Here is a 48832-nt window from a genome sequence, read left to right on the forward strand (position 1 = left end):
CTCGTCCAGCACCGGGGTGTATGACGCCTGGATCCACACGTCGCGGCCCGTCTTGCTGACGCGGCGGTATTCGCCCTGCTGGAATTCGCCAGCGGCCAATCGCTCCCAGAATTCGCGGTAGTCCAGACTGCGCACATGGGCGGCGTCACAGAACAAGCGGTGATGCACCCCTGCGATCTCCTCGGCGGAGTAGCCGAAGGTTTTCAGGAAATTCTCGTTGGCCTTGAGCACATGGCCCTTGAGATCGAACTCAACGACGGCCATCGAGCGGTCGATGGCATCCATGTGGCCTTCATATTCCCGCATCGTGGCGCGAAGCGCCGAAACATCTTCAAGCAGCAGTACGACCTGGGCCAGCGCCCCCTCCGCATCACGCAGCAGATAGGCCTGGGTGCGCGTGACGCAATCACGCTTCCAGCTGCCGAAATGCCGCCCCGTTACGGCTTGAGGGGCCGCTTCGCCGGCGGCCACACATGCGTCGATCCATTCGGCAGCAAGCGGAAAGCATTGACGGTAGTGATGCCCTAGCAATTCGTCCGCCGGGTGCTGGGTCATGGAGAGGAAGGCTGCATTGGCAGAAACGATCTGACCCCGCCCATCCAGTCCCAGACAAGGCTGCGCCTCCAGGATGCCCCGGGCCAGGACAACGAGCATCTCGTCAGAAGGAGAAACGACTGAGTCCGTCATTTTGTTTCCAATTGATGTTTTTGATTCAATGGGTTACATGCTAGCGAAGTCGAAAGATATCTGCAACGCGCAGCGGCGTATCCCCATGCTAGGCCGGCCATCCGGTACACCTGCAAAGCAAATAAGGAGTCATAGGCAGCCTGAGGGCTTTAAGCCCCCGTATGCGCCCCCTGCGTGGACTCCGGTCGCACAGGGGCCGCAGCAGCCCCGCACGCATGGCAAAAGCGTGCGAAACCGCTCTTGCGGGTGGCGCAGATCCCGCAGCGGTCAAACAGGCCGATGCCGCAGTGCGGGCAGTAGTCGATCGCCGGGTCTTTCAGGTCCACCTGGCGCTCGCAGCCCGGGCACACGCCCTTGGCGAGCCGTGCCAGCGCGACGTCGTAGCTCAATTCTTCGCGACGCTGGGCATCGGGCAGCGATTCGGCCAGACGCTGGCGCTCCCGATAGCGGTTGAGCGCGGCGACGGCCCAGCGCCCGACCAGCACCGTGACCACGATGCCCACCGCGTAGCGCACGTAGCCGCCGTAGCTGGGAAGGTAGGGCACCAGTTCGACGAAGAAGGCGAACAGCGCAAAGAAGATGAAGCCCCACACGAAGGGCCAGTAGGTGCTGCGGCGCTGCTTGGCGAACAGCCAGCCGGCTGCGACGAGCAGGGGAAGCGTCAGCAGCAGCCGATAGAGGAAGACACGCAGCTCGACCTGGCGCGCAACTGCCGACATGCGCTCGAAGCCGCCCGCCTCCAGCTCGCTCAAGCGCTGCCGGGCCTGAGCTGCGGCCTGCCGCGCATCGAGCGCAGTCTGCTGCTGTGCCTGCACCGCCTGCTGGGCCTGCTGCTCGCGGCGCTTGAGCCCGTCGAGCGCCTCCGTGCGGCGCACCACCTCGGGGTTGTGCTCCGCCTGCTGCGTGGCGCTGCGCGTCGCCAGCCAGTTGTCGAAGGTCTCGCGCTCGGCCGCGGTGCTGCTGCGTGCCTTGTCGAGCTGCAGCCGCGCCTGCTCCAGCGCGGTCTGTGCCGTGGCCTCGGCCCGCTCGGAGCTACGGACCTGGGCGCGCAGCGCCTCGGCCGCATCGCGGTCCAGGTAGTCGTCGAGCTGCAGCGGCGCCTCCACGCGGGGCAGATCGCCAACCACCGCGCCGCCCAGGCCGATCAGGAATCCGGCGAACACCAGCGCGACCAGCCAGAGTCCACGGCGGAACCATTTCTCCGAAAGGCGCAGTCCTTTGCTCATGGATTTTTTCTCCGGGCAATCATGGGGAGGAGGATCATGCAGCGCCTGCCGGAATGCCCGGCGCTCAGCAGCCACCCAACCACATCATCGCAGCCTCGTCAGACGGCAGGCAACAGCGCCAAAGCCATGTCACATGGCAAGCGAGGGATCAGAACGTTTCCCAGTCGTCCTCGCTCTTTGCCGCGGGGGCGGCGGCACGCGGGGGCGCAGCCGAAGCCAGCGCAGCCGGCTTGGCCGCCGGTGTCACTGCAGCGGGTGCCGCAGCCCGGAGCTTTGGGGCAGCAGCCTGTGCCACGGGCTTGCGTGCCGGCGGCGGTGCGACGGCCGGCGCCGCAGGTGCCGGCGAAGGTGCCGCCGCGCGGGGCGGCGCTGCGGCACGCAGCCCCTGGCCGGCCGCTGCATCCACCTGGAACACGCTCACCAGTTGCACCAGGCGGTTGGCCTGCGCGCTCAGGCTGCCGGCCGCAGCGGCCGACTCTTCCACCAGCGCCGCGTTCTGCTGCGTCACCTGGTCGAGCTGATGGACCGCGTCGCCCACCTGGGAAATGCCTTGCTCCTGCTCCTGCGTGGCCGCACCGATCTCGGCGATAAGGTCCGCCACGCGCCGCGCCTGGTCCACGATCTCACCCATGGTGGTGCCCGCCGTGCCCACGAGCTGGGAGCCTGCTTCGACCTTGGAGACGCTCTCGCCGATCAGGTCCTTGATCTCCTTGGCCGCCTGCGCCGAGCGCTGCGCCAGGCTGCGCACTTCGGAGGCCACCACGGCGAAGCCCCGGCCCTGCTCGCCCGCGCGAGCCGCTTCCACGGCGGCGTTGAGCGCCAGGATGTTGGTCTGGAAGGCGATGCCGTCGATCACGCCGATGATGTCGGCGATCTTGCGCGAGCTGGCGGTGATCTCGTCCATGGTGCGCACCACGCTGCCCACCACCTCGCCGCCGCGCGTGGCGGTGGCGGAGGCCGAGGAGGCCAGCTGGGCGGCGGTGCGCACCGTGTCGGCGTTCTGCTTGACGGTGGAGTTCATCTCCTCCATCGAGGCGGCGGTCTGCTGCAGGTTGGAGGCCTGCTCTTCGGTGCGCTGGCTCAGGTCGGCGTTGCCGGTGGAGATCTGCGTGGCGCCGGTGGCGATGGATTCGCTGGACAGGCGCACCTCGGCGACCATGCGCGAGAGGCTGGCGCGCATGGCGGCCATGGCGGCCAGGACGCTGGAGGTGTCGCCGGGGCGGACCTCGACGGCCACGGCCAGGTTGCCGCGGGCGACTTCCTGGGCGATGCGGGCGGCTTCGGCCGGCTCCCCGCCCAGCTGCCCCTTGATGCGCCGCGTGATCGCCCAGGACAGCAGGCCGCCGATCAGGCCAGCCACGACGGCCAGCAGCACCATCAACGTGGCCGCACTCTTCGCCTGCCCCTGCGCCTCCCGGCTGGTTTCCAGCATCTCGCGCTTGTGATAGCCCACGAACTTGTCCATCGCGTCGAAATAGACGTTCTGCAGGCTGCGGAGGTCCTTGAAGACCATCTCCCGCGCGGCGTTGGAGTCACCGCTCTGAGCCGATGCTGCGATCCGCAGCACCATGGCGTTGTAACTACTGCGCGACTGCAACAAGTCCTGCAGCAATCGGCGCCCCTCTTCCGACTCCGTGCTGGCCTCCAGCAATTTGAAGAGCTCCCCGTTCTTGTCGGTGGTCTCCTGGATACGCTTTCTCTCGCCCGCCATCGCCTCGGTGTCCTGCAGCATCACGATGTTGCGCACGATGCGAGCGACCAGATTCACGTTGTCCTTGATTTCCTGAGCCCGCATCACATCGGTCATGCGCAACGTGGCCAGAGAGTCGATGCTGTTGCTGAGCTTGTTCAGCCGCAGGTTCCCCACCACGGCAATGAACGTGCCGAGCAGAATCACGATGGTGAAGCCCATGCCCAGCATGGCACCAACTTTCATGTGACGGAATGCATTCATGGGGCACCCTTTTCAAAATGACATTTTTTACATTGGACAACTCAATCGAAATTTATTCTCACATTAAATAACTTGCAGCAATATATCCATTGCCCGCCCTGGGCTATGGCGCGACAGCCGGGCTCTGGCGTCAGCCGCTGCGGCAGAGGGGAAGGTCAGCGTGTGTCCGCCGTGGCGGATGCCGCTCCTGTGCGGCGGGAGCTGCGGGGTATATGACCGCGGTGGCCGGCTCAATCCGCTTTGATGCCTGCACTCTGGGCAATGGCGCGCATGCGCGGCAATTCATCGGCAATGCGCGCAGCTACGGCCTGTGCGGGCGCGGGGGCAGGCTCAAGCCCGCTGGAGAGCAGTTGGGCGCGCACATCCGCGTCCGACATCGAGTCGGCCAGCGCCTTCTCCAGCCTGGCCTTCGCTTCCGCCGGCAAGCCGCGGGGCGCCACCAACGCCAGCCAGGAATCCGCTGCGAAGCCAGGAAAGCCGCTTTCCGCCACGGTAGGCACGCCCGGCAGCTGCGGCGCCCGCGTGGCGCCCGTCACCGCGATGGCCTTGATCTTGCCGCTCTTGAGCTGAGGCAGCGCGGCAGCCACGGTATCCACCGTGAAGGGAATCTGTCCGCCGATCAGGTCGCTCATCGCCGGAGCGCTTCCTCGGTAAGGCACATGCGGCAACTGGATGCCCATGGCCGACCACATCAGCTCGCCCGCAAAATGCCCGGTGGTGCCGCTGCCGAAGGAGCCATAGACGAACTTGCCGGGCGCCGCCTTCACGGCCGTGACCAACTGGGCCACGCTGTTCACCGGCACATCACGATGGGCCAGCAGCACCAGCGGCACCCGCGCGACCATGCCGATGGGCTCGAAGCTCCGGATCGGGTCGTAGGGCAGCTTGGACTGCAGCGCCGGATTGATGGTGAACGTGGAGCCCGAACTGATGAGCAGCGTGTAGCCGTCGGCCGGCGCATTGGAGACGTACGACGCTCCGACGATGGTGCCGGCGCCGCCCTTGTTGTCGATCACCACCGCCTGCCCTAGCCGCTCGCCCAGCGGCTTGGCGATCAGCCGGGCGGTGATGTCCACGGCGCCGCCTGGCGGGAAGGGCACAACGAGCTGCACCGGCTTGGCGGGATAGCTTTGCGCGTGCGCGGCCGTGCCCGGCAGGCCTGCGGCGAGGGCCACGGCGGCCATCGACAGGAACGCACAGGCTTGCCGGCGCGATGGGAGGGACGGACAGGTCGTTGTCTTCATCGCGAAGCTCCTTGGAGGAACAAAAAAAGCAGCCGGCCCCTTTCCGCCCTTCAGCGCGCAGCCGGGCGAAGCGCGAGGCCCCAGCCCCGCGCGCTGGGTTAGCCGTTGCGGAAAAGGAAGCTGTAGGCGTTCAGCGCTGGCACTCCGCCCAGGTGGGCATAGAGCACCTTGGAGCCGGCCGGGAATTCGCCCAGGCGCACTTTCTCGATCATGCCGTGCATGGACTTGCCCTCATAGACCGGGTCGGTCAGCATGCCTTCCATGCGGGCGCACAGGCGGATGGCCTCCAGCGTGCCCTCGTTGGGCAGGCCGTATTCGGGGCCTCCGAAGCGTTCGTCCAGCACGACGTCGGCGTCGGTGATGTCGCGGCCCAGCTCCACCAGCTTGGCCGTGTTCTGCGCGATGCGCAGGATCTGGGCGCGGGTCTGGGCGGGTTTGGCCGAGGCGTCGATGCCGATCACGCGGTCCGCACGGCCATTGGCCGCGAAGCCGACGGTCATGCCGGCGTGCGTGCTGCCGGTGACCGAGCAGACCACGATGTAATCGAAGCGGAAGCCGAGTTCCTCTTCCTGCTGGCGCACTTCCTCGGCGAAGCCGACGAAGCCGAGGCCGCCGTAGGGATGCTCGGAGCAGCCCGCCGGGATGGGGAAGGGCTTGCCGCCGGCCTTCTTCACGTCTTCCATGGCTTGCTCCCAGCTGGGGCGGATGCCGATGTCGAAGCCCGCGGAGTCCAGCCGCACGTCGGCGCCCATGATGCGGCTCATCTCGATGTTGCCCACGCGGTCATACACCGCGTCGGAATAGTTCACCCAGTTCTCCTGCACCAGCACGCACTTCATGCCCAGGTGCGCCGCCACGGCCGCCACCTGGCGGGTCTGGTTGGACTGGATGCCGCCGATGGACACCAGCGTGTCGTAGCCGCCCGCGATCGCCTCGGGGATCAGGTACTCCATCTTGCGGGTCTTGTTGCCGCCGAAGGCCAGGCCCGAATTGCAGTCCTCGCGCTTGGCATAGAGCTCCACCTTGCCGCCCAGATGGGCCGACAGGCGCTTGAGCGGCTGGATGGGCGTAGGGCCGAAGGTCAGGGGATAGCGTTCGAATTTCTGCAGGTTCATGGAAGGTCTTCCGGCGTTGCGAAGCGGTGGATGAGAAGGTGGACGGAGTGCGCACGAAGCGTCCATCCGGTGAGCAAATGGTATGAAAATGCTTGCGCAACAGGGCTGCGAATCGAAGCTCATCTACCTCATCGAAATCCGCCAATTTCTAATATCACGCACTGCAATTTCTTAAATATCACCATGCGCGCAACAAAAGTAAATCGTACGACTGACGCCAGGGCGGTAGATCGCACGAACGATCTGGACCGCACGGACAAGGCCATCCTGCGTGCGCTGCAGCGCGATGCCTCCATTTCCAACGTCGCGCTCGCGGCCAAGGTGCATCTGAGCGCGCCGGCCTGCCTGCGGCGGGTGGAGCGGCTCAAGCGCCTGGGCTTGATCGACGGAATCGTGGCGCTGCTCAACCCGCGCGCGGTGGGCGCGGGCATGCTGGTGCTGATCGGCGTGGTGCTGGACCGCTCCACGCCCGACTCCTTCGCAGCCTTCGAGAAAGCCGCCGCGAAGATCTCGGGCTGCATGGAATGCCACGTCGTCACGGGCGAGTTCGACTACTTCATGCTGGTGCGCACGCAGGACAGCGAGAGCTTCAACCGCCTGCATGCGGAGCAGCTGCTCTATCTGCCGGGCGTGCGGCAGATACGGTCGTTCATGACGATCCGCAACGTGCTGTCCACCACGGAGCTGCCGCTGGCCCTGTGACGTTCGAATGAGCGGGCAAACAGGGGGGGCGCAGGCGCGCGAGGCGCCCGCGCGTCAGCCCCGCTGCAGCAGCAGCTCCACGCGGCTGCGCAGGGTCTCCGGAGTGAGCGTGGCGGCGTCCAGCGGCGCGCCCACGTTCAACCCCACGCGGTTGAACATGCCGCGGCGGAAGGGCCGCACCATGGCATTGCCCTGCTCCACCCGGCTGAAGAACGAGCCCCACAGATGGGTGAGCGCCATGGGGATGACGGGCGGCTCCAGCCCATCGGCACGGGCCCGCTCGACGATCTTCATGATGCCGCCCTTGAAGGGCTGCAGCGTGCCGTCGCGCGTGATGCCGCCTTCGGGGAAGATGCCCAGCAGGTCGCCCGCGCGCAGCACCTGGGCCGCGCGCTCGAAGGCGGCCTCATAGACGGCAGGGTCGTCCTTCTGCGGTGCGACCGGAATGGCGCGGGCCAGCCGGAAGACGGCGCCCAGCACGGGCACGCGGAAGATGCGGTGGTCCATCATGAACACGATGGGCCGGGGGCTGGCGGCCATCAGCAGCACCGCGTCGATGAAGCTCACGTGGTTGCAGGCCAGCACGGCCGCGCCCTGCACGGGGATGTGCTCGTCGCCCGCCACGCGGAAGCGGTAGATGCAGCGCGAGAGCACCCATGCCAGGCAGCGCAGCAGGTATTCCGGCACGATCAGGAAGATGTAGAGCGCCACCACCGCATTGGCGATGCCGGTGAAGAGAAAGACCTGCGGCACCGTGAAGCCCGCGCCCAGCAGCGCGCCGGCGATGAGCGAGCTGGCGATCATGAACAGCGCGTTGAGGATGTTGTTGGCCGCGATGATGCGCGCGCGGTGCGTGGGCTGGCTGCGCAGCTGGATCAGCGCGTACATGGGCACGCTGTAGAGCCCCGCGAACAGCGACAGCAACGCCAGGTCGGCCATCACGCGCCAGTGCGCAGGCTGCGCCAGGAAGGCCGCCAGCCCCATCACCGGCGAGGGCGGCAGGCCGCGCGAGGCGAAATACAGGTCGATGGCGAACACGCTCATGCCGATGGCGCCCAGCGGCACCAGGCCGATCTCCACCTGCCGGCGCGAGAGCACCTCGCACAGCAGCGCCCCCGCACCGATGCCGATCGAGAACACCACCAGCAGCAGCGAGGCCACGCGCTCGTCGCCGTGCAGCACCTCCTTGGCGAAGCTGGGGAACTGCGACAGGAACACCGCGCCGAAGAACCACATCCAGCTGATGCCCAGCAGCGAGCGGAACACCACCGGGTTGCCGTGCGCCAGCCGCAGGTTGCGCCAGGTTTCGCTGAACGGATTCCAGTTGACGGACAGCCCCGGATCGGTGGCCGGTGCGGGCGGAATGCGCTGCGCCGCCAGCCTGCCGGCCAGGGCCAGTGCCAGGCAGGCCAGCGCCACGGCGCCGTGGCCGATCTCCGGGATCGCCACCAGCAGCCCGCCGGCCACGTTGCCCAGCAGGATGGCGACGAAGGTACCCATCTCCACCATGCCGTTGCCGCCCGTGAGCTCCCGCTCGTGCAGCACCTGCGGCAGATAGGCGAACTTGACCGGTCCGAACAGCGTGGAATGCACGCCCATGAGGAACACGCAGGCCAGCAGCAGCGCAGGCAGCGCCAGCACGAAGCCGGCCGCGGCCGCCAGCATGATGGCGATCTCCAGGTTCTTCACGAAGCGGATGAGACGCGTCTTCTCCAGCTTGTCGGTCAGTTGCCCCGCCGTGGCCGAGAACAGCAGGAACGGCAGGATGAACAGCGCACCGATGACCAGCCCCGCCAGGCTGGGCGGCATCCACGCCACGGCGAGCTGGTAGGTCACCATCACCGTGAAGGCGAACTTGAACAGGTTGTCGTTTGCCGCCCCCGCGAACTGCGTCCAGAAAAAGGGCGCGAAGCGGCGCTGGCGCAGCAGGGCGAACTGGTTGGGGTGCGCGCCGCCACCGTTCCCCGCGGGGATGGCGTCGGAGGCGGTATCGGCGGTAGCCCTCATGGGGGCCTGCTCCTGGCTCATGCCATGCTCCTATGGAATTGGGGGGCGGGTGGACGTGCTGCGGCGCCGAGGCTACCTGCTGCCCGGGCCATGCCGCCCGTGCCGACGACGATGGTGCCCGCGCGGCCGATGGTATCGGGCTCTGATCGCCACGGGAAACGCACACGCAGCTTGCGAATTGCCGGTCCGCAACGGGCGGCGCGGAGCGCAGTGGGCGAGTGCACAGCGATCACCAGCGCGCAGCAGGAAACCATCGCGACCTCGCTCCCGCGGTGCGAGGCGCCTGCTGCGCAGCCTGCCTGCAAGGCGAAGTCCAGCATGACCGCCGCCCGAAAGCCCCGCGCCGCAGGTGAGAGGGGCCGAATCAATGGGTACCGTAAAGCCATGGCCCCGCACTGCGGGGCGGCCGCAGCGGCAATCAGTCGATGAGCAGCTCAGCGCGGCCGATACCGGGGAAGTCCGCCAGCACCCTATCGCCCCGCATCACCGTCGGCGTGCCGGTCCACGATCCGGTGGTGACCCACTGCCCGGCGCGCAAGCCGCCCAGGCTCTGCGCGCCGAAGTTGGCCAGCCACACCAGCAGGCGCAGCGGCTCGCCGGCCGGGTTGCCGCCGGCGTCTTGCACCACCACGGTGCCGCCGTTGACCTCCAGCCGCACGGACTGCCGCAGCACATCCACCGCCGCGCCATCCGGACGCCCCGTGCCCACGATCAACGCACCATGGCAGGCCTGGTCGGCCAGTCGGCTCAGCGGGTCCTGCCCGCCCCAGGAGGCAAAGCGGGTGTCGCAGACCTCGATGGCCGCATGCACGGCGCCCAAGGCGCCCAGCACCTCGCCGGGCGCATACGGCTCGCCGCGCGGTGGCAGGTCGGCGATGCACTGGAACACCAGTTCCGCCTCCACGCCAATCACCAGAAAATCCTGCGCCCGCAGGCGCACCACACCGTCGGCGCCGGCCACATGCACGCTGTCGCAGGCCAGCGCAGCGCGCGCGGGTTCGGCCTCGGGCGAGGCCGCGCCCACTTTCCAGCCCACGATGGTGCCGCGCGCCTGCGCCACCCTGTCCTGCACGGCGTAGGCCTGAGCCGCATCGGCAGGCCGCAGCGCGGCGGGCAGATCACTGGGGCGCGGACCCTCGCCAGTGCGGACGCGAATGAGGCAGTCGGCGGCGGGGCGAGGATCGAAGTCGGCGGGCATGGGCTGCGAGGATGATGCGTACGCGGCCGCGCGCCAGTGCAACGGCCGGGATGGTGGGATCAGGCACACGGCAGGCCCGAAAGGCAGGATTATCGAAGCCCTTCCGTGCTGCGCGGTGGAACGGCACTCGCCCCGGGCACACCATATGCATATAGCGTGCGGCGATGTGCCCTTGCCCACAATCGCGCCCTCGCCTTCCCAACACCACCGCCCCCGCCACAGGAACCCGCCATGCAACATCCCGCAGCCGCCACCACCCTCCGCCGCCGCCCGATTCCTTCCATTGCAACCGTCCTGGCCTGCGCCGCGGCGGTCCTCGCGGTACCTGCAGCTGCAGCCGCCGAAGCCTCCGCTGCAGCCGACTGGCCGCGCCAGCCGATCACGCTGATCATGGGCTTTCCCGCGGGCTCGGGCGTGGACGTAGTGGCCCGGGTGGTGCAGGAGCCGCTGTCGAACAAGCTCGGGCAGCCGGTGGTCATCGACTACAAATCCGGAGCGGCCGGCAACATTGCCAGCGAGTACGTGGCCCGCGCCAAGCCGGACGGCTACACGCTGGCCTTCGGCACGGCAGCCACGCACGGCAGCAATGCGGCGCTCTACAAGAAGCTGCCCTTCGACGTGGAGGCGGATTTCGTGCCGGTGGGCACGCTGATCGACGTCTCCAACGTGCTCACCATCAACCCCGCCGTGATCGACGTCAAGACGCTCAAGGAGTTCGTCGATGAGGTGAAGGCCCACCCGGGCAAGTACAACTACGCCTCGACCGGCAACGGCGCGGGCACGCACATGGCGTTCGCCGAATTCAACGCGCGCCTCGGCCTGAACATGGTGCACGTGCCCTACAAGGGCGGGCCCGAGGCCATCACGTCGGTGGTGCGTGGCGAGACCTGCTGCATCATGAACCAGGTGCAGACCGTGCTGCCGCACTACAAGGCCGGAAAAGTGCGCCTGCTGGGGGTGACCACCTCCAGGCCCGTGGCCGCGGTGAAGGAGGTGCCCACCATCGCCTCCAGTGGCCTGCCCGGCACCCAGGGTTTCGATAGCGCGATCTGGTTTGGCATCTTCGCGCCCAAGGGCACGGATGTTGCCCTCGTCAAGAAGCTCAACGCAGCGCTCAAGGAGGTGCTGGAGCAGCCCGCGGTGCGCGAGCGCTTCGAATCGCAAGGCAACGCCGTGCGCATCGAAACGCCGGAGCAGTTCCGCCAGACCGTGCATGCCGACCGCGCCAAGTGGGCGCAGGTGGTGAAAGACGCAAAGATATCCATCGACTGAGATCGCAGCGCCGACCGAAGCCAGCCCCATCGCATCCCGCCCGCACGCCATGAACAGCCCCTCCCCCGCCGCCGGCCTGGCCGCGCTCGAAAAACGTCTGCAGCACGACCTGCTGACCCTCAACTGGCGCGCCAAGCCCTGGCTGCCCCAGCGCACGCACGCGGGCCAGCCGGTCATCGACGTGCTCATCATCGGTGCCGGACAAGCGGGCCTGGCGGCCAGCATGGCGCTCGTGCAGCAGGGCGTGCGCTCGGTGCTGCTGGACCGCGCCGAACACGACTACGAAGGCCCCTGGGCCACCACGGCGCGCATGGAAACGCTGCGCTCGCCCAAGGAGCTGACGGGCCCGGCGCTGGGGGTTCCCTCGCTCACCTTCCGCGCGTGGTTCGAGGCCCAGTGGGGCGACGCCGCATGGGCCGCGCTCGACAAGATCCCGCGCCTGCAGTGGATGGATTACCTGCGCTGGTACCGCCGCGTCACCCGTGCCGACGTGCGCAACGGCCATGCGGTCACCGCCGTTCGGCCGCGTGGCGACGGCCTGGTGGAGCTGGACGTGCAGGCGCAGGGCCTCGCCACGACCTGGTTCGCGCGCCGCGTGGTGCTGGCCACGGGCCGCGACGGCCTGGGCGGGCCGCAGATCCCGGCCTTCATGCAGGGCGTGGACCGCAGCCGCTGGGCGCATTCGTCCGATGTGCTGGACTACGCCACGCTGCGCGACCTGCGCGTGGGCGTGGTGGGCGCCGGCTCCTCGGCCATGGACAGCGCCGCCACGGCGCTGGAATGCGGCGCCGCCAGCGTGGACCTGCTGGTGCGCCGCCCCGACCTGCCCCGCATCAACAAGTCCAAGGGCTCGGGCGTGCCCGGCCTCACGCACGGCCACCACGACCTGCCCGATGCCTGGAAATGGCGCATCCGCCACTACATCAACACCACGCAGGTGCCCCCGCCGCACGGCAGCACGCTGCGCGTCTCGCGCCACGCCAACGCCTTCTTCCACCTGGGCTGCCCGGTGCAAAGCGTGCATGAGAACCCGGCCGACGGCGCGCTGCACGTCGCCACGCCGCACGGCAGCTTCGCCTTCGACTTCCTGATCGTCTCGACCGGCTTCGCCATCGACTGGGCGCGCAAGCCCGAGTTCGCGGCCATCGCGCCCTACGTGCGCACCTGGAGTGAGCGCTACACGCCGCCGCCGGGCGACGAAGACCAGGAACTGGCCGATTCGCCCGACCTGGGCCCGGTGTTCGAGTTCCGCGAAAAAGCCCCCGGCGCCTGCCCCGGCCTGGAGCGCGTGCACTGCTTCTGCTACCCGGCCGCGCTCTCGCACGGCACCGTCTCGGGCGACATCCCGGCCATCAGCGACGGCGCTCGCCGCCTGGCCACCGGCCTCGCCAGCCTGTTCTACCGCGAAGATGTGGACTACCACTTCGGCGTGCTGCAGGCCTATGCCGAGCCCGAACTGCTGGGCGACGAATGGACGCCTGCGGACACTGCCCGGCGCGTCCTGCCCCGCTGAGAACGTGTTCACGATCTCCTTCCGGCCCCACCGCACCGCAACGCATCGCCCATGACCACCACCGACACCTCCATCGCTGCCCACGACACCATCGACCACATCGCCGGCCTCGCACCCGGCAGCGCGGCCCACGCCGTGCGCCACCAGCGCGACAAGGTCGCCACCGCCACGCAGGGCTGCGAAGACGCGCTCTTCGGCGCCGGCCTGCCCGGCGGCCTCTCGCAAGCCGAGCGCCTGGCCGTGGCGCACGACATTGCCCGCGTGAGCGGCCTGCCCGCGCTGGCGGCGCACTACCGCGCGGCGCTGCAGCCGCTGCATGCCGAGCCGGCCGTGCAGGCGCTCGTCGAGACGCCCGGCGCCGCGATCGCGGATGCACGCCTGCAGGCCATCGTGCATTTCGCCCGCACCCTCGCCACGCAGCCGGCCGAAAGCGACCAGGCCGCCCTGCAAGCGCTGCCCGCTGCGGGCCTCTCGGTGCCCGACACGGTGCTGCTGGCGCAGCTGATCGGCTTCGTCACCTACCAGCTGCGCGTGGTGGCCGGCGTGGCCGCGCTGGCGCAGCTGGGCGATGCAGGCAGCGCGCCCGCTGCTGCGGCAACGGCGCAGGCGGCGGACGCCGCCCCTTTCGTCCACCCCGCCAACCTGCCCGCGCCCGGCGAGCCGCTGCGCGTGAACGGCTACACCAGCGAGACGCTGGACTGGAAAGCCTGGCTGCCCGTGCTTGACCCGGCAGTGGCCACGCCCGAGCAGAACGCGGTGCTCGACCTCAGCCACCCCAAGGCCCGCACGTCGGATTTCTACCTGCTGCTGGCGCACCAGCCGCGCGTGCTGTCCGAGCGCTCGCAAGCCTTCAACGCCATCATGTACGCGCCCGGCGGCCTCTCGCGCGCAGAGCGCGAAGTCGCGAGCACCGTGGTGTCGCGCGTGAACGGCTGCGTGTACTGCGCCTCGGTGCATGCCCAGCGCTTCGAGCAGCTCGCCAAGCGCAACGACGTGATGGCGCAGATCTTCACGGACCCCGATATCGCCGGCACCAATGCGCGCGAGCGGGCCATCGTGCACGCCAGCGCGGCGCTCACGCGCACGCCCGGCACGTTCGGCGCGCAGCACCTGCAGCCGCTGCGCGATGCCGGCCTGTCCGATGTCGAAATCCTGGACGCGCTGCATGCCGCCGCCCTCTTCGCCTGGGCCAACCGGCTGATGCTGAACCTGGGCGAAGCGGTTTTCCCGCAGGCCCGCTGAACCAGCGGCCGCGCCGGGCGCTTCGCGCGGTGCGGTTTCGCTGCTACGATCCGCCCCGCAGGAGAGCGGACGGCCGGCACAGCGGGCGTTCCACCGAAGGCGCAAACTCCCATACACGCTCAGGTACCGTACTGCACACCATCGAATGCCGTCTGGAGAGCCGCCACCACACCCAGTGGCGCACCGAAGGAGCAAGCCCTGCGCCGTGTTGGCGTGCGGTGAATCTCTCAGGTACCAAGGACAGGGGGAGCGGCAGCTGGGCCACGCGCCTGCTGCACGCTATTGAATTCATAGCTGCCTGCGCACGTGTGTCCAGCACTTGAACCCTCAAAGGCTTCAACATGCGCGTGATCGTCCTCGGCGCCGGCTTGCTCGGCACCACCTCCGCTTACTTCCTCCAGCAGCTCGGCCACGAAGTGACCGTCATCGACCGCCAGGCCACGCCCGGCGCAGAGACCAGCTTCGCCAACGGCGGGCAGATCTCGGTGAGCCATGCCGAGCCCTGGGCCAATCCGGGCGCACCGCTGAAGCTGCTCAAGTGGCTGGGCCGCGAAGATGCGCCGCTGCTGTTCCGGCTGCGCGCCGATATGCGGCAGTGGCTCTGGGGCCTGCAGTTCCTGCGCGAATGCACGCCGGCGCGCACGCGCCACAACATCGAGCAGATCGTCGCGCTAGGCACCTATAGCCGCGACACGCTGCAGCAGCTGCGGCGCGACACCGGCATCCGCTATGACGAACGCACGCAGGGCATCCTGCACTTCTACACCAGCGCCAAGGAGTTCGACGCGGCCCTGGCCCCGGCCGAACAGATGCGCCAGCTCGGCTGCGATCGCCGCGTGGTGAACGCCGACGAGGCCGTATCGCTGGAACCTGCGCTGGCCACCATCCGCCCCCAGCTGGCCGGCGCCACTTACACGGCCGCGGACGAGTCAGGTGACGCCAACCTCTTCACCCGCGAGCTGGCGCGGCTGGCCGAGGCGGCCGGCGTCCGGTTCCGCATGGCCTGCCACATCACCGCGCTGCGCACGGTGGGCGGCGCCATCGACCACGTGGAGATCACCAATGCCGAAGGCCGCTACGAGCGCGTGAGCGCCGACGCCTACGTGCTGGCCATGGGTTCGTTCAGCCCGCTGCTGGCCGAGCCGCTGGGCCTGCGCCTGCCGATCTATCCGGCCAAGGGCTATTCAGTGACGCTGCCCGTGCGCGATGCCTCCGCCGCCTACACGGCCAGCCTGACCGACGACGAATACAAGCTGGTCTTCTCGCGTTACACCCGAGCCGCGCAGGACGGACAGCCCGCGCGCGACGTGATGCGCATCGCCGGAACGGCCGAGCTCAACGGCTACGGGCGCGCGCTGAACCACGTGCGCTGCGAGGCCATCGTGCGGCGCGTGGAAGCGCTTTTTCCTGGTGCGGGCGACACGGCGGGTGCGCAGTTCTGGTCGGGCCTGCGCCCGGCCACGCCCAGCAACGTGCCGCTGATCGGCAAGACCAGGCTGCCCAACCTGTACCTCAACACCGGCCACGGCACGCTGGGCTGGACGCATGCCTGCGGCTCGGGCAAGTCGATCGCGCGCATCGTGAGCGGGCTGGCGCCGGAGCTGGACTTCGCGTTCGCCGGGCTCCCCGCGGCATCCGCCCCCGCCTGCTGCCGGCCTGATGCCTGAGGCCCGCTTGCCCTGCGGCGAACGGGGCAGCGGGGCAGCGCAGCTCGGCGGTGAAGATGCGCGGCGAGAGGCGCCTGAGGCGCTCAGTTCGCCGCGTTGCCCACGAACACGGTCAGCACGCCGGTGTAGCCGTAGAGCCGGTCGTGCGCGATCTCGCCGGCGGCGAAGAAGCCCACCAGGGGCACGTCGCCCAGCGCATGGCGCACGATCTGCAGCTCCGCGCTGGGCCCGCCGAAATGCGGCCCGCCGCGGCCCGAGCAGCTGACGTAGATGGCACCCAGGATCTGCCGCTGCTGCGCCTCGCCCGGCGCGTCGGCGCCCGCCAGCGCGCGGGTGAGCGCGTTCTCGTCGTAGGTTTCGGGCGCCAGCTCCTCGCGGATCTCGGCGCAGATGCGCATCAGGTCGGCGCGCGCCGCAGCCACATGGCGCTGGCAGAAGGCCAGCCGCATGCCAGACTCCACGCGGTCGGCCAGGGCCACACCGCGCCGCGCGGCATCCAGGCCCACGATGTGGCGCACTCGCACGTCGGTGCCGAAGTGGCCGGTGCGGCCCTGCGGCTGCGCGCCCGCATCCACCAGGCCGGCGAGCGTGGCGCGCACCTTCTGCAGCGCGGGCTGCGGATCGCCGTCGAGCGAGACTTTCAGGGTCTCCAGCAGGACGTCGAGCGCGGGCCTGTGGTCGAGCTCCAGCGCGACGTTGTCCTGCGCGGCGGTCACCGTCATCAGCGGGCCGACGGGCTGGCAGCCCTGGGTGACGCGCGAGAGCAGCTGCACGCCGGCGCCGAAGGCCACGCCCGAGAGGCCGCCGTCGAACACGCCACCCGCCGCGCCCTGCCCCGCGATGTTGCCGTTGCCGGCCACGGCGAACTGCACGCTCTGCGCACGGCTGGCCGCCAGGCCGCCGAACAGATAGCCGGTGGCGGTGCGGTCAGCCACCTCGGCGATCAGCTCGGCGAGTTCGGGTGTGCCGCCATCGGCATGCACGAGGGCGGTGTGCGCCGTGAAGCCCCCCGCCGCCGCGCCGCTGCGCGAGAGCGGCGCCACGCCGGAGAAGACGCGGTACTGATCGGCCGGCACGTCCAGCAACATGACGGAGAGCGCCGGCTCGTCGAAGTATTCGGCGTTGTTGGCCGCAACGCCCACGCCGACGGAGCCACTCCAGTCGGTCACCTCGGGCAGCTCGGAGGCGAGCCAGTCGAGCAGCTCCGCCGCCGCATGCGCGTAGTGGTCGGTGATGTAGATCAGGCCCAGCGTGGGCGCGGATGCGTACTGCGGCTGGGCCATCTGCGCGCGCAGCTGCGCCAGCACCAGCGCAGCGGCCATGTTCCATTGCGGATGGGTGGCGTGTCCGTGGGGAAAGAGGGGCATGGAGGGATTGTCAGGGAAGGGCCGCGAAGGCCCAAGGCGAAGGGGCAAACGAAGCGGACCGGTCCCGCGCTCCGCCCGCGGGCCGGCCGAAGAAGGTGGGCTCAGCGCGCCGTGCGCGAGCGCCCGCTGGCAGCGCGCGCCGGTGCAGGCGCAGGCTTGCGCGCGGAGGCTGGGGTGGCGGTCTTGGCCGGGGCCTTCTTGGCAGGGGCCTTGGCTGCCGCGCGCGTGCTCGCCTTCTTGGCGGGTGCCCGGCGCTTGGTGGCGGCCTTGGGCGCATCGGCGGCAGGCGCGGCACTCGCCGCCCTGCGCGTGGCCTCCTGCACGCCCTGCAGCCCCTGCGCGGCCAGGTGCGATGCCATGTCAGTGGCGCTCTTCACGGCTTCCGCGGCCATGTCGCGCGTGGCATCAAACGCGCCCTGGTGCTGCGCGACGTCTTTCAGCGCATTGGCCGCGATCTGCTGGAACTGCGTGCCCAGCGCCGTCCACCATTGCATGGGATCGACCACGCCGGCGGGCTGGTCCGCGTCGGCGGCGGCATCGGCCTGCGCATCGGCGTCAGGGCCGGCTGCGTCTTCTGCATCGCGGTGTGGGGCTTGGTACGCGGGGGCGCTGGCCTGCGCAGCCGCATCGGCCGCCGCAGCCGGCTTGGGCGTGAACGCGCTGGCCAGGTCACCCATGGCCACGTTCATGCCCTTGAGCGTGGCGAGGGTCATCTTCTGCACCTCCAGCGCCTGCACGGTGGCGGTGAGCGCACGCGAGTTCTGGTCGAGCCAGAACTGCACGGCCTTCAATTCCTCGATGCGCTTTTCCAGCTCTTCTTCGCTCACCGTGGGCGCGACCCAGCTGGACATGCCGGGCATCGCCGGCATGGCGGGCATGCCTGCGGCGGAGTTCTTGGCCAGGTTCTGCAGGAAGTCAAAGCCCGGCACAAAGCGGCCGAAGCCGAAGGGGGTGTTGTCGCTCATGGCAGTCCTTCGCAAAGGGGTTTGTCTCGTGTGAGGCACGGCGGCGGCGCCGCGCGTTGCGGGTGCTGCAGCTTAACGCGGTGGCCGCGCAGGCAAGCCCCTCGCATTCCCGCGTCAGCCTGCTGCCAGCGCAGCGCGCGACGTGCAAAGCGCCTGTCCATGCGGGCTGGCGCGGCGTTTTGGGCTCGCGGCCCGCAGCACACCGAGCAAAGGTCCTAGAATTCGCCGACCAGCCTCGCTGGAAAGTTCTGCTCCGTTTCATCCAGAAGAGATCAATCAACATCATGGCAACTGCAAAGAAAACCACCGCGCCGGCCACCAAGGCCGCCACCACCACCAAGAAGACCGCCGCTGCTCCCGCAGCCGCCAAGAAGGTGACCACCGCTGCCGCCGCACCGAAGAAGGCTGCCGCGCCGGCCAAGAAGGCCACGGCCGTCGTGAAGAAGGCCGCAGCGCCTGCCGCCGCCAAGGCCACGCCCGCAGCCCTGAAGCCCGTGAAGGACGTGTTCAACAAGACCACGCTGGTGGCCCACCTGGCCACGCAAGCCGGTGTCGAGCCGAAGGCCGTCAAGGCCGTGCTGACCGCGCTCGAAGGCGCCATCCTGGGCTCCGTGCACAAGAAGGGCTCCGGCGAATTCACGCTGCCCGGCCTGATGAAGATCGGCCTGCAGCAAGTGCCCGCCAAGAAGAAGCGCTTCGGCAAGGATCCGTTCACGGGTGAAGAGCGCTGGTTCCCCGCCAAGCCCGCTTCGGTCAAGATCAAGACCCGCGCGCTGAAGAAGCTCAAGGACGCCACGCTCTGATCGGACGCGGCACGGCTCCGGTACCACCGGGGCACGCCCACAAAAAAGGCCGGCTCGATGAGCCGGCTTTTTTCGTTCCGGGGCTGCGCGCTGCGCGGTTCAGCTGCCGGCAGGTTCCAGGTACATCTGCGCCAGACGCGCACGCTCGGCCGGCCCCACGCCCAGCCGGCCCTGCAGGTAGCGGTCGAGCCCGCCGTGGTCGCGCTCGACCACGTCCAGAGCGGCATGCAGGAAGTCTTCCTGCACGCGCCAGAGCACGTTCATCACCTCGGCCGGGGCCGCGCGCAGGAAGTGGCTCGGCGGCTGGTAGAGGCCATTGGTGAGGAGGTAATCCTGCATCACCACGTCGCGCGGCACGCCCAGCGCCAGCAGGATGAGCGCCGCAGCGAAGCCCGTGCGGTCCTTGCCTGCGGTGCAGTGGAAGACCAGCGGCGCATCGCTGTGCAGCAGATGCTCGAACAGCGCGGCGAACTGCGCGGCGTTGTCGGAGACGAACGCGCGGTAGGTGTCCTGCATCAGCGCGACGGCGATGGCCGGCGTGAGCTGCTCGCCGGCCAGCGCCATCTCCTTGGAGCGCTGCACCACGGTGGGCTCGATCGGCAGCGCGTGGTAGGCCACGCCAGGCATGGCGTAGGCCAGCGAGGCACTCTCGGCCTCGCCGCGGAAGTCGATCACGCGCGCCAGGCGCAGCGGCTCCAGCACCTGCGTGTCCTGCGCGGTGAGCGAGGCCAGATGGTCGGAGCGGAACAACCGCCGCCAGCGCACGGGCCGGCCGTCCTGCCCGGCGTAGCCGCCCAGGTCTCGGAAATTGGTAGCGCCCGACAGGGGCAGTGAACGCGTGTAGGAAGACATGGCAGGCACTTTAGCGAAAGCGCCGCCGCATTCGCAATCACCTCCGCAACACGGAATAATCGCGCCCTTCACACGCATGCCACGATCGCCTGGGCCACCGCTACGGCGGCCTGTCGGCGCGGCATACGCGCAGTCGCCCTACAGCCGTGCCGCGCGGCGGATTCGACACTGTCGGACGCCCTGCGCCAGCGCTCTTCTCCATTCCCCGCTCTCCGCCATGTCCTCCGAACAGAACGTGCAGACTTCCTCGCATAACCCCACCGACTCCGCCACCGATCGCACTCCCGCCTCGTCCTACCGATGGCAATTCTTCCGCGCTGGCGGCGTGGACCAGGTCATCATCCGCAGCGGCCAGGACATCGCCCATCTGCCCGAGCTGGACCAGAAGCTCTGGGTGGCGCTGGCCTGCCCCACGCGCGGCATCGAATTCGACACCCGCACGCTCGACCTGATCGACACCGACCAGGACGGCCGCATCCGCCCGCCCGAGCTGTTGGCCGCCTGCGCCTGGGCCTGCAGCCTGCTGGCCGACCCCGAAGAACTGGCCCGCCCCGGCGACAGCCTGCCGCTGCAGGCGCTGGCCATCGGCAGCGCGGAAGGCGCGGCGCTGCAGGCCCAGGCCCAGCGCATCCTGGCGCTGGCCGATCGCCCCGAGGCCGACGCGATCACGCTGGCCGAGGTGCTGGCGCGCAGCGGCCAGTTGGGCGCACAACGCTTCAACGGTGATGGCGTGGTCAGCCCCGAAGCCGCGCAGGACGACACACTCGCCGCGCAGACCCTGCGCTGGATCATGCAGACGCACGGCAGCGCGCCCGCCGTGGACGACCAGCCTGCCGGGGTGAACCGCCCGCTGGCGGAGGCCTTCTTCGCCGACGTGGCGAAGTTGCGCGCCTGGCACGCTGCGGCCCTGCAGGCCACCGCCGGCCTGCCGCTGGGCGAAGGCACGCTGGCCGCCGCCCGCGCGGTGAACAAAGTCAGCGCCAAGGTGGAGGACTTCTTCGCGCGCAGCCGGCTGGCGGCCTACGACCTCAAGGCCGCCGCCGCGCTCAACCCCTCGCAGGAGGCCTATGCGGCGCTCGCCACGGGCCAGGACCTGGCCCTGTCGTCCGACTCCATCGCTGCGCTACCCATCGCGCCCATCTCCGCCGTGGGGCCGCACGGCGTGCTGCCGCTCGCCGACGGCGTGAACCCGGCCTGGGGCAGCGCGCTCGCCACGCTCAGCGCCCAGGCGGTGGAGCCGCTGCTGGGCGCAGGCACCGACCGCCTGACCGAGGCCCAGTGGCAGCAGGTGAAGACGGCGGTAGCGCCCTGCCAGCAATGGCTGGCGGCCAAGCCCGCAACGCCGCTCGAGTCCATCGAGGGCGAGGCGCTCTTCGAGGACGTGCTGCACGGCGATGCCGAGTCGCGCGTGATGGAGCTCATCACCCAGGACGAAGCCGAGAAGGCCCACAACGACGCCACGCTGGCGCTGGAAAAGCTGCTGCGCTTCAAGCGTGACCTGATGACGCTCCTGAACAACTTCGTGTCGTTCTCGGCCTTCTACCAGCGGCGCGGCGCCATCTTCCAGGCCGGCACGCTCTACCTGGATGCACGCAGCTGCGATCTGACCGTGCAGGTGCGCGATGCCGCAGCGCACGCCAAGCTTGCCGGGCTGGCCAAGAGCTACCTGGCCTATTGCGACTGCACGCGGCGCGGCGACAAGGGCGCCACCGAGAAGATGACCGTGGTGGCGGCCTTCACCGCGGGCGACGTGGACTTCCTCTTCACGGGCCGCAACGGCGTCTTTTATGACCGCCAGGGCCGCGACTGGGACGCCACCATCACCAAGATCATCGAGAACCCGACCAGCATCGCGCAGGCCTTCTTCTCGCCTTACAAGAAGTTCCTGCGCATGATCGAGGAGCAGGTCGCCAAGCGTGCCGCCACCAGCGATGCGCGCGTGGAGAAGTCGCTCAGCGCAGAGGCCGGCAGCCTGGCGGCCACGCCGCTCACGGCATCCGCCGCCGCAGCGGCCGCCAAGCCGGCAGTGACCGCGGCCGACACCAGCCTGCGCCGCACCGACGTGGGCACGGTAGCCGCCATCGGCGTGGCCCTGGGCAGCATCAGCGCGGTGCTGGTGGGCATCTTCGGCAAGTTCATCGAGCTGGGCCCGTGGATCCCGATGGCGCTGGCAGGCATCGTGCTGGCCATCTCGGGGCCGAGCATGCTCATCGCCTGGCTCAAGCTGCGCCAGCGCAGTCTAGGGCCGCTGCTGGACGCGAGCGGCTGGGCCATCAACGGCCGCATGCGCATCAACACGCGCCTGGGCGGCTCGCTCTCGCAGACAGCCCACGTGCCGCCCAATGCGCGCCGCATGCTGGACGATCCCTTCGCCGAGCAGCGCGGCGGCCTCTGGCTGGGCCTGGCGGCCGTGGCGGCGCTGGGCGCGGCGGCATTCGCGGTGTGGCGCACGATCGGTTTCTGATCGTTCACCCTGCCGGAATGCTATTTTTTCAATAGCGCGCCACCCAAACAGCTCAAGGGCTGCAGACCGAAACCCCTTGAAACCGCGAGAGCGGGGCAGCTACAGCCCCTCTTCGCCCCACCGCGCCGCGCCCTGCAGCGCTTTCATATCGGTGGCGCACAGATCGGCCTGGGCGGCGCGTTCCAGCGCATAGGCCGACAGCCGCTCGCTCGCCTGGCGCAGCGCCGGGTGCAGGGCGCCCACCGAATGCAGCGCACGCTGCAGCGCCACGCCCACTTCGACCGAAGCCGCCGCATAGCGCGCCAGCGGCTCGAACACGTCTTCCACCATGCCGGCCTCGCGCAGCCCGGGCGCGGTCACGCGGTCGCAGGGGACTGCCACGGCACCGGCTTCCCGCTCGGCCGACTGCTGCCGGTGCGCCCAGTGGGCCAGCGTGCGCGCGCCCGCGCCCATCACGTCCAGCGCCGTGCCGGGGTCGTTGACGGACGCCGACATGGCCCGCGCCGCCACCTCGCCCATCACCACGAAGCCGTAGCGCGGGTCGTGGTCGAAGCTGCGCCCGTTGCCGATCAGCACCGCCTGCAGGATGGCCTCGCGCTCCTCGGCGTCGATGGGCCGGTCGCTGGTCACGAGCACGGTATGGGGCGCGACGAAGGCGCCAGGCAGCACGTGCAGGTGCAGGTGGCCGTCCAGCGCCTCGGCGCGGGCCTGCAGCAGGTCCATGGCCACGTGCTGCACGAAGCCAGTGGCGTCGCTGCGCACGGCATGGGCGCCGCGCTCGCCAGGCCGCTGCCGGCGCCCGCCCAAAAAGGGCTTGGCCACGCGCTGATCAATGGCCTTGCGGGTGGCTTGCTCCAGCCGGCGGATGGTCTCGCCCAGGCGGCCCAGCACCGAGAGGTAGTCGATCCATCGCAGCAGCACCACGACCACGCCGAGCAGGATGAGCAGCGTGAAGCCGAACAGCACCAGCCGGCCGCCGTCGCCATACACCTGCACGTGCAGTCCCACCAGCGCGACGACGCTGTAAAGGAAGGCGCCGATGAACACCGCCAGCGTGTTCTGCACGGTGGAGTCCTCTGTCAGCAGTTGCGAAGCGCGCGGCGTGGCGCTGTTGGCCACGGCCGAGAACGCGGCCACCATGGTGCTGGCCGAGAAGATGGACACGGTGAGCATGCTGGAGGCCAGGATGTTCAGCAGACTGTCCAGCGCGCCCGAGCCCAGGTTCAGCGCCACGCCGTCGGGGATGTGGGGCCCGAGCCAGGTGGCCAGCGTGACGGCCGCCACGGCCAGCAGGGCAAAGAGTGCGCAGCGCAGCCAGGTCTTGCGCACCAGGCGCTGCAGGACAAAGAGCAGTTGTTCGGACATACCCTCGAATATCCGCAAGCGGTGGCCGGGGCGGGTCTCCGTCCGCTGCCGAGCGATGTAGGCGAATGCCGCCTCTTCAGCGCCGGATCACTTCATCACCAGCCCGCCGTCAACGAACAGCACCTGCCCGGTCATGAAGCCGCTCCACTCCGAAGCCAGGAACAGCACCGGCCCCGCCACGTCCTCGGGCCGGGCGATACGCCGGAGGGGCGTGGCGGCGGTGATCGCCTCGCGCAGCGCCTCCGGCGTGGACTGGCTGGCCTGCGTGGGATAGACCAGCCCCGGCGCCACACAGTTGACGCGGATGCCCAGCGGCCCCAGTTCGGCCGCCAGGTTGCGGCTGAAGGCCACCAGCGCGGCCTTGGCCGTGGTGTAGTCGTGATAGGGCACCACGGGGTTCTCGACCAGGTTGGTGGCGATGTTCACGATGCTGCCGCGCGCGCGCTGGCGCAGGTGCGGCAGCACCGCCTGGCAGACGTTGAAAGCGCCGCCCACGGCGCCGTCGAACTGGGCCTGGTAGTCGGTCCAGGGCACATCGCCGAACAGCTTGCGGTGGCGGGCATCGAAGGCCAAGGGCCTGAAGGCGTTGTTGACCACCACGTCGATGCGGCCGGCCTCCAGCACCACCGAATCCACCATGGCGCGCACCGCCTCGGCATCGCCCACGTCGGCCTGCACGGCCCAGGCATCGCCGCCGGCGGCGCGGCAGGCCGCCACCGTCTCGTCGGCCGCCGCGTGATTCGAGAGATAGTTAACCGCCACGGTGGCGGCTTCCTGCGCGAAGGCGCGGGCGATGGCCGCGCCGATGCCCCGGCTCGCGCCCGTCACCAGAACGACCTGGCCCTTGAACTTCATGGCGTGCTCCTCGCTCCTCAAGGCCTGCGGGTCACGCCGCAGGCAGCAGGCTGGCGTCCACCACGTCGGCCACGCGGATGTCACGCTGCACCAGGCCCAGCGCGCGGTAGGCATCGGCCGCCTTCTGCAGCGATGCAAGGTTGAACGCACCCAGTGGCTGGCCGGGCACCGACGGCTGGGCCGACGCGTTGCGTAGCCGGATCACCTCCAGGTTCGCGTCCTGCTGCGTGCCGTCGATCGCGACCTTCATGGCCAGCGCGGCGGCGTCTTCGGGGTGCGCCATCATCCAGGCGGCGCTGTCGCGGTAGCCCTGCAAAAAGGCGCGCAGCAGCGCCTTCTTCTGCGCCAGCACCTCGTTGCGCACCACGAAGAGATCGCTGGAGACATTGAGGTAGTCGCGCACCTGCATGACGTTGACGGCGCCCAGTCCCTTGCGGCGGCCCACGGCCAGGCCCGTGTCGGTGGCGGCCGTGGCATCGACCTGGCCCTGCAGCAGCGGCGCGAAGTTGAGCAGGCCGGTGACCACGATGGTCACGTCCGACTCCTTGAGCCCCGCCTGGTGCAGCAGCACCAGCAGGTTCTGCCGCGTGCCGCTGGAAAGGCTATACACGCCGATGCGCTTGCCCTTCAGGTCGGCCGGCGTGCGGATGCCCGAGGACTGCAACGACACCACGTTGAACACGTTCTGCGGGTAAATGTCATAAATGGCGGTGAGCTTCTCGCCTTTGTCCAGCGCCATGAAAAACGATCCCGGATCGGTGAAGGCCACGTCGCCCTGGCCGCTCAGCGTGTTGCGCAGGGCATCGCCGCCGCCCGCGCCGGGCAGGTAAGCCAGCTCCACGCCGCGCGCCTTGAAAAAGCCCTTGTCGGGCTCGGCCAGCAGGTTGGTGATCTCGCTGATGGGCTTGCTCCAGCCTGCGACGGTGATCTTGCCCAGGGCCGGCGCAGCAGGCGCTGCAGCGCCGGCCAGACGGGTGACGGCGAGGCCTGCGGAAGCCGCCAGCAGCGTGCGGCGCGAGAGGAATTCAGGTCGTTGCATGTCGTCCAAAAGGTGAGTTGAAAGAAGTTCAGAAACGATCGGCATAGGGCCGCAGCAGCCAGCGCTCCAGCCACAGCGTGGCCTGGTACAGCAGCAGCCCTATGGCCGCAATGAGCACCAGCGCCGCGAACATCAGCGCGGTGTCCATCATCCCCTGCGCGGCGATCACCACCGCACCCAGGCCCTGGCTCGCACCGATGAATTCGCCCACCACCGCGCCCACCAGCGCCAGCACCACGGCCATGCGCAGGCCGGCGAGGATGGCCGGCAGCGCCTGCGGCAGTTTCAGGTGCACGAGCGTCTGCCAGCGCGTCGCGCCCAGCATGCGAAAGAGCTGCAGCCGTGGTGCATCGGCCTGCTGCAGCCCGGTGAAGGTGTTCTCCATCAGCGGAAAGAAGCAGATCAGCCCCGTGATGAGCGCGGTGGATGGAATGCCGAAGCCGAACCACAGCACGAAGAGCGGCGCCAGCGCCAGCTTGGGCACGACCTGGCTCACCACCACGTAGGGCCGAAGCACACGTTCCAGCAGCGGCGATTCGGCCAGCGCGATGCCGATCGCCAGTCCTGCGAGACCTCCGCCCGCCAGTCCCAGCAGCAGCGCAGACAGCGTGGCCCGCACATGCGGCAGGAAGTAACCCGTGCGCAGCCCCTGCCACAGCGATGCGGCGATGGCCGAGGGCGCGGGCAGCACCAACGCGGAAAGGCCCGAATGCCGGGCCGCCCATTCCCACGCGCCCAGCAGCGCCAGCAGCAGCGCGGCGCCCAGCGCGCGGTAGGGCCAGGCGGACGTGGTGGCAGACGACGGACCGAGTCGGCTCATGCGCCCACCCCGTCCAGGCTGGCGCGCACGCGGGCGCAGAGGCGGTTGAAGGGCGCATCGTGGCGCATGGCCTGGGTGCGCAGCCAGGGCAGGTCGATGCGGATGTCATCGGCAACGCGCCCCGACTGCAGCACGGCGATGCGGTCGCCCAGATAGACGGCCTCCGTGATGTCGTGCGTCACGAACAGCACGGTGGTGCCGCGCTCCCGGCAGGTGCGCAGCAGATCGTCCTGCAACTCGGCGCGGGTGATGGCGTCGAGCGCGGCGAAGGGCTCGTCGAGCAGCAGCAGCGCCGGCTCCAGCACCAGCGCACGCGCCAGCGCCACGCGGCTTTGCTGGCCGCCCGAGAGCTGGCGCGGGTGGCGCTGCGCGTGGCCGCCCAGCCCCAGCTGATCCAGCAGCGCCTGCGCGCGCGCCACGTCGGCAGGCTGCGGCCGGCGCTGCAGCGACACGGGCAGCAGTACGTTGTCGAGCGCGCTGCGCCATTCGAGCAGCGTCGGCGCCTGGAACATGAAGCCCAGCTGCGGCCCGGGCGCCACCACCTCGCGGCCCTGCATGCGCACATGGCCCGTCTGCGGGCGCAGCAGGCCGGCGGCCAGCTGCAGCAGCGTGGTCTTGCCGCAGCCGCTGCGGCCCACGAGGCAGTGCACCTCGCCCGCGGCGATGCGCCAGCTCACGCCGTCCACCACCGGGGCGCGGCCGGGATAGGCGAACACGGCCTGATCGATGTCGAGAAAGGCATCGCCCGCAAGCTGCGCTGCGCCCGCCATGGCATTCATCTCGGCTGCAGTCTCAGTCGGCATAGGGCGCGAAGGCCTCGGCGGCGGTTTCGGCGGAGGGCTCGATCTCCACCATGCGCACCAGGTCCAGCAGGTTGAAGCGGCCATCGTGGTGCCAGCCGGCTTCGGGCGTGCTCATCGCGCCGATGGCGCTGATGCGCGTCACGCCCGCCGCGCCCAGCAGCGCGGCGAGGCGCTGCAGTTCCTCAGGCGAGGCGGCGACGCCGGCGGTCTGCAGGAACGCGCCGTGGCCGGCGATGGCGCGCTGCACGTCGTCCAGCGCATCCACGGCCACCACCTGAACGCTGCGCTGCAGCGCGGTGGGCGAGAGCGGCTGCGGGGCGTCGCCATAGGCCACGCTCCAGGCGTCTTCGGGTGTGCCGATGAGCTCGTCCGCCGCCGCGCCGCCGGGTGACGAAAGGCCGCGCCACTCCAGCGCCTGCCGCCAGCCGGCCACGGCGGCGGATTCCTCCACGTCCAGCGGCCGGCGCGGAAAGCGCCGGGCCAGCTGCGCCAGCTCGCCCGCCAGATAGCCCGCGAAGGCGCGCGGCGACACGGCGCCACCGCGCTGCACGTAGAAAACATGCGGCGAATAGCAGCCCTGCTGGTCGTAGCGCATCACGTCCCACGCGGCGCGGCGGGCGACGGCCGGGGCATCGAGCGCATCGAGCGCCGCGGCCGTTACCACGCCGAAGCCCAGCTTGTGACCATGCGGCAGAAAGCGCGTGGTCACGGGCAGGCGGCGCCGGATGGCATCCAGCGATTCGTTGCCGCCATAGGCCAGCACCGTATCGGCCTGGGCATAGAGCGCCGCCGCATCGTCGCCGCCCGCGCCCTTCCACCACACCACCGCGAAGCAGTCGGCCAGCGGCGGATGCACCTCGGCCAGCAGCTGCGCGAACCAGCCCGCGAAGAGCGGCTCGGCGCTGGGCAGCTTGCCGATGCTGCCGGCCTTGACCAGCAGGCCGCACACGAAGCTCCAGAGCGCCAGCGCCGGCACGTTACCGGCCCAGCTGTGCACCAGCAGGCCGGGCCCGAAGGCCCGCACCGCGCCGCCCTTGGCCGCAGGCTGGAAGCCGTCGAGCGCCAGCGGGTTGGAAAAATCCTCGGCCACGAAACGGCGCAGTTGCGGCGCGCGGAAGTTCTTGAAAAAGCCTGTCAGCCCCAGGCGCACCATCTCGGCGTCGTAGCCGCTCACCAGGGGCAGCAGCGCCTCGGCCTGCCGGCGCAGCGGATCGCGGCGGTCCAGCAGGCGGGCAATGGCCTGGTCGATGATGGCGATGATCTGCTCCACCGCCATGGATTGAAGATGGTGGGCCGCGGCCTCGCGCACGCGCAGGGCCAGCGCCTCCATCTGCGCGGGAGTGAGCACGGGCACTTCCACCTCCAGCCGGGCGCTGCCGTGCGCGAAGGGCAGCACCTGCCAGGTGATGTCCGCGGGATCGAGGCCGGGCAGGTAGCCGGCCCGCACCCGCGGCACGGCAGCGGCGACCGCCACCTTGGGCGTCATTTGCCGGCGGCCCGCATGAAGTCCTGCACCGCCATCGAGCAGCCCTTGGCCTGCGCGCCTTCGGCCCGGCCCAGCAGCAGGAAGCCTCCGTCGGCCCACTCGCCTACGTCCTCGGTCAGGATGGTGGTGACCGAGTTGTAGTTGGCCAGATCGCAGTGCACGAGGATGCCACGCTCGCCGGGCGGCACATCGCGGCCCGTGGCCGGGTCCACCAGCCGCGAGCGGATCCAGTGGGGGCCGGACTTGACCGAGGGCACCTGGGCATTGCCGTCGTCATAGAACTGCGTGCTGAGTTCCGTCATGCCGTACATGTTGACGCAGAGCTCGCGCGGCACGCCCAGCATGTACGACAGCCCGGAATAGAACTCCTCGGGAGGCACCTCGCGCGACTGGCCCTTGTAGCCGCCCGTGTCCAGCACGCGGCTACCCGGTGGCAGCTTGAAGCGCCGGCCCTTCTCATGCAGGGACTCCATCAGATGCACGAAGCTGTAGCTCGCGCCCAGCAGGGCGTAGGGCGTGCCGGTGCGCTCTGCGGCTTCGAGCGCGGAGCACAGGCTCACCACATGCATGCCGTGCGTGCCCACAAAGTGCCGGCTGACCGGGCTGCCGAAGACGTCCTTGGCAAGCGCGAGATAGTGCGCCAGCGACGAGTTCGGCATGAGGTGCTCATCAGGAAACAGGATGCCCATCGGCATGGGCCCGGCGCCGCGCATGAAACGCCGCTGGAAGTTGCGCGCCATCGACATGTCGTACACGTCGAGCTGGGGGTGGAAATGCCGCCCGCGCACCTCGCCGCCGCGGGTGGTGCCGCTGGTCATGAAGACGCGTTCGTCCGGGCGCGGGGCCTCGCAGCGCAGCTCCATCGCCTTGAAGGCGTCGATGGGCACGGCGGGAATGTCCGTCCAGCGCTGCACGCTGCGCAATGTCGCGCCGCGGCGCTGGCAGAAAGTGCGGTAGGCTGGGTTGGATGTGTACTGGTACGTGAAGAGCCGCAGCGCGAGTGCATTGAACTGCGCATCGATGGACCCGCCCCCGCCGCCTTCTGGTTGTTGTTGTTCTTGTGGTGGTTCCATCGCAATGAATGCGAGGATGTCCGCGACCAGCGCGGCGACCTTGTCCATGGGGCTTTCTTTCCTTCGTGACCTACTGTGCCTGTGAACGGATGCTCCGAAGATCACAGGACCTGCCATGGCCACCCCGGGCAGGGTGGCGACTGACAGCTCTTCTTACGCCGGAATGACCCGGTTCAAGTTCTCGGGTGTGAATCTCAGCACGCGTGTGCACCCCGGAGCGTTAAGGCAATCTTACGGCAATGCCCTTACCCGGCGTTGCGGCGCGGCCCTCACGCTGGGGAAGCGAGCAAGTGGGCATGGTCACGGCCCGTGCGGGACACTGCGACTGGCCTGAACGGTCGGCACCATTGCGGATCGCTGTGGCAACTCATGACCCAGACAGAGCAACCGGCACACCATCCAGTGGCAGCCCGGGTCCCACGCAAGCCAAGCTCGCATGCGGAAAGGCCCGTGCGATGCCGAGGCCCGCGGTCGAGAAACAGCGCCCGGTAGAACGAATTCCTCAGCAATGGAGGCAAAAAAAAACCTGCCGCATTGCTGCGACAGGTTTTTTCATTCCTGCGTGAGCGGAATGCTGTTTGGTGGCCTGGGACGGAATCGAACCGCCGACACAAGGATTTTCAATCCTCTGCTCTACCGACTGAGCTACCGGGCCTAAGCCTTAAATTATAGCCAGAAAAAACCGAGTTCCCGAAAGAAACGAGATTTTTTCTCGAGACGCCTTGTCAGCCCCGCTTGCCGCGGCCCAGATCCACGCCCAGCTGGCGCAGCTTGCGGTAGAGGTGGGTGCGCTCCAGGCCGGTCTTTTCGGCAACGCGGGTCATGGAGCCGCCTTCGCGAGCCAGATGGAATTCGAAGTACGCCTTCTCAAAACCGTCGCGCGCTTCGCGCAGAGGCCTGTCCAGGTCGAATCCCTGGCGCGACTGGGGGCCGGAGCCCGCCGGGGCCGAATCAGCGGAGATGATGGTGGACACCGTCACGGCGCCCAGGGGAGCTGCCGCAGTGGCTGCCGCGCCCAGGGAAAGCGCGCCGCCGGGGCCCTCGGCGGGCTTGCCGATGTTCGCGCCACCCTGCGCGGCCGCGGCGGCCGGAGGCGTGGCGGGCACGGCGGGCTGGCTGGCGCTGCGAGCCAGGCCTTGCTCGACGGCCTTGAGCAGCTTTTGCAGGGTGATCGGTTTTTCGAGGAACGAATAGGCGCCGATGCGCGTGGCTTCTACGGCAGTGTCGATGGTGGCGTGGCCGCTCATCATGATGACCGGCATGGTCAGCGTGCCTGCGGTGGCCCATTCCTTGAGCAGCGAAACGCCGTCGGTGTCCGGCATCCAGATGTCGAGCAGCACCAGGTCGTAGTTCTGTGCGGCGCGGGCTGCGCGCGCGCGCGTGGCGTTCTCGGCGAGGTCCACGCTGTGGCCTTCGTCATTGAGGATTTCAGAGAGCAGGTCCCGTATGCCCAGCTCGTCGTCCACCACCAGAATATTTGCCATGTACTTCGATCCGCCTTGTGTGTGATGACTGCGTGTTGCTAAACCACCACCGTATGTTCAGGGGCAAATGATAGCGACACTTGCGCACCGATCACCGTGTCGCCGTCCATGCGGTTGAGCAGGTCGATGCGCGCGCCATGTTCGTCGGCGATCTTCTTGACGACCGCCAGCCCCAGGCCGGTGCCGCGGGCCTTGGTGGTGACGTAGGGTTCGAACGCACGTTGCAGGATGTGTGCCGGAAAGCCCCCGCCCTGGTCCTGCACAGTGAGACGCACGCGACGGGACGATTCGCTCCAGCGCGTGCCGATGCGTACCGGCGGCCAGGGGGTCGGCACACCGTTTTGCATGCAGGCCTGCTCGGTCGCATCCTGGGCGTTCTGCAGCAGGTTGTGCACGACCTGGCGCAGCTGCTGCGCATCGCCTGCGATGCTGGGGCACTTCGGGTCCAGATCGGACTCGACCCGCACATGGGCGTTTTCCTCGCCGTACAGATGCAGCACGTCAGAGACGAGCGCGTTCAGATCCAGCGGCTGCAGGTCGGCGGCGGGCAGGCGGGCATAGTCGCGGAATTCGTTGACCAGACGCTTCATCGCGTCCACCTGGTCCACGATGGTCTTGACCGATTTGGCAAGCACGGCCTGTTCGGCATCGGGCAACTTGCCCGAGAGCTTCATTTCCAGCCGCTCGGCCGACAACTGGATGGGCGTCAGCGGGTTCTTGATCTCGTGGGCCAGCCGGCGTGCGACCTCGCCCCAGGCCTGCGCGCGCTGGGCCGAGACGATTTCGGAGATGTCATCGAACACCAGGAGGCGCGAGGTGTCGGGCAGCTCCGCGCCACGCGCAATGAGGCTGGTGCCGTTGGGCACCACGCCGCCGCCGGGCGCGTGCAGCGCGAAGGGGTGCTGCCAGTGGTCCAGCCCATGGTGGTCGCGGTCGCCCAGGAAGATGTCGAACTGGGTCTGCACGGCGGTGGCGAATTCGGCCAGGCCCGGCACCTCAGCCAACCGCCGGCCCTCGAACGCGGCCATGGGAGCGCGCAGGATGCGCGTGGCGCCGGGGTTGGACGAGACGATGGTCCCGTGCTCGTCCAGCACCATGACGCCGGCGGTCAGGTTGTCCAGGATGGTCTGCAGATTGGCCCGGGCCGCGCTCACCTTGTCCATGCTCTGCTGAACGGCGCCGCGCGCATCGGCCAGCTGCTGGGTCATGAGCGCGAAAGAGCGCGTGAGGCCGCTGAGCTCGTCCTTGCGCTGCAGCACGGCCTTGGGGCTCAGGTCACCCGCGGCCACCTCGCGCACGCCCTCGGCCAGCAGCAGAAGCGGTCTCGCCAGCTGGTTGCCCAGCAGCACCGCCAGCAGCACGGCCCCGAAAACCGCCAGGAACAAGCTGAGCGTCAGGGTGCCGATGTACATGCGCCGCAGCCCGCCCCGCGCCAAGGCACGCTCCTGGTATTCGCGATTGGCTTCCTGCACGGTGATGGCGTTGGCCACCAGCGCCGTGGGCAGGGAGAGCGTGGCCTGCAGGTAGCGCGGCTCGGTCAGCACGCCCAGGCTGGGGTTGTCCACCGCGACCAGCGCCTTGACGCGCACGCGTTCGGCCCCGGCCGGGTCGGTCAGGTCTTCCAGACCGTCGATCTGAAAGGTGAGCCGCTGCTGCCGCGCGTTGCGGAACTGCTGCAGTGACGGCCGCTCGGGATTGAGGCTGAAGCGTGACTGTCCGGCGCTGGCCACGAACTGGCCCGAGGCGCCCCAGAGCACGACATCGTCCGCGCCGAGCTCGTCGCGCACGCGCTCGAGCACAAGGCCGGCCGCTGCGTCCGGCACCGTCGCCAGGCGGGAACTGGCCACGCGCGCCTTGTTGGCCTGGTCACTGGCCAGGGTATCCAGCGTGACGCGCGCCAGGTTCACGCCGGCGGCGAGAGCGCCCTCGACCTTCACGTCGAACCAGCTTTCGATTGATCGCGAGACGAACTGGTAGGACACGACGTAGATCATGAGCCCGGGCACCAGCCCCACCACCGCGAAGATGCCCACCAGCTTGAGCAGCAGGCGGCTGCCAAACCGCCCGCGCCGCAAACGCACCACGAGCCGCACCGACACCCACACCAGGATGGCCGCGAGCAGCAACGCCACGAAGGCGTTCACGCCGAGCAGCCAGGTGTAGTTGCGCTCGTACAGCGCCCGGTTGTTGGTGGCCAGCGTCAACAGGAACATCAGCACCAGGCCAATGGCGCTCATGACGGCGACGCCGGTGCCGACCACCCAGCGCATGAGGCGGGCCTGGCGCGCGGCGCGCGAACGGGCGGATGCAGCCGAGGGCGACGGCGTCTGGCCAGAACCGAAGGGGGTCATCGGGTGGGCTCGGCCGGCGTGAGCTCGGCGCTGCGCGACATCGAAAGCGACCAGCCCGAGCGCCCCATGGCGCCGATCTGGAACGGCCGGGGTAGCTGCGACATGTCCAGGCGGAACTGGTAATGCACAACGTAGGGCGCACCGGGCTCGAGCATGCCCGGCTCAGCGATGCGCCAGCGGGCGATGCGTTGCATGGCGCCGATGGCATCGCGCAGTTCGTCATAGCTCTGCCCCAGCGCCACGCCCAGGCCGGCCGCGCCGAAGGGAGTGGTCGACTGGTTCACGCGCCAGCGCCGCGTGAGCGGCTGGTAGCTCAGGCGCAGGTAGCGCACGGCCTGTGCGACCTGCTTGTCGGACCAATACCAGCGCTCGCGCACCACGACGGCCTCAGCCACGAAATGCATGGAAATGCCCTTGTAGAGCGCTTCCTCGGCCAGCGGCGGGAGCTCGAAATCCATGGAGGCCGAGAGAAAGAGGCCGTCGGCGCTGTAGTCCAGCTGCAGGTCGCTGACGGTGCCGCTGGACTGGGCTTGCGCCAGCCCCGGCGCCATCGCAAGAGCCAGGAAGGCGCAGAACCACAGCCGCGCCAGCCAGCCGCCGGCAGCGGGCGAGCGCGCAGCCTCAGGCCGGGGCTTTCTGGAAAAGCGCGTAGAAGAATCCGTCATGGTCACCTGCCGGATTGTCCGGGACGGCACCGGCCTTGTCCGCCAGGCCGGGAATTAAATGTCCCGGCGACGGCATCGGCACCGCATCGGTGTTGCGCTGAAGAAACGCTTGCACCTGGGCATCGCCCTCGGCGCGGAACACCGAGCAGGTGCAGTAAAGCAGCCGCCCGCCGGGGCGCACCAGCGGCCAGAGGCGCTCCAGCAACTGGGCCTGCAGCGTGGCCAGTTGGGCGATATCGGAGGGGCGGCGCAGCCAGCGCACGTCCGGGTGGCGGCGCACGATGCCCGAGGCCGTGCAGGGCGCGTCGAGCAGGATGGCGTCGAACGGCTCGCCGCCGCTGCGCGCCCACCAGTCGTCCGGACGCGCCGCATCGGCCACCAGGATCTGCGCCGGCGCCAGCCGCAGGCGCTGCAGCGTGTCGTGGATCCGCTCGGCGCGCACCGGGTCGATCTCCAGCGCGGTCACCTGCCACACCGCGCCGGGCGGCTGGTATTCGAGCAGGTGGGCCGTCTTGCCTCCGGGCGCCGCGCACGCATCCAGGAGGCGCAACGGAGCTGACAGGTCCATTCCCTGCAGCAGCAGTGGCGCGGCCTGTTGTGCGGCGGCGTCCTGCACCGAGACCACGCCGTCGGCAAAGCCTGGCAGCTGCTGCACGGGCTGCGGGTGGCCCAGCTCGATGCCGTCTGCGCCCACCGCTATCGCTTCCAAATTCATAGCATTCAGCGCTTGCAGATACTGCGCCGGCGTGCTTTTTTGCCTTGAAACCCGCAGCGTCATCGGCGCGTGGGCATTGTTGGCCTGCAGGATCTGCTGCCAGTGCTGGGGGTGGTCCTTGCGCAGCCGCTCGATCCACCAGGCCGGATGGTTCCAGCGCGCGACCGGGTCACCCTCGGTCGCGGCCACGCTGGCATCGCGCTCCCGCAGGAAACGGCGCAGGCAGGCGTTCACGAAGGCCGACTGCGCCTGCGTGGCGGGGTTGCGCTTGGCAGCCTCCACAGCCTGGTTCACGAGAGTGAAGGGCTCATAAGGCGCCTCTTCCGGATTCCAGGCCAACGCCAGCGCGGTGCAGAGCAGCGCGTCGATGCGCGGCGGCGGGTTGCGCGGGGCCAGTTGGCGGCGCAGGGCCTGAGCGCGCCCCAAATGGCGCAGAGCCTGGAACAGCAGGGCCTGCACGCCGGGCCGCAGCCCGGGGGCCACGGCCGCCAGGGCCGCCGTGCCCGACTGGCCGCCCTGCACGGCCTGCAGCGCCTCGGCCGTGGCCTGCAGCAGCTTCCAGAGCGCGGGAGCGAGCGCGTGGTCTGTGCCAGCGCCGGCGCCAGCATCGCCTTCGGCGCGGGGCGGCTGTGCGGCAGGGCCGACCGGAGGGCGTGGGCGGGGCTGGGAACGGTCAGGGGACATGTCGGGCGATCAGCGAAGCGAGAGAAAAGCCATGGTCACAGCGGGCGGGCTTGGTGAAAGCCGAAGAGCCATGCCAGGACACTAGCGGGAAATTGCGCGATGGCGCGGTTGTATTGCGCCACAGCATCGTTGAACTGCTGCCGGGCCAGGTCGTTGTGAGCGGCCTGCTGGTCGCGCCGGATGATCCAGGCGGCCAGGGTCTGGTCGGCGGGCGGCGCACCCGCCGCAGCGTAGGGCACCGGCCCATCGCCCACGCCATCCACCGGAGCGCCAGCACGATCGCGCACGACGGCCTGCCAGGCGACATTCAGCACCTGCTCGGCGGTGGAGAGCGCGGCGGCCGCGGCGGTATCGAGCGGGCGTGCCCGCGCGGCGGCCAGCGACGCGCCGAATTGCGTGGTGGCGGCCCAGAGCGCCGCCCGGGCGTCGGACGGCGAACGCTCGGGCAGCAGCGTCGCCTCGTATTCGCCCAGCATGGTGATGGTGCGCACCAGGTGCGCGTCCAGGCCCCCGAAGGCCTGGATGGCGGCAGAGCGCAGGCGCATCAGCCGGTTGTAGGCCCCCACTGCCCAGAAGAGCAGCACGGCCAGAAGAATCCAGGTAGTCAGCATGGCAGCGAGTCAGGCGCTAACGCGTTCAGCGATCGATGGCGGCGCGTTGCATTGAAGGTAACGAGGCAACCGGGGCGAGCGCCACGCGCTGCATGCAGCGCGCGAAACCGCCCATGACATGAAAAAGCTCCCGGCCTGCCGGGGTCGACAGGGCGGGAGCTTCTGGGTCGGCGGAACGGACGTTCCTGTCGGCTTATTCGGCCGCAGCGCCGCCCGTGTCGCCGGTCACTTCGGCGGCTTCGTCATCGCTGGAGCCTTGCAGTTCGGCGGCTTCGGCTTCGGCGATGGCGCGGCGCTCGGCGTCGTCCATGGCTTCCTTGGCCTTGCGTGCCTGGTGGTAGGCCAGGCCCGTACCAGCTGGGATCAGACGACCCACGATGACGTTTTCCTTCAGGCCACGCAGCTCGTCGCGCTTGCCCATGATGGCAGCCTCGGTGAGCACGCGGGTCGTTTCCTGGAAGGACGCGGCCGAGATGAACGAATCGGTGGACAGCGATGCCTTGGTGATCCCCAGCAGCACGTTGGTGTAGGTCGCGGGGATCTTGCCCTCGGCCTGCAGACGTTCGTTGGTGTTGAGGATTTCCGAGCGTTCGACCTGTTCGCCGGCGATGTAGCCGGAGTCGCCCGACGATTCGACCACGACGCGGCGCAGCATCTGGCGAACGATCACCTCGATGTGCTTGTCGTTGATCTTCACGCCCTGCAAGCGGTACACGTCCTGCACTTCATCGACGATGTAGCGCGACAGCTCTTCGATGCCCAGCAGGCGCAGGATGTCCTGCGGATCGGCCGGGCCGTCCACCACGGACTCGCCCTTGTTGACCACCTGGCCTTCGTGGACCAGCACGTTCTTTTCCTTGGGGATCAGTTCGTCCCAGACCTTGCCGTCCGGATCGGTGATCTGCAGGCGCACCTTGCCCTTGGTTTCCTTGCCGAACGACACCGTGCCGGTGATCTCGGCCAGCATGCCCTTGTCCTTGGGCGAGCGGGCTTCGAACAGTTCGGCCACGCGGGGCAGACCGCCGGTAATGTCGCGGGTCTTCTGGCCTTCGACCGGAATACGCGCCAGCACTTCGCCGGGGCCCACGTCCTGGCCATCGCGCACCTGGATCAGCGCGCCGACCTGGAAGCCGATGGTCACCGAGTGGTCGGTACCGGGGATCTTCACCTCAGCGTTGTTGCCGTCGATCAGCTTGACCTGCGGACGCACCACCTTGGCGGAGCCGCGGCGCTTCGGATCGATCACGACCAGCGTGGACAGACCGGTCACATCGTCCACCTGCTTGGCGACGGTGAGGCCTTCCTCGATGTTCTCGAATCGCACCTGACCGGCGAATTCCGTGATGATCGGGCGGGTCAGCGGGTCCCAGTTGGCCAGGATCGTGCCGGCCTTGACCGTCTGGTCGGCCTTCACGGTCAGCGTGGCGCCGTAAGGCACCTTGTGGCGTTCGCGCTCGCGGCCATGCTCGTCCTGGATGATGACTTCACCCGAACGCGCGATGACGACCAGCTCGCCCTTGCTGTTGGTCACGTAGCGCATCGTGGCGTTGAAGCCGATCACGCCGTTGGACTTGGCTTCCACGCTCGAGGCGATGGCGGCACGCGAAGCGGCACCGCCGATGTGGAACGTACGCATGGTCAGCTGCGTGCCGGGTTCGCCGATGGACTGGGCAGCGATCACACCCACGGCTTCGCCGAGGTTGATCAGGCCGCCACGGCCCAAGTCGCGGCCATAGCACTTGGCGCAGAGGCCGTAGCGGGTTTCGCAGGTCAGCGCGGTGCGCACCTTCACTTCGTCCACGCCAGCGGCTTCCAGCTCTTCGAGGGTGTCCTCTTCCAGCATATGGCCAGCCGGCACCAGCACGGAGCGGGTTTCGGGGTGCAGCACTTCTTCGGCGGTGGTGCGGCCCAGCACGCGGTCGCGCAGGGACTCGATCACTTCACCGCCTTCGACGATGGCGCGCATCACGGAACCGTTGGTCGTGCCGCAGTCCTCTTCGGTCACCACGAGATCCTGCGTCACGTCCACCAGACGGCGGGTGAGGTAGCCGGAGTTCGCGGTCTTCAGCGCCGTATCCGCCAGACCCTTACGGGCACCGTGGGTGGAGATGAAGTACTGCAACACGTTCAGACCTTCACGGAAGTTCGCCGTGATGGGGGTCTCGATGATGGAGCCGTCAGGCTTGGCCATCAGGCCGCGCATGCCGGCCAGCTGGCGGATCTGGGCAGCAGAGCCCCGGGCTCCCGAGTCCGCCATCATGTAGATGGCGTTGAAGGATTCCTGGGTCACTTCGTTGCCGTGGCGGTCGATGGTCTTCTCGACCTTGAGCTGGTCCATCATGACCTTGGACACGTCGTCGCCGGCCTTGCCCCAGATGTCCACCACCTTGTTGTAGCGCTCGCCAGAGGTCACCAGACCGGAGACGTACTGCTGTTCGATCTCTTTCACTTCCGACTCTGCGCGGGCCAGGATGTCGGCCTTTTGCGGCGGCACCAGCATGTCGTCGATCGCCACCGAGAAGCCGGCGCGCGTGGCCAGGCGGAAGCCGTTCTGCAGCAACTTGTCTGCGAACACCACGGTTTCCTTCAGGCCGCACTTGCGGAAGCTCACGTTGATGAGCTTGGAGATTTCCTTCTTCTTCAGCGCCTTGTTGATGTTGCTGAAGGGCAGGCCCTTGGGCAGGATCTCGGACAGCAGCGCGCGGCCCACGGTCGTGGCGACAAGAGAGGTCGAGGGCTCGAATTCGCCCGTGGCCTTGTTCTTGGTCCACTCGGTCAGGCGCACGTTGATACGGGCGTGCAGCTCGGCCTGGTTGGCATCCAGCGCGCGCTGGACTTCACCCGTGTCGGCGAACACCAGGCCTTCGCCCTTGCCGTTGACCTTGTCGCGGGTGGCGTGATAGAGGCCCAGCACCACGTCTTGCGACGGGACGATGGACGGCTCGCCGGAGGCGGGGAACAGCACGTTGTTGGAGGCCAGCATCAGCGTGCGGGCTTCCATCTGCGCTTCGACCGACAGCGGCACGTGAACGGCCATCTGGTCACCGTCGAAGTCGGCGTTGAAGGCCGCGCAGACGAGCGGGTGCAGCTGGATGGCCTTACCTTCGATCAGGATGGGCTCGAAGGCCTGGATGCCCAGACGGTGCAGCGTGGGAGCACGGTTCAGCATGACCGGGTGCTCCTTGATGACCTCTTCCAGGATGTCCCAGACCACCGGCGTGCCGGATTCGACTTCCTTCTTCGCAGCCTTGATGGTCGTGGCGATGCCCATCGCTTCGAGGCGCGAGAAGATGAACGGCTTGAACAGCTCCAGGGCCATCAGCTTGGGCAGGCCACACTGGTGCAGCTTGAGCGTCGGGCCCACGGTGATCACGGAACGACCGGAGTAGTCCACGCGCTTGCCCAGCAAGTTCTGGCGGAAACGACCGGACTTGCCCTTGATCATGTCGGCCAGAGACTTCAGGGCACGCTTGTTGGCGCCCGTCATGGCCTTGCCGCGGCGGCCGTTGTCCAGCAGCGAATCGACGGCTTCCTGCAGCATCCGCTTTTCGTTGCGCGCGATGATTTCCGGAGCCTTCAGCTCCAGCAGGCGGCGCAGACGCGAGTTGCGGTTGATGACGCGGCGATAGAGGTCGTTCAGGTCGGAGGTCGCGAAGCGGCCGCCATCCAGCGGCACCAGCGGACGCAGGTCCGGCGGCAGCACGGGCAGCACTTCCAGCACCATCCACTCGGGCTTGATGCCCGACTTCTTGAAGGCCTCAAGCACCTTCAGGCGCTTGGCGTTCTTCTTGACCTTGACTTCGGAGCCGGTCAGATCGCCGCGCAGCCGCTCGATCTCCATGTCGATGTCGATGGACTCGAGCAGGTCCTTGATGCCTTCGGCGCCCATCTTGGCGATGAATTCATCGCCGTATTCCTTGCGCTTGGCGTCGTAGTCGTCCTCGGACATGATGCTGAACTTCTTCAGCGGGGTCATGCCGGGGTCGGTCACCACGTAGGCTTCGAAATAGAGCACGCGCTCGATGTCGCGCAGCGTCATGTCGAGCACCAGGCCCAGACGCGACGGCAGCGACTTCAGGAACCAGATGTGGGCGCAAGGCGCGGCCAGATCGATGTGGCCCATACGCTCGCGGCGCACCTTGGTCTGCGTGACTTCAACGCCGCACTTCTCGCAGATCACGCCGCGGTGCTTCAGGCGCTTGTACTTGCCGCACAGGCACTCGTAGTCCTTGATGGGGCCGAAGATCTTGGCGCAGAAGAGGCCGTCCCGCTCGGGCTTGAACGTGCGGTAGTTGATGGTTTCCGGCTTCTTCACTTCGCCGAAGGACCACGAACGGATCTTCTCGGGCGAAGCCATGCCGATCTTGATGGCATCGAAATGCTCATCGGGCGTGAATTGCTTGAACAGGTCGAGTAGCGATTTCATGTGACTCTTTCCCTTTCAAATACTTAAGAGCGTTCCAGTTCGATGTCCAGGCCCAGGGAACGGATTTCCTTGACCAGCACATTGAACGATTCGGGCATCCCTGCCTCGATGGCGTGTTCGCCCTTGACGATGGACTCGTACACCTTGGTACGGCCCTGCACGTCGTCGGACTTCACGGTCAGCATTTCCTGCAGCACGTAGGCAGCGCCGTAGGCTTCCAGCGCCCACACTTCCATTTCCCCGAAACGCTGGCCACCGAACTGGGCCTTGCCGCCCAGCGGCTGCTGCGTGACGAGCGAGTACGGACCGGTCGAACGGGCATGCATCTTGTCGTCCACCAAGTGGTGCAGCTTCAGGTAGTGCATGTAGCCGATGGTCGTCGGACGCTCGAAGCGCTCGCCCGTGCGGCCGTCGTACAGGAAGGCCTGCGTGCGGGTGTCGGTCAGGCCCTTGCGCTCCTTGATGTCGTCCGGATAGGCCAGCTTCAGCATGTCCTTGATCTCGGCTTCGGAGGCGCCATCGAACACCGGCGTGGCATACGGCACGCCGTTGGTCAGGTTGGCGGCCATCGCCATCACGTCGTCGTCGCTCAGCACCGACAGGTCTTCCTTGCGGCCGCGCGAGTTGTAGACCTCTTCGAGGAACGCACGCATCTCGGACGCCTTGGCCTGGTCGCGCAGCATGTCGCCGATACGTTGGCCAATGCCCTTGCCGGCCCAGCCCAGGTGGACTTCCAGCACCTGCCCGATGTTCATCCGCGAAGGCACGCCCAGCGGGTTCAGAACGATGTCGGCAGGCGTGCCGTCGGCCATGTAGGGCATGTCTTCGACCGGAACGATCTTGGACACCACACCCTTGTTACCGTGACGGCCGGCCATCTTGTCGCCAGGCTGCAGGCGGCGCTTGACGGCCAGGTACACCTTGACCATCTTCAGCACGCCAGCGGGCAGCTCGTCGCCTTGCGTGAGCTTCTTGCGCTTTTCCTCGAAAGCCAGGTCGAAGCTGTGGCGCGTCTGCTCCAGAGCGTTCTTGATGGATTCGAGCTGCGTCGCCACTTCGTCTTCCGCCGGGCGGATGTCGAACCAGTGGAACTTCTCGACGGAAGCCAGGTAGGCCTTGTCGATCTTCGTGCCCTTAGACAGCTTCTGCGGGCCGCCGTTGGCCACGCGGCCGTTCAGCAGCTTCTCGATACGGTCGAACGCGTCGGCCTCGACGATGCGCAGCTGATCGTTCAGGTCCAGGCGGAAGCGCTTGAGCTCATCGTCGATGATCTGCTGGGCGCGCTTGTCGCGCTGGATGCCTTCGCGGGTGAAGACCTGCACGTCGATCACGGTGCCCGAGGAACCTTGGTCCACGCGCAGCGAGGTGTCCTTCACGTCGGAAGCCTTCTCGCCGAAGATGGCACGCAGCAGCTTCTCTTCCGGCGTCAGCGTGGTTTCGCCCTTCGGCGTGACCTTGCCCACCAGCGTATCGCCGGGCTGCACTTCGGCACCCACGTAGATGATGCCGGACTCGTCCAGACGGTTCAGTTGCTGTTCCGACAGGTTCGGAATGTCGCGCGTGATTTCTTCGGCGCCCAGCTTCGTGTCGCGGGCCATGACCACCAGTTCCTCGATGTGGATCGAGGTGTAGCGGTCTTCGGCCACCACGCGTTCGGAGATCAGGATCGAGTCTTCGAAGTTGTAGCCGTTCCAGGGCATGAACGCGATCAGCATGTTCTGGCCGATGGCGATCTCGCCCAGGTCGGTGGAGGCACCGTCGGCGATCACGTCACCCTTGGCCAGCACGTCGCCACGCTTGACAATCGGGCGCTGGTGGATGTTCGTGTTCTGGTTGGAACGCTGGTACTTGATGAGGTTGTAGATGTCCACGCCCACTTCGCCGGCAACGGCTTCGGCGTCGTTCACACGCACCACGATGCGGGTGGCATCCACGTAGTCCACCACGCCGCCGCGGTTGGCCGTCACCACCGTGCCGGAGTCCACTGCCGCCACGCGCTCGATGCCGGTGCCCACCATGGGCTTTTCCGGACGCAGCACAGGCACAGCCTGACGCGACATGTTGGCGCCCATCAATGCGCGGTTCGCGTCATCGTGCTCCAGGAAGGGCACGAGCGATGCGGCGACCGACACGATCTGCGCGGGCGACACGTCCATGTACTGCACGCGATCGGCGGACAGCAGCGTGGATTCACCCTGCTCGCGGGCCGACACCAGGTCGCCGGTCAGGCGGCCTTCGGCGTCCAGCGTGGCGTTGGCCTGGGCGATGACGTACTTGCCTTCTTCGATGGCGGAGAGGTAGTCGATCTGGTCGGTCACCTTGCCGTCCACCACGCGGCGGTACGGCGTTTCGATGAAGCCGTACTCGTTCAGGCGGGCGTACAGAGCCAGCGAGTTGATCAGGCCGATGTTCGGGCCTTCAGGCGTTTCGATAGGGCAGACGCGGCCGTAGTGGGTGACGTGAACGTCGCGCACTTCGAAGCCGGCACGCTCGCGCGTCAGACCGCCCGGGCCCAGGGCCGAGACGCGGCGCTTGTGCGTGATTTCCGCCAGCGGGTTGGTCTGGTCCATGAACTGCGACAGCTGGGACGCGCCGAAGAATTCCTTCAGGGCGGCCGAGATCGGCTTGCTGTTGATCAGGTCGTGAGGCATCAGCGGCTCTTGCTCCGCCTGGCCCAGACGCTCCTTCACGGCCTTCTCGATACGAGCCAGACCGGTGCGGTACTGGTTCTCGGCCAGCTCGCCCACGCAGCGCACGCGGCGGTTGCCCAAGTGGTCGATATCATCGACTTCACCCTTGCCGTTGCGCAGATCCACCAGGATCTTCACCACGGCCAGGATGTCCTCGTTGGACAGCACCATCGGGCCGGTGGCGCCTTCGCGGCCGATCTTGGCGTTGAACTTCATGCGGCCCACGCGCGACAGGTCGTACGTGTCCGGGTTGTAGAAGAGACGCTGGAACAGGGCCTGCACGGCGTCTTCCGTCGGCGGCTCGCCGGGGCGCATCATGCGGTAGATGGCCACGCGGGCGGCGAACTCGTCCACCGTTTCGTCGATGCGCAGGGTCTGCGAGATATAGGCGCCTTGGTCCAGCTCGTTCGTGTAGATGACCTGCAGGTCCTTCACGCCGGAGGAACGCAGCTTCTTGAGCAGCGCTTCAGTCAGCTCTTCGTTGGCCTTGGCCACGATCTCACCGGTGTCGCCGTCCACCACGTTGCGCGCGACCACGCGACCGATCAGGAAGTCTTCGGGCACGCTGATGTGCGTCGTGCCGGACTGCTCCAGCTCGCGCGTGTGGCGGGCCGTGATGCGCTTGTCCTTGGCGACGACGACCTTGCCAGCCTTGTCGGTGATATCGAAACGCGCGACTTCGCCCTTCAGGCGGTCGGCGACGAATTCCATCTGCGCGCCGCTGTCCATCAGGCGGAAGTTGTCGTTCACGAAGAAGTTCGCGAGGATGGACTCAGGGTTCAGGCCGATGGCCTTCAGCAGGATGGTGACCGGCATCTTGCGGCGACGGTCCACGCGGAAGTACAGGATGTCCTTCGGATCGAATTCGAAGTCCAGCCAGGAGCCGCGGTAGGGAATGATGCGAGCCGAGAACAGCAGCTTGCCCGAGCTGTGCGTCTTGCCCTTGTCGTGCTCGAAGAACACGCCAGGCGAACGGTGCAGCTGCGACACGATCACGCGCTCGGTACCGTTGATGATGAAGGAACCCTTGTCGGTCATCAGGGGCACTTCGCCCATGTAGACCTCTTGCTCCTTCACTTCCTTGACCACCTTGGATTGCGACGTGGAAGACTCACGGTCGTAGATGATTAGCTGGACTTTCGCGCGCACGGCGGAAGCGAAGGTCAGCCCGCGCGTCTGGCATTCGCGCACATCGAAAGCAGGCTTCGCCAAGTTGTACTCGACGAACTTCATCTCCACAAAACCGTTGTGCGAGACGATGGGGAAAGCAGCGTTGAAGGCGGCTTGCAGGCCTTCGACCGTGCGTTTTTGGGGGGCTTTGTCTGCCTGCAGGAATGCGGTGTAGGCATCCTTTTGCATCTGCAGCAGGTAAGGCACTTCGAGCACGCTATCGCGGCTGCCGAAACTCTTGCGAATCCGCTTGCGTTCGGTATAGCTGTACGTGGATGTTGGGGCCATGAGATCTCCGGGCAAAGACATGAGTCCTGGGTCTTCGACGACTACTGACCCGCAAGGGCGCATTCCTTGCAGGCTTGGCGGTTGGCCACTACCAACCATGGCGGACGGTGATGCGTTGCACATCACCCGAACCAAGGCGTCTTCTGCTGTCGGGGGGATCAGAAGACACTAGAAAGCAGCCGCTCGGGGACTGCTTTCTGGTGCGCTCTGGACACGGGTTCCATAAGCGCCAAAGGCTGGGAGCCCTTTGGGAGCCCCCAGCCTTGGCGTGCAGCCGAATTACTTGAGTTCGGCCTTGGCGCCAGCTTCCACCAGCTTCTTGACGGCAGCTTCGGCGTCGGCCTTGGCGATGCCTTCCTTGACGTTCTTGGGAGCGCCGTCCACCAGGTCCTTGGCTTCCTTGAGGCCCAGGCCGGTGATTTCGCGCACTGCCTTGATGACCGACACCTTGTTGGCGCCAGCGTCTTGCAGCACCACGTTGAATTCGGTCTTTTCTTCAGCAGCAGCAGCGCCGGCGCCAGCGCCAGCAGCAGCGGGAGCAGCCATAGCGGCAGCGCTCACGCCAAACTTTTCTTCAATGGCCTTCACCAGGTCATTGAGTTCCATAACCGTCATGCTGTCCAGAGCGGTCAAGAATGCGTCTTTATCGAATGCCATTTTGATTTCCTAACAATATCGTTGGTTAACAGAGGGCCAATCAGGCCGCAACTGCCTCGGCTGCCGGTTCGGCGGCAGCGCCTTCGCCCTTCTTTGCCGCCAATGCGCCCAGCACAACGGCCGTACGCGACATCGGGGACATAAGCAAGCCACACAGCTGAGCCAGCAGCACTTCCTTGGAAGGGATGTTGGCCAGTTGCTTCACGCCGTTCACGTCCAGGGCCTTGCCTGCGAAGGCGCCACCGCGAATCACCAACTTGTCGTTGGTCTTCGCGAAGTCGGCCACCACCTTGGCGGCGGCCACAGCGTCTTCGGAGAAGCCATAGATCAGAGGACCGGTCATCTGGTCGGCCACGACTTCGAACGTGCTGCCAGCCACAGCACGGCGAGCCAGGGTGTTCTTCAGAACACTCAGGGTCACGCCCTTGCTGCGAGCATCGACACGCAGTTTGGTCATGTCAGCGACCGTGATGCCACGGTATTCCGCGATCACGAGCGTTTGAGCTTTAGCGGCGAGGCTGGTCACTTCATTGATGACCGCTTCTTTCTCACTGCGATTAAGACTCAAGGTCTACTCCTTAAATTGCACATCCGGGGCGAACCCTTTCTGTGCGCTCTTGTTGCAGCGACCAACTGGGAAGGAATGAATTCCATCTGCAGCGGGATCGCCATCTGCGTTGGCATCTCGTGGATTTAAGCGCAATCACCCTGCGCACCAACGGTCTTGGATGGCCTGCCGGCACTTGCACGCCGGCAGCCCACCACATCGACACCCCGAAAGGCATCGAAGATTTCTTGCAATTACGCCGCAGCGATGGATTGCGTATCCACGCGGACGCCCAGGCCCATCGTGGAAGACACGGCCACCTTGCGCAGGTACAGACCCTTGCTGGTAGCAGGCTTGGCCTTGTTCAGGGCTTCGATCAGCGCCGCCAGGTTGCCCTGCAGCTTCTCGTTGTCGAACGAACGACGGCCGATGGTGCTGTGAACGATACCGGCCTTGTCGACACGGAACTGCACTTGACCAGCCTTGGCGTTCTTCACGGCGGTGGCCACGTCGGGGGTGACGGTGCCGACCTTGGGGTTAGGCATCAGGCCACGCGGGCCCAGGATCTGACCCAGCGTACCCACGACACGCATGGCGTCGGGAGCAGCGATCACCACGTCGAAAGGCATGTCGCCCGCCTTGACCATGGCAGCCAGATCGTCCATGCCGACGATGTCAGCGCCAGCGGCCTTGGCTTCTTCAGCCTTGGCGCCTTGCGCGAACACGGCGACGCGGGTCGTCTTGCCAGTGCCGTTCGGCAGCACGACGGCGCCACGCACCACTTGGTCCGACTTCTTGGCGTCAATGCCGAGCTGCACGGCCACGTCGATGGATTCATCGAACTTGGCGGTAGCGGCTTCCTTCACGATGGCGACTGCCTCGGCGAAAGCGTACAGCTTCGTGCTGTCGACCTTGCCCTGCAGGGCCTTCTGCTTTTTCGTCAACTTAGCCATTTAGAGACCCTCCACCGTCACGCCCATCGAGCGAGCGGAACCAGCCAGCGTGCGGACGGCAGCGTCCACGTTAGCGGCGTTCATGTCCTTCATCTTGGTCTTGGCGATTTCTTCCAGCTGGGCGCGGGTGATCTTGCCGACCTTGGTGCTCAGAGCGTTCGCGGAACCCTTCTCGAGCTTGATGGCCTTCTTGATCAGCGTCGTCGCCGGAGGCGTCTTGATGATGAAGGTGAAGCTCTTGTCAGCAAATGCCGTGATGACCACGGGCAGCGGCAGACCGGGTTCGACACCTTGGGTCTGCGCATTGAATGCCTTGCAGAACTCCATGATGTTGAGACCACGTTGACCCAGAGCGGGGCCGATCGGTGGGGACGGGTTAGCCTTACCAGCTGGAACTTGCAGCTTGATAAAACCGACGATTTTCTTCGCCATGCTTTACTCCTTGCGGGTGATAACGCCTGCGCTATCGCACAGGCTCCCCGGGGTTAACGACTCTCTTTCCACATGCGCACCGAGTCGAGAAGTGCAGCATGCAACCAAACAAAAAAACTTAGGTCTTCTCGACCTGGCCGAACTCGAGCTCCACGGGGGTCGAGCGACCGAAGATCATCACGGAGACCCGCACTCGGCTCTTCTCGTAATTGACCTCCTCCACGGAACCATTGAAGTCCGTGAACGGACCTTCCTTGACGCGCACCAGCTCGCCGACCATGAACTCCACCTTGTGGCGGGGCTTGTCGGTGCCTTCCTGCATCTGGCTGACGATCTTCTGGACTTCGTCCTCAGAGATGGGCGCCGGGCGATTCTTCGCACCGCCGACGAAACCCGTGACCTTGTTGGTGTGCTTCACCAAGTGCCAGGTATCGTCATCCATCACCATCTCGACGAACACGTAGCCGGGGAACAGGCGACGCTCCGTCGTCTTGCGCTGGCCATTCTTCATTTCCACCACTTCTTCGGTGGGAACGAGGATGCGGCCGAACTTGTCGTTCATGCCGGCGCGATGGATACGCTCGGTGATGTTCCGCTCGACCGCCTTCTCCATGCCGGAATAGGCATGCACGATGTACCAGCGAAGATCGGGGTTGGCAGGTGCCGCGTGTTCGAGATCACCAGCTTGCACAGCATCCGTCATTATTTTCTCCAGCCCAGGATCAGGTCATACAACACCCACTCCAGGGTCTTGTCGGTAAACCAAAGAAACAATGCCATGACCACAACGAATACAAAGACGTAAGCAGTCATCTGCAACGTCTCTTTGCGCGTGGGCCAAACCACCTTCTTGACCTCTCGCCAGGCATCGCGGGCAAAGCCGATGAACTGCTTGCCAGGCTCGGAGACCAGGAACACGCCCACGGCAAGCACAAGGCCCACCAACAGCGCACCCCACTGAACCAGCGGGCCTTGCTTGGCGAGCACATAAAAACCACCCACAGCAGCGATCACGAGCAGCGCCACTGCGGCAAGCTTCGCCTTATCTGCCCCGGTACTGACAGTTTCAACCTGAGAAGTGGCCATATCTGACTTTTTTCCTGCTACGACATTCGGCGTCCCTAAGACACCGAAGCCCGCCAGGGTCTGGCGGGCTTGTTGGTGGCCACACTCAGGTGGCAGGGGCAGTAGGAATCGAACCTACAACCTTCGGTTTTGGAGACCGACGCTCTGCCAATTGAGCTATACCCCTTTGAACTTCAATTAAGCAATGATCTTGGCCACGACGCCGGCGCCGACGGTACGGCCGCCTTCACGGATGGCGAAGCGCAGACCTTCTTCCATGGCGATGGGGTTGATCAGTTTGACGGTGATCGACACGTTGTCGCCGGGCATGACCATTTCCTTGTCGGCCGGCAGCTCGATGGCGCCGGTCACGTC

38 protein-coding genes, 2 tRNA genes and 1 riboswitch (1 of these 41 running past the window's edge) are annotated in these 48832 nt (G+C 67.5%); of the genes, 7 read left to right on the forward strand and 33 right to left on the reverse strand.

Going from position 1 to position 48832, the window contains the following annotated elements; translation table 11 throughout:
* The 5 genes from AC3A84_RS17120 to AC3A84_RS17140 form a co-directional block, all read right to left on the reverse strand.
* On the reverse strand, positions 1 to 654 hold the 5' portion of the coding sequence (locus tag AC3A84_RS17120; protein WP_487971236.1) for a PAS domain-containing protein. It extends 1431 nt beyond the left edge of the window; only the first 654 of its 2085 coding nucleotides appear in the window; it begins with the start codon at positions 652 to 654; the stop codon falls past the left edge of the window.
* A 182-nt stretch (positions 655 to 836) separates the two neighbouring features.
* On the reverse strand, positions 837 to 1913 hold the full coding sequence (locus AC3A84_RS17125; protein ID WP_487971237.1) for a serine endopeptidase: 1077 nt from the start codon (positions 1911 to 1913) through the stop codon (positions 837 to 839).
* 148 nt (positions 1914 to 2061) lie between these two features.
* On the reverse strand, positions 2062 to 3867 hold the full coding sequence (locus AC3A84_RS17130; protein ID WP_487971238.1) for a methyl-accepting chemotaxis protein: 1806 nt from the start codon (positions 3865 to 3867) through the stop codon (positions 2062 to 2064).
* Between the two features lie 230 nt (positions 3868 to 4097).
* Positions 4098 to 5111: a Bug family tripartite tricarboxylate transporter substrate binding protein gene (locus AC3A84_RS17135; protein ID WP_487971239.1), complete on the reverse strand. Its 1014-nt coding sequence runs from the start codon at positions 5109 to 5111 to the stop codon at positions 4098 to 4100.
* A 98-nt stretch (positions 5112 to 5209) separates the two neighbouring features.
* Positions 5210 to 6226, reverse strand: a complete 1017-nt coding sequence (locus AC3A84_RS17140) for a 1-aminocyclopropane-1-carboxylate deaminase (protein ID WP_487971240.1) — start codon at positions 6224 to 6226, stop codon at positions 5210 to 5212.
* A gap of 183 nt (positions 6227 to 6409) precedes the next feature.
* On the opposite strand from AC3A84_RS17140, the gene AC3A84_RS17145 reads away from it, so the two are divergent.
* A complete protein-coding gene (locus AC3A84_RS17145) occupies positions 6410 to 6928 on the forward strand; it encodes an Lrp/AsnC family transcriptional regulator (RefSeq protein ID WP_487971241.1) in 519 nt (172 codons plus the stop codon).
* A 54-nt stretch (positions 6929 to 6982) separates the two neighbouring features.
* On the opposite strand, the gene AC3A84_RS17150 is transcribed toward AC3A84_RS17145, so the two are convergent.
* Positions 6983 to 8935, reverse strand: a complete 1953-nt coding sequence (locus AC3A84_RS17150; protein ID WP_487971272.1) for an MFS transporter — start codon at positions 8933 to 8935, stop codon at positions 6983 to 6985.
* 418 nt (positions 8936 to 9353) lie between these two features.
* A complete protein-coding gene (locus AC3A84_RS17155) occupies positions 9354 to 10133 on the reverse strand; it encodes a 2-keto-4-pentenoate hydratase (protein WP_487971242.1) in 780 nt (259 codons plus the stop codon).
* A 231-nt stretch (positions 10134 to 10364) separates the two neighbouring features.
* On the opposite strand from AC3A84_RS17155, the gene AC3A84_RS17160 reads away from it, so the two are divergent.
* The 4 genes from AC3A84_RS17160 (at position 10365) to AC3A84_RS17175 (ending at position 15827) form a co-directional block, all read left to right on the forward strand.
* Positions 10365 to 11405: a Bug family tripartite tricarboxylate transporter substrate binding protein gene (locus AC3A84_RS17160; RefSeq protein WP_487971243.1), complete on the forward strand. Its 1041-nt coding sequence runs from the start codon at positions 10365 to 10367 to the stop codon at positions 11403 to 11405.
* 49 nt (positions 11406 to 11454) lie between these two features.
* Positions 11455 to 12918, forward strand: coding sequence for a SidA/IucD/PvdA family monooxygenase (locus AC3A84_RS17165; RefSeq protein ID WP_487971244.1), 1464 nt, complete (start codon positions 11455 to 11457; stop codon positions 12916 to 12918).
* 51 nt (positions 12919 to 12969) lie between these two features.
* Positions 12970 to 14160 (forward strand): CMD domain-containing protein, encoded by a 1191-nt coding sequence (locus tag AC3A84_RS17170; protein ID WP_487971245.1) that lies wholly within the window; start codon positions 12970 to 12972, stop codon positions 14158 to 14160.
* A 142-nt stretch (positions 14161 to 14302) separates the two neighbouring features.
* A riboswitch (glycine riboswitch) is annotated at positions 14303 to 14414 on the forward strand.
* Between the two features lie 87 nt (positions 14415 to 14501).
* Positions 14502 to 15827, forward strand: coding sequence for a D-amino acid dehydrogenase (locus AC3A84_RS17175; RefSeq protein ID WP_487971246.1), 1326 nt, complete (start codon positions 14502 to 14504; stop codon positions 15825 to 15827).
* Between the two features lie 83 nt (positions 15828 to 15910).
* Here AC3A84_RS17175 and AC3A84_RS17180 read toward each other — a convergent pair whose 3' ends face one another.
* Both AC3A84_RS17180 and AC3A84_RS17185 read right to left on the reverse strand, forming a co-directional pair.
* Complete coding sequence (locus tag AC3A84_RS17180) at positions 15911 to 17194, reverse strand: FIST signal transduction protein (RefSeq protein WP_487971247.1); 1284 nt, start codon at positions 17192 to 17194, stop codon at positions 15911 to 15913.
* Between the two features lie 101 nt (positions 17195 to 17295).
* Positions 17296 to 18159, reverse strand: coding sequence for a PhaM family polyhydroxyalkanoate granule multifunctional regulatory protein (locus AC3A84_RS17185; RefSeq protein ID WP_487971248.1), 864 nt, complete (start codon positions 18157 to 18159; stop codon positions 17296 to 17298).
* A 284-nt stretch (positions 18160 to 18443) separates the two neighbouring features.
* Here AC3A84_RS17185 and AC3A84_RS17190 point away from each other — a divergent pair, with 284 nt between their 5' ends.
* Positions 18444 to 18962 (forward strand): HU family DNA-binding protein, encoded by a 519-nt coding sequence (locus AC3A84_RS17190; protein ID WP_487971249.1) that lies wholly within the window; start codon positions 18444 to 18446, stop codon positions 18960 to 18962.
* Between the two features lie 99 nt (positions 18963 to 19061).
* Here AC3A84_RS17190 and AC3A84_RS17195 read toward each other — a convergent pair whose 3' ends face one another.
* A complete protein-coding gene (locus tag AC3A84_RS17195; RefSeq protein WP_487971250.1) occupies positions 19062 to 19814 on the reverse strand; it encodes a tyrosine-protein phosphatase in 753 nt (250 codons plus the stop codon).
* Positions 19815 to 20031: 217 nt separating this feature from the next.
* Between AC3A84_RS17195 and AC3A84_RS17200 the strand changes: the two genes are divergently transcribed.
* Positions 20032 to 22278, forward strand: a complete 2247-nt coding sequence (locus tag AC3A84_RS17200; protein ID WP_487971251.1) for a hypothetical protein — start codon at positions 20032 to 20034, stop codon at positions 22276 to 22278.
* A 99-nt stretch (positions 22279 to 22377) separates the two neighbouring features.
* Here the strand turns inward: AC3A84_RS17200 and AC3A84_RS17205 are convergent, their stop codons facing one another.
* The 23 genes from AC3A84_RS17205 to AC3A84_RS17315 all read right to left on the reverse strand — a co-directional run.
* The gene (locus AC3A84_RS17205; protein WP_487971252.1) at positions 22378 to 23643 is read right to left on the reverse strand and encodes a DUF2254 domain-containing protein; all 1266 of its coding nucleotides are present in this window, start codon (positions 23641 to 23643) and stop codon (positions 22378 to 22380) included.
* An 87-nt stretch (positions 23644 to 23730) separates the two neighbouring features.
* The gene (locus AC3A84_RS17210; RefSeq protein WP_487971253.1) at positions 23731 to 24498 is read right to left on the reverse strand and encodes a 3-oxoacyl-ACP reductase; all 768 of its coding nucleotides are present in this window, start codon (positions 24496 to 24498) and stop codon (positions 23731 to 23733) included.
* 31 nt (positions 24499 to 24529) lie between these two features.
* Entirely contained in the window at positions 24530 to 25537 is a 1008-nt protein-coding gene (locus tag AC3A84_RS17215; RefSeq protein WP_487971254.1) for an ABC transporter substrate-binding protein, read from the reverse strand.
* Between the two features lie 28 nt (positions 25538 to 25565).
* Positions 25566 to 26357, reverse strand: coding sequence for an ABC transporter permease (locus AC3A84_RS17220; protein WP_487971255.1), 792 nt, complete (start codon positions 26355 to 26357; stop codon positions 25566 to 25568).
* Positions 26354 to 27127 carry an ABC transporter ATP-binding protein gene (locus tag AC3A84_RS17225; protein WP_487971273.1) on the reverse strand — a complete coding sequence of 258 codons (774 nt, stop codon included), beginning with the start codon at positions 27125 to 27127 and terminating at the stop codon, positions 26354 to 26356. Before AC3A84_RS17225 ends, AC3A84_RS17220 begins: the two co-directional genes overlap by 4 nt.
* A gap of 22 nt (positions 27128 to 27149) precedes the next feature.
* On the reverse strand, positions 27150 to 28646 hold the full coding sequence (locus tag AC3A84_RS17230) for an acyl-CoA reductase (protein ID WP_487971256.1): 1497 nt from the start codon (positions 28644 to 28646) through the stop codon (positions 27150 to 27152).
* Entirely contained in the window at positions 28643 to 29767 is a 1125-nt protein-coding gene (locus AC3A84_RS17235) for a LuxE/PaaK family acyltransferase (RefSeq protein ID WP_487971257.1), read from the reverse strand. The genes AC3A84_RS17230 and AC3A84_RS17235 overlap by 4 nt, the downstream gene beginning before the upstream one ends.
* Before the next feature lie 531 nt (positions 29768 to 30298).
* Positions 30299 to 30374, reverse strand: a tRNA-Phe gene (locus AC3A84_RS17240).
* 70 nt (positions 30375 to 30444) lie between these two features.
* On the reverse strand, positions 30445 to 31203 hold the full coding sequence (locus AC3A84_RS17245; RefSeq protein ID WP_487971258.1) for a response regulator: 759 nt from the start codon (positions 31201 to 31203) through the stop codon (positions 30445 to 30447).
* 38 nt (positions 31204 to 31241) lie between these two features.
* Positions 31242 to 33554 carry a sensor histidine kinase gene (locus AC3A84_RS17250; protein WP_487971259.1) on the reverse strand — a complete coding sequence of 771 codons (2313 nt, stop codon included), beginning with the start codon at positions 33552 to 33554 and terminating at the stop codon, positions 31242 to 31244.
* A complete protein-coding gene (locus tag AC3A84_RS17255) occupies positions 33551 to 34219 on the reverse strand; it encodes a DUF4390 domain-containing protein (RefSeq protein ID WP_487971260.1) in 669 nt (222 codons plus the stop codon). The genes AC3A84_RS17250 and AC3A84_RS17255 overlap by 4 nt, the downstream gene beginning before the upstream one ends.
* On the reverse strand, positions 34176 to 35618 hold the full coding sequence (gene rsmB, locus AC3A84_RS17260; RefSeq protein WP_487971261.1) for a 16S rRNA (cytosine(967)-C(5))-methyltransferase RsmB: 1443 nt from the start codon (positions 35616 to 35618) through the stop codon (positions 34176 to 34178). The genes AC3A84_RS17255 and rsmB overlap by 44 nt, the downstream gene beginning before the upstream one ends.
* Positions 35619 to 35653: 35 nt before the next feature.
* Positions 35654 to 36229 (reverse strand): LemA family protein, encoded by a 576-nt coding sequence (locus AC3A84_RS17265; protein WP_487971262.1) that lies wholly within the window; start codon positions 36227 to 36229, stop codon positions 35654 to 35656.
* A 193-nt stretch (positions 36230 to 36422) separates the two neighbouring features.
* Complete coding sequence (gene rpoC, locus AC3A84_RS17270) at positions 36423 to 40655, reverse strand: DNA-directed RNA polymerase subunit beta' (RefSeq protein WP_487971263.1); 4233 nt, start codon at positions 40653 to 40655, stop codon at positions 36423 to 36425.
* Positions 40656 to 40678: 23 nt separating this feature from the next.
* The gene (gene rpoB, locus AC3A84_RS17275) at positions 40679 to 44803 is read right to left on the reverse strand and encodes a DNA-directed RNA polymerase subunit beta (protein WP_487971264.1); all 4125 of its coding nucleotides are present in this window, start codon (positions 44801 to 44803) and stop codon (positions 40679 to 40681) included.
* 279 nt (positions 44804 to 45082) lie between these two features.
* Positions 45083 to 45460 (reverse strand): 50S ribosomal protein L7/L12, encoded by a 378-nt coding sequence (gene rplL / locus AC3A84_RS17280; protein WP_343593547.1) that lies wholly within the window; start codon positions 45458 to 45460, stop codon positions 45083 to 45085.
* Positions 45461 to 45500: 40 nt separating this feature from the next.
* Entirely contained in the window at positions 45501 to 46028 is a 528-nt protein-coding gene (rplJ, locus tag AC3A84_RS17285) for a 50S ribosomal protein L10 (protein ID WP_343593546.1), read from the reverse strand.
* 233 nt (positions 46029 to 46261) lie between these two features.
* Positions 46262 to 46960: a 50S ribosomal protein L1 gene (rplA, locus tag AC3A84_RS17290; RefSeq protein WP_487971265.1), complete on the reverse strand. Its 699-nt coding sequence runs from the start codon at positions 46958 to 46960 to the stop codon at positions 46262 to 46264.
* The gene (gene rplK, locus AC3A84_RS17295) at positions 46961 to 47392 is read right to left on the reverse strand and encodes a 50S ribosomal protein L11 (RefSeq protein ID WP_092941599.1); all 432 of its coding nucleotides are present in this window, start codon (positions 47390 to 47392) and stop codon (positions 46961 to 46963) included.
* A gap of 118 nt (positions 47393 to 47510) precedes the next feature.
* Positions 47511 to 48095, reverse strand: coding sequence for a transcription termination/antitermination protein NusG (gene nusG / locus AC3A84_RS17300; protein ID WP_092941601.1), 585 nt, complete (start codon positions 48093 to 48095; stop codon positions 47511 to 47513).
* Positions 48095 to 48478 carry a preprotein translocase subunit SecE gene (secE, locus tag AC3A84_RS17305; protein WP_487971266.1) on the reverse strand — a complete coding sequence of 128 codons (384 nt, stop codon included), beginning with the start codon at positions 48476 to 48478 and terminating at the stop codon, positions 48095 to 48097. The genes nusG and secE overlap by 1 nt, the downstream gene beginning before the upstream one ends.
* A 90-nt stretch (positions 48479 to 48568) precedes the next feature.
* Positions 48569 to 48644 (reverse strand) — tRNA-Trp (locus tag AC3A84_RS17310).
* A gap of 11 nt (positions 48645 to 48655) precedes the next feature.
* Positions 48656 to 48832: EF-Tu C-terminal domain-related protein (locus AC3A84_RS17315; protein ID WP_460466113.1), on the reverse strand; the 177-nt coding region annotated here is incomplete at its 5' end.

The organism is Paracidovorax sp., assembly GCF_057642795.1.

Bases quoted from the DNA above. Each gene is read 5' to 3' on its own strand.
- AC3A84_RS17250 (WP_487971259.1), bottom strand. From the start codon at position 33,554: ATGACCCCCTTCGGTTCTGGCCAGACGCCGTCGCCCTCGGCTGCATCC.
- AC3A84_RS17160 (WP_487971243.1), top strand. From the start codon at position 10,365: ATGCAACATCCCGCAGCCGCCACCACCCTCCGCCGCCGCCCGATTCCT.
- AC3A84_RS17150 (WP_487971272.1), bottom strand. From the start codon at position 8,935: ATGAGGGCTACCGCCGATACCGCCTCCGACGCCATCCCCGCGGGGAAC.
- AC3A84_RS17190 (WP_487971249.1), top strand. From the start codon at position 18,444: ATGGCAACTGCAAAGAAAACCACCGCGCCGGCCACCAAGGCCGCCACC.
- AC3A84_RS17180 (WP_487971247.1), bottom strand. From the start codon at position 17,194: ATGCCCCTCTTTCCCCACGGACACGCCACCCATCCGCAATGGAACATG.
- AC3A84_RS17135 (WP_487971239.1), bottom strand. From the start codon at position 5,111: ATGAAGACAACGACCTGTCCGTCCCTCCCATCGCGCCGGCAAGCCTGT.
- AC3A84_RS17265 (WP_487971262.1), bottom strand. From the start codon at position 36,229: ATGCTGACTACCTGGATTCTTCTGGCCGTGCTGCTCTTCTGGGCAGTG.
- rpoC (WP_487971263.1), bottom strand. From the start codon at position 40,655: ATGAAATCGCTACTCGACCTGTTCAAGCAATTCACGCCCGATGAGCAT.
- rplL (WP_343593547.1), bottom strand. From the start codon at position 45,460: ATGGCATTCGATAAAGACGCATTCTTGACCGCTCTGGACAGCATGACG.
- AC3A84_RS17220 (WP_487971255.1), bottom strand. From the start codon at position 26,357: ATGAGCCGACTCGGTCCGTCGTCTGCCACCACGTCCGCCTGGCCCTAC.
- AC3A84_RS17185 (WP_487971248.1), bottom strand. From the start codon at position 18,159: ATGAGCGACAACACCCCCTTCGGCTTCGGCCGCTTTGTGCCGGGCTTT.
- nusG (WP_092941601.1), bottom strand. From the start codon at position 48,095: ATGACGGATGCTGTGCAAGCTGGTGATCTCGAACACGCGGCACCTGCC.
- AC3A84_RS17165 (WP_487971244.1), top strand. From the start codon at position 11,455: ATGAACAGCCCCTCCCCCGCCGCCGGCCTGGCCGCGCTCGAAAAACGT.
- AC3A84_RS17175 (WP_487971246.1), top strand. From the start codon at position 14,502: ATGCGCGTGATCGTCCTCGGCGCCGGCTTGCTCGGCACCACCTCCGCT.
- AC3A84_RS17200 (WP_487971251.1), top strand. From the start codon at position 20,032: ATGTCCTCCGAACAGAACGTGCAGACTTCCTCGCATAACCCCACCGAC.
- AC3A84_RS17205 (WP_487971252.1), bottom strand. From the start codon at position 23,643: ATGTCCGAACAACTGCTCTTTGTCCTGCAGCGCCTGGTGCGCAAGACC.
- AC3A84_RS17155 (WP_487971242.1), bottom strand. From the start codon at position 10,133: ATGCCCGCCGACTTCGATCCTCGCCCCGCCGCCGACTGCCTCATTCGC.
- AC3A84_RS17145 (WP_487971241.1), top strand. From the start codon at position 6,410: ATGCGCGCAACAAAAGTAAATCGTACGACTGACGCCAGGGCGGTAGAT.
- AC3A84_RS17245 (WP_487971258.1), bottom strand. From the start codon at position 31,203: ATGGCAAATATTCTGGTGGTGGACGACGAGCTGGGCATACGGGACCTG.
- rplA (WP_487971265.1), bottom strand. From the start codon at position 46,960: ATGGCTAAGTTGACGAAAAAGCAGAAGGCCCTGCAGGGCAAGGTCGAC.
- AC3A84_RS17215 (WP_487971254.1), bottom strand. From the start codon at position 25,537: ATGCAACGACCTGAATTCCTCTCGCGCCGCACGCTGCTGGCGGCTTCC.
- AC3A84_RS17125 (WP_487971237.1), bottom strand. From the start codon at position 1,913: ATGAGCAAAGGACTGCGCCTTTCGGAGAAATGGTTCCGCCGTGGACTC.
- rpoB (WP_487971264.1), bottom strand. From the start codon at position 44,803: ATGGCCCCAACATCCACGTACAGCTATACCGAACGCAAGCGGATTCGC.
- AC3A84_RS17170 (WP_487971245.1), top strand. From the start codon at position 12,970: ATGACCACCACCGACACCTCCATCGCTGCCCACGACACCATCGACCAC.
- AC3A84_RS17140 (WP_487971240.1), bottom strand. From the start codon at position 6,226: ATGAACCTGCAGAAATTCGAACGCTATCCCCTGACCTTCGGCCCTACG.
- AC3A84_RS17195 (WP_487971250.1), bottom strand. From the start codon at position 19,814: ATGTCTTCCTACACGCGTTCACTGCCCCTGTCGGGCGCTACCAATTTC.
- rplK (WP_092941599.1), bottom strand. From the start codon at position 47,392: ATGGCGAAGAAAATCGTCGGTTTTATCAAGCTGCAAGTTCCAGCTGGT.
- AC3A84_RS17235 (WP_487971257.1), bottom strand. From the start codon at position 29,767: ATGGACAAGGTCGCCGCGCTGGTCGCGGACATCCTCGCATTCATTGCG.
- AC3A84_RS17130 (WP_487971238.1), bottom strand. From the start codon at position 3,867: ATGAATGCATTCCGTCACATGAAAGTTGGTGCCATGCTGGGCATGGGC.
- AC3A84_RS17210 (WP_487971253.1), bottom strand. From the start codon at position 24,498: ATGAAGTTCAAGGGCCAGGTCGTTCTGGTGACGGGCGCGAGCCGGGGC.
- AC3A84_RS17255 (WP_487971260.1), bottom strand. From the start codon at position 34,219: ATGACGGATTCTTCTACGCGCTTTTCCAGAAAGCCCCGGCCTGAGGCT.
- AC3A84_RS17225 (WP_487971273.1), bottom strand. From the start codon at position 27,127: ATGGCGGGCGCAGCGCAGCTTGCGGGCGATGCCTTTCTCGACATCGAT.
- AC3A84_RS17230 (WP_487971256.1), bottom strand. From the start codon at position 28,646: ATGACGCCCAAGGTGGCGGTCGCCGCTGCCGTGCCGCGGGTGCGGGCC.
- rsmB (WP_487971261.1), bottom strand. From the start codon at position 35,618: ATGTCCCCTGACCGTTCCCAGCCCCGCCCACGCCCTCCGGTCGGCCCT.
- secE (WP_487971266.1), bottom strand. From the start codon at position 48,478: ATGGCCACTTCTCAGGTTGAAACTGTCAGTACCGGGGCAGATAAGGCG.